Consider the following 57,671-nt stretch of genomic DNA (forward strand, 5'->3'; position numbering starts at 1 on the left):
TAAGGGCCGGTCAAAGACCGGCCCTTATTGAGATGGTAGCGGGGGCAGGATTCGAACCTACGACCTTCGGGTTATGAGCCCGACGAGCTACCAGACTGCTCCACCCCGCATCAAACTGGTGGTTAACCGGGTAAGGCCCCGATCAACGAGGTGCGCATAGTACGGGGCGTTGATGCGTCTGTCAAAGGGAAAAATGAATTTTTTCGCCAACTTACCGCTCAAGTATGGCCGTCACCCCCTGCCCCCCTGCGGCGCAGATGGAGATCAGGCCACGGCCACTGCCCTTCTCTTCCAGCAGCTTCGCCAGAGTGGCCACAATACGCCCACCGGTCGCCGCGAAGGGATGGCCGGTGGCCAGACTGCTGCCCTTGACGTTCAGTTTGTTTCGATCAATGCTCCCCAGCGGCTTTTCCAGACCCAACCGGTCCTTGCAGAACGCAGGGTCTTCCCAGGCCTTCAGGGTGGAGAGCACCTGGGCGGCGAACGCTTCATGGATTTCGTAGAAGTCGAAATCCTGCAGCGTCAGCCCGGCTTTTTCAAGCATGCGTGGCACGGCGTAAGCAGGTGCCATCAGCAGGCCCTCCTTCTTGTCGACGAAGTCCACTGCAGCCACCTCGGAGAACGTCAGGTACGCCTTGATCTCCATGTTGTTGGCTTTTGCCCACTCTTCACTGGCCAGCAGCACACAGGAGGCACCATCCGTCAGCGCAGTGCTGTTGGCGGCGGTCATGGTGCCGTTCTCACGATCAAATACGGGCTTGAGCGTCGCCAGCTTTTCAAGGGTCGTGTCCGGGCGCAGAATGTTGTCTTTCTCCAGGCCTGCCAGTGGGGTCATCAGATCCTTGAAAAAACCTTCATCATACGCGGATGCCAGTTTCTGATGGCTCTCATAGGCCAGCTTGTCCTGCTCGTCGCGGGGGATGGACCACTCGCGGGCGGTAATCTGACAGTGCCCCCCCATGGACAACCCCGTTCTGGGTTCGCCGTTTTGCGGAATTTCCGGTTTCAGATGGCTCGGACGAAAACGACTGAGCACTTTCAGGCGTTCTCCGGCTGTCTTGGCCCGATTCAGATCCAGAAGAATTTCACGCAGACCCTCGCCTACCCCAATCGGCGCATCCGAGGTGGTATCAGTGCCGCCAGCGATGCCGCACTCGATCTGCCCTAACGCAATCTTGTTGGCCACCAGAATGGCCGCTTCGAGGCCCGTACCGCAGGCCTGCTGGATATCGTAGGCGGGTGTTTCCGGCGCCAGGCCGCTACTCAGCGCGGATTCCCGGGTCAGGTTAAAATCCCTGGAGTGTTTGATAACCGCGCCAGCAACGACCTCTCCAAGGCGCTGCCCCTCCAGCCCGAAGCGATCAACCAGTCCTCGCAGCGCACTGGTCAGCAACTCCTGGTTGCTGACCTTGCTATACGCGGTATTGGAGCGGGCAAAAGGAACCCGGTTGCCACCAATAATGGCAACCCGGCGGATATCGCTTTTAGCGGCCGTGGTCTTCTTTGCCGTCGACGTTTTCTTTTGGGTGCTTTTCGGTGCCTGTGCCATGATGATGTCCTGTTTAAACGAGTGTATCCGTTGCGTTGCAGTCTAGCGCCAACCGGGCCCGGCTCATTGGCATCCCTGACAACCGTAACAGGGCATTGAGTCAATTCAAAAGCGGCCGGATTCTTTAACCTGTACGCCGATATTCGTTTCGCAAAAGGAAAATGCCATGTCTGATCGCTATCTCAAGTTCGTCAATACTCCGTTTGGCAAGACCGCCGCCCAGTCCCTGGGGCTGCCCGCCCCGGTTCCCCTGAAACGCTGGAAGCGCGCGGACCAGCCGTTTATTGAGGGCGACGTGCTGATCGGCGCTGCCAACAGCAGCAAAGCTATCTCGACGATTGGAAAGGTGCTGGGCGCCAGCGCCGCAAAACTCTTTCATGCCAGCGCCATGGATACTCTGAACGATTCTGCCAAAAGCGGCAACAAGGCCGAAGCGTTGCCCCTGAACGCGGACATTGATCGCAAATTCTCCGCCCTGGTGTTTGATGCCACGGGTATGAAAGACACCACCGATCTGAAAGCGGTTTACGATTTCTTTCACCCCACCATCCGCAAGCTGGCGGGCAACGGCAGGGTGCTGGTGATAGGCCAGGACCCGGGCACCTGCCGCCAACCCGCCAAGGCCGCCGCTCACCAGGCTCTGGAAGGCTTCGTGCGCAGTGTCGGCAAGGAAGTCGGCAAGAAAGGGGCTACCGCGAACCTGCTTTGGATGGCCCCCGGGGCCGAACAGCAACTGGAATCCAGCATCCGGTTCTTTTTATCGCCCCGATCGGCCTATGTCTCTGGCCAGGTAACCCGCATCAGTAAGGGAGCGACCGCTCACGCCACCAACCCAGTCGCGCCGCTGGCCGGAAAAGTCGCGCTGGTAACCGGTGCCTCCCGCGGCATTGGCGCCTCTATTGCCGAAACCCTGTCGCGGGACGGCGCCACGGTCATTGGCCTGGATATCCCACCAGCCATGGAAGACCTGCAAAAGGTTATGACCCCCATCAAGGGCAAGGCGATGGCGTGCGACATTACAGACGAAAAGGCGCCAAAGCAGATTGCAGACTTTGTGAAGGAACACTTCGAAGGCATTGACCTGGTTATCCATAACGCCGGCATCACCCGTGACAAAACCCTGGGCAACATGCCCGAGCACTTCTGGGATATGACCATTGCCGTGAACCTGACCGCCGAGGAACTGATCGACGAAGAGCTGATGCACCAGGAGCTGCTGCGTGAAAACGGACGCATTGTCTGCATTTCCTCCATCAGCGGCATTGCTGGCAACTTTGGCCAGACCAATTACTCCACCGCCAAGTGCGGCGTGATCGGCTATGTAGAGGCGATGGCAAAACAGGTGAAAAACGGCGTGACCATCAACGCGATAGCGCCCGGGTTCATCGAAACCCAGATGACAGCCGCTATGCCTATTACCATTCGCGAAGCCGGCCGGCGCATGAACAGCTTGTCTCAGGGCGGTTTGCCAGTCGACGTGGCCGAGGCTATTGCGTGGTACTGCAATCCTGCATCAAACGGCGTGAACGGGAACGTTGTTCGGGTTTGCGGGCAATCGTTGATTGGGAAATAACAAGGGGAAAATGGTGGGTGGTACTGGGATCGAACCAGTGACCCTCGCCTTGTAAGGGCGATGCTCTCCCAGCTGAGCTAACCACCCGGGATCGGGAAACAAAAAAATGGCGGAGCGGACGGGACTCGAACCCGCGACCCCCGGCGTGACAGGCCGGTATTCTAACCAGCTGAACTACCGCTCCGCATCAATCCCGGCCTGATCGGCCTTAGGGACCTGAAACCGGGCGGGGTGGCCCGGTGATGCTGAAAAGTGGTGGGCGGTACTGGGATCGAACCAGTGACCCTCGCCTTGTAAGGGCGATGCTCTCCCAGCTGAGCTAACCGCCCACTTTTACAGCACACTGGCGAGTCAGCGTTGCTGTCTCAACCAAGTGAGACGCGCATTTTAAGCATTTGTCTGGCGGTGTCAAATTTTTTCCGGAGTTTTTCTCAAAAAACCTGCAACTCGTTAAAAAATGTACAATTTTCAATCAAGCCTGTTTATCACTCCCGGTTTTCTTTGCCGCCTTCACAGACTTCAACCGAGTGGCTTTCTGTCCTGCCTTCCTCGCCTTGTGATCAAGTGACAGCTCGTTCACACGCGACTTTCGATCCGCGGGCAATGCCCGCTCCGCCAGCGAGCAATTGAGATGATCAAGACGTTTTCTGAGGCTAGCTATCCGGTGGCCTGCGTTTTCCAGTGCCTCGGGAAGCAATTCTCCGGAAAGCCGGCGAAACGTTAGTTGTAATGAATCTCTCAGCGACATGATCCGGCAACCCTCTGAATACGGACACCTCACAGTCTAGTAACCGAAACCGGAAACAACAATTCGCAGTACACCAGATCGGCGACGTTAGAATATCCACCAACCGCCACCGGATTCTGCCTCTTCCCGACGCTCCCGCTCCTGTTCCAACGCCGCATACTCCCGCTCCAGTTCCCGCAATCGACGATCGCTTTCAAGAGGCACCGTAGGGCCACCGCCAAAGGGCCAGTACCAAGGCGTTTCGTCATACTTCCCCTGCTCTCTCAGGCGCTCGATCTCAGCCGCTCGCTCCTCTTCCAGAAGAACCAGATTGCGCTCGTAGTCTGCGTCCTCATTCACCTCAACAATGGAGGTCGCAGCGTGATTAGGGGCAAGCAAATCACTATTCAGAAAACGCGTGGAGACAATTTCTTTGGCCTGCATGGCGTAATCACGGGTCACGAGCTGCAAGTCGCCAGACCTCAGGGGGTGGTCTTCGGCGAGTTCAGGATGGCTGCTCTCCGGCTCTTGCAACTCATTGTAACGCAGGTAATACACCCTCCCGGGTTCGACCTTGAGCGTGGCGTCTGCAATCAGGCTCAGGCTGAACGAATTGAGCCCCTCAAGCCCCAGCAGTGGCCGGCGGATGGCGATATGCCGCTCGCCAGGGGCAACTTCAAGCCAGGTAAAACTGTCGTTTCGAATATTGAAATAGTGGTGGTCGTCTATGTAAACGCTTGGCGCCTCGATTTCGTCCGCAGCCCACTGGGAATGGGTGCGGTAGAAATAGAGAACCGCATTGCTGCGATCCCACTCATCATTGCCGATATGAACGAAATCGTGCCCGGATACCGGGTGCAAAAACGAGCCAACGCTTTTACCGATGGACTGGTACACCGTGCAGCCGGCACCAGAAACCAACAGCAAAGCCACAAATACGGCCGCCAGTGGCCGGGGAAAACCGGGAAAAAGAAATCGGGTTGTCATTGTTGTGCACTCTTCATCCTTTCGCGAGTTGTCCCGATCATAACAACTGCAATCTCGCGGAACTGAGAGCTACCGCAAGGGATGAATACAAACTGTTACAAAGCACAGCAGGCCCTGCCTGCCCTGCTGTGCCTGCTTACCCGTTCGCAGCCGCCTTCTATTGGCCGGACATCCGCGAGCGCAGATCATTGACCTCTTCCGACAGGCGAACCAGCCTTGAGGTTAATTGCGCCCGCGAAGAGTCAATCGAAGACACGGTTTCCCTCAGCCCCGCCAGATCTTTGCGAACGGCATCCAGCTGGCTGCCGCTGGACAGGTTATTGGTGGCCTTTTCCAACGCCGCAATACGGCTTTCCAGGCCATCAATGGTGAGGTTTTGCTCTCGCTCGAAACGCAACAGCTGGCGCTCCACCAGCTTGTCCACTCCGGCCAGGGATTCATCCAGCTTCGTCAATTGTGAGGCATTCTCCTGGCCAGTTTCGCGAACGGCGGTAAGCTGCCGCTCAAAGTCCGATTGAACCTTGTCCAGCCTGGAGGACACCGTTGCCTCCAGCTCCTTGACCGAGGCAGACAATGCTTCCCGCTGGCTGTTGCCGCTATCCACATCTGACCTCAAAGATTCCAACCTGGCCTGGTGGTCGTCGAGCCGCTTGCGGTTGCGGTCATTAGCAACCCCCCACAGCTTGGCGATCTCGCTGTCAGCCGTATTGAGGCGTTCCTTGTGGGACGCCAGCGTGTCTTCAATGGATTGCCCTTTCTCTTGCAGGTTCTCGCCGGTCTCGGAAAGTTCCCCCTCAAACCGGGCCAGCGCCAGTTTGCTTTGGCGCGCCCAGTAATCCGCTTCTTCCAGCTGACCTTCCAGTGCCTGTATACGCTGCTCTTGCTGATACCAGCCAGCGCCCGCCGCTCCGGCAACAATCAACAGCGCGATCAACAACACTGCACTGCGGCCCGAACCACCACCGCCAGATGTTTTCCGGCGTTTTCCAGCAGGCTTGCCCGGGCCGCCATTACCGGCCGACTCTGGCACGGGTGCTTGGCGTTTTTTGCGCTCTTCCACTTTATTGCCGGGCACGCCGGTACGTACTTCATCATCATCTGGACGGATTGGTTCCATAACAGCTCCGGTATATGGACGGTAACGTTAATAAAGCACGATAATACCCGTACCTTGCGACTCAGCAAAATGACGGCCTGGAGAGCTGACAGTATGCGCTCCTTGGCCATCGACTGTTTGCATGGCCACGGGGCCTTACATACAATGTCCGGCTTTCTCACATATCAGGACTGTTGCATATGCAGCCGCTTGTAGGACTCATCATGGGCTCGAAGTCTGACTGGCCCACCATGGAACACGCCGCCGAGATGCTGGACAAGCTGGGCGTGCCTTACGAGACGAAGGTTGTCTCTGCCCACCGTACGCCGGATTTGCTGTTTGATTATGCCAAGACTGCCTCTGATCGGGGCCTGAAGGTGATCATTGCAGGCGCGGGCGGTGCTGCTCACCTGCCTGGCATGGTCGCGTCACAAACGTCACTGCCGGTCCTTGGTGTTCCCGTCCAGTCCAAAGCACTCAACGGTCTTGATTCGCTGCTGTCCATCGTACAAATGCCCGGCGGCATTGCGGTTGGCACCCTGGCAATTGGTAAAGCCGGTGCCACTAACGCTGGCCTGCTGGCGGCTCAGATTATCGGTACATTCAAGGACGATGTCCGTATAGCGGTCGATGAGTTTCGCGCTACACAGACACAGACAATCCTGGATAATCCTGATCCCAGCGATCAATAATCAGGAATCGGACTTTGGTGTACGAGCGGGTGGGGGATGCTTTCCAAAACACGCTCCTTGCGGCACATCCATGTGGCGCTTGGGCTCCGCCATCCATGGCTCCGCACAGTTTTGGAAAGCATCCCCCACCCACTCCCCGAACTAATGCAGATGCCTAATTAAAGGCAGGAGACAACGAATGAGAATTGGTGTTTTAGGGGCCGGTCAGCTTGGCCGGATGTTGGCTCTGGCTGGCTACCCGTTGGCCAAGACGTTTGTTTTCTATGATATGTCAGGTAATCCCAGTGCCGGGCTGGGTGAAGTGATTATTGATCGAGACGGTCAATACCTGGACGACCTCATTTCCCGGGTAGATCGGGTCACCTATGAGTTCGAACACTTGCCGGTGGACGTAGCAGAGCGAATTGCCAAAGAAAAGCCGGTTCACCCCTGCCCCCGAGCGCTGCAGGTTTGCCAGAATCGAGAAGCTGAAAAGACGCTCTTTGGCGAGCTTGGCATTCCCACACCAGAATGGAGAATTGCAGACACCGCAGAGTCATTGCAGGCCGCTGCCGAAGAACTCGGTTGCCCGGTGGTTGCCAAATCCAACACCGAAGGTTATGACGGCAAGGGACAGGCAGTTCTTCGTTCACCGGAAGACGCAGCAGAGGCCTGGAAATCCATTGGTCATCCGCGTCTGATCGTCGAGAAATTCGTCGAGTTTCGCCGCGAAGTCTCCATTATTGCCGTGCGTGCCGAGGATGGCGAACTGGCCTTCTATCCGATGGCGGAAAACGCTCATCACGAAGGCATCCTGCGTTATTCCATTGCTCCGGCACCAAAGCTGGAAAAACATGTCCAGGAAGACGCAGAACGTTACATCAAGGCGCTGCTGAACGAACTGAATTACGTCGGCGTACTAACGCTTGAACTCTTTGAAACCGCCGAAGGTCTGGTCGCCAACGAAATGGCACCGCGGGTCCACAACTCTGGGCACTGGACCATCGAGGGTGCCATGACCAGCCAGTTCGAGAACCACATCCGCGCCGTGAGCGGCCACCCCTTGGGAAGCACCGACGCTCGCGGTGTCAGCTGCATGATCAACATTATTGCCGAGCATGGCGACATTGAACGAATCCTTGAACTGCCTTACGCTCATGTACACCTCTACAATAAAGGCGAGCGCCCGGGCCGGAAACTTGGCCATGTGACCGTTCTGGCGGACAGCTACGAAGAATTGGTCTGGCGGGTAAAGAACTGCGCCCAGTTTTTACCCGGTTGTCCAGAGTTTAAAAGCACCCTGTCCGAGCAGTAGGCAGGGTGCACACAAGGGGTTGATATAACTCAAAGCGCCCCTATATTTAATAATGGCTTACATACACATAAACAGAGAGAATCAGGGAGAACGACCTCATGGCATTTGAACTTCCCGCACTGCCCTATGAAAAGAACGCACTGGAACCACACATCTCTCAGGAGACTCTTGAGTACCATTACGGCAAGCACCACAACACTTACGTAACCAAGCTCAACGGTCTGGTCGAAGGCACCGACAACGCCAACAAATCGCTCGAAGACATTATCAAGAGCGCCAGCGGCCCACTGTTCAACAACGCTGCCCAGGTCTGGAACCACACCTTTTACTGGCATTGCCTGAGCCCGAACGGTGGTGGTGAGCCTACAGGAGCAGCCAAGGACGCGATCGAAAAAGCCTTTGGTTCTTTCGAAGACTTCAAGAAAGAATTTAACGACAAGGCCGCCAACAACTTCGGTTCAGGCTGGACCTGGCTGGTGAAGAAGGCCGACGGCAGCTTTGCCATTGTTAATACCAGCAATGCCGAAACGCCGCTGACAACCGCCGACAAGCCGGTACTGACGGTCGACGTCTGGGAACACGCGTACTACATCGACTATCGCAATTCCCGTCCGAATTATCTGGAAGCGTTCTGGAAACTGGTTAACTGGGATTTCGTCAACGAAAACCTGGCATAACAGCGCTTCGGATACCTTGCAGGCCACAACCTGATCGAGTAGGAGGGGGAGTCACCTCCCCCGTCCTCTCACACCACCGTACATACGGTTCCGTATACGGCGGTTCATGGCTGACTCTGAAGCCGGGCCATCGTATCCAGCAAGCTTACCAGAGACAGGCGGTCGAATACCCTTTTAGGTAAGGCGGCGTTCATGTGCGAAGCGCCGCTATTCCACCAGGGTCCACGCCCATTCGTTGCACTCTGCCAGGCTCTCGGTTCAGTCAGACCCAGCCGCATCAAGTTGCGAGCCCGCGTGCGGGTCCGCTTCCATTGCTGCCACAGAATCAGACGGAGTCGCCGCCTTATCCAACCATCCAGAGCTTCTACCGAGCGCTTTGTGTCGGTCAGGCGGTAATAATTCGCCCAACCTCGCAGCACCGGGTTCAGCTTCCGAATAGTCGTTGTCAACGACTGCCCCCGTGACCGTCTAAGCAGAGGGCGCAGCTTGGCCAGATAAGCCCTCAGGCTCTTGGGGGCGATCCTCAATCGTACCTGCCTTTTGTGCCAGCTCACGCTGTAACCCAGGAAGCTCCGACGCCAAGGGCGATCCACGGCGCTCTTCGCCGTGTTTATCGTCAGGCGCAGGTGCGTTTCCAGATAGTGGGTGATGCTGGCCATGACCCGGTCACCGGCCCGTTGGCTGCGGACGTAGATGTTGCAGTCGTCGGCATAGCGGCAGAACCGGTGTCCCCGCCGCTCCAGCTCCCGATCCAGTTCGGTCAGGAGCACATTGGAGAGCAAGGGGGACAGGGGGCCGCCTTGCGGTGCCCCTTCCCGTCTCGGGCTGACCAGCCCACCGTCCAGCGTGCCGGCTTGCAGGTAACGACGGATCAGGGTGAGTATCCGGCGGTCGGTGATGCGACGAGCCAGCAGGCTCATCAGCACATCGTGATTGACCCGGTCAAAGAACTGGGCCAGATCCAGATCAACCACCCAGCGGTGGCCGTCGCTGATGTGCCGTTGCATGGCCTTGACCGCCTGGTGGGCACTTCGACCGGGGCGGAACCCATAGCTGTGGTCCGAGAAGTTCGGCTCCAGCATCGGGCTCAGCACTTGATGAAGCGCTTGTTGGATCAGGCGGTCCTGAACCGTCGGGATACCCAGTATCCGCTCCCCGCCTTGCGGCTTGGGGATACTGACCCGGCGTACCGGTTGAGGATGGTAATCTCCGGACAACAACCGCTCGCGCAGCGTTGGCCAGTGCTGTTGCAAGTGGGTTTTCAGGGCTGTCACCGGCATCTGATCGATACCAGCGGCACCCTTGTTAGACACCACCCGCTGATACGCACGCATCAGGTTCTGGCGCTCAAGCACCTGCTCCATCAGCGTGTTCGGCTCCGCGTTCGTCCACGAGTGAGCCTCCGTGTCTGCCTCGACACGGGCTTCAGTCTCTGCCGGATACCGTCCGGCGCCTCTCTGAATGCCCTGACCCATCCGGGTCGCTTCTGTCTTCATAAGCACACTACGAGAACTCGTCGCCTACTAGCGGCCAACCATGTTCGGTCCTTCAGTGCGCGGTGACGCACCTACTATGACCTCAGCTGAGTTCTGGCTCCCCATCCCCACCCCTCACGAGGTGAGTAGCACCATGGCAGAGAACCAGACTTCCCAGGGTAAGACGCGTGACCTTCACACTTATGCCCGCCGCATCTACGTCCACACCTTCCGTGCAAGTATCGGGCTTTGACGATAATGGCCGCCTTACCCGGTGTGACCGCCTCATGCGATTCCTGTTCGTCGGGCCAGTGTTTTGCCTGCGGCTTCCTTCAGATTCCACCTCGCGATGGACACCCTTGCCGTCCGGCTAATGGTTCCCCTTACCGGGCCCATAGGGGACTTGCACCCCCAAGTCATCCGGCCAGCACCACCTGCACCGGAACAGCGCCGTCAAGGCGCTACGCGCCATGCCTGGCGCACCACGCAAAAACGCCCGCACTTCGCGGGCGTTTTCGTATCTGTGATACAAACGATCTTACAAATTGATACACCCGTAGCCTGAATTATCTGGAAGAATTGCCGATACTGGGTACAGTAGGTAAAAACTGAACCATACTTGAAAAAGAATATGTCAGCCGAGAGCCCCTTTGCCCCAGGTGAGCGATACCGGGTCTCATTCAGTTGGAACGAATCAAACAGGCCTCCATGCAAAATTCTTATGAGGTAGAACATCGCCTGGGGTACCGGGTGCTGCGATGGGTACTCGCCGTGGCGTTAATTAGTGGGGTCATCGTCAGCACCGTGCAGGTCATCCTTGATGCCGGACGGGTATCGCAGTCTCTCGATGATCAGGCGCGGCAAACCATGGCACTGGTCAAGGACGCATCAACCCAGGCCGTTTTCAGTATCGATGCTGACCTTGCCCAACAGGTGGTCGACGGCCTCTTTGCTCAGGAAGCCATGCGTGTCGCACGCATTACCCACCCCGACGGCGAACCTCTCGGCAGCCGTAACCGCCCTTTAAAGGAAAGCGCCTCCCGCCGGATTACGGACCCGATTTTTGAATCTGAACGTTACTATCGCAAAGAGCTTTCCCGGGACACTGGCACCGGCAATGTTTACGGTTACCTTGAGCTAAGGTACGACACCGGTCCGGCTGCCCGAACCTGGCTTGAGCGCGCCTCCATCACCTTCGCCTCCGGCATCGCTATTGCCGTCATTCTCGGAATGGTGCTGTTTGTGGTTTTCCATCTACTGCTGACGCGCCCACTGCTACGAATTGTACGCTCTGTTAAACAGGTCAACCCGGATCACCCCGATGACAATCTGATTCACCTGCCTCACGGCCATCAGAAAGATGAATTGGGCCTTTGGGTCAACGCCACCAACAACCTCCTGGTTGCGATTGGCGACAGCCAGACCCGCCACCGGGAAGCAGAAGATCGTGTTACCCGGCTCTCAAGGTACGATCAGCTAACCGGCCTGCCCAGCCGAGACACCTTCATGGAGTTGCTCCAGGCCGATATTGCAGACGCCAGCGAGGACAACTTGGTCCTGTCACTGATCTGTTGTGGCATCGATGACTTCAAGTCCATCAACGAGCAGTGCGGTTTCCGCACCGGCGACATGATCCTGCAAACCGTGGCCGATCGCCTTACGCAGAAGCTCGGCGGTACGCGCTTTACCATCGCCCGACTGGGCAGCGATCAGTTTGTTGTGGTGGAGAAGGGATTGAGAGACGGATTTCAGGCGGCTGACACTGCCGACCGTATACTGGCCACCCTAAGCAGCCCGATGATCTTCGATGACCAGACCATCACCATGACCGCCACCCTCGGCATCGCCCTGTTTCCAGGAGACGCGAGTCAAGCCGACAGGTTGCTGCAAAACGCCGAACAAACCATGGCCCTGGCCAAGGAAGGCGGACACAATTATTTCCAGTTCTACGTTGCCAGCGTTGACCAGGAAATTCGTGAACGCAAACAGCTTGAGAAAGATCTCTCCATCGCGCTCCACAACCAGCAGTTCCACTTGGTTTACCAACCACAGATCAACCTGGAAACCCACCGGATTATCGGGGCGGAAGCGCTGATTCGCTGGGAACATCCAGAGAAGGGCCTTGTGCCACCGGATCACTTCATACCGGTGGCCGAGATGAACGGCAGTATCGTGGAAATCGGCCAGTGGGTTCTGGACCAGGCCTGCTGGCAGGCGGCGCGCTGGGCCAGAGACGGCATGCCCCTGCGCATTGCGATCAACCTTTCAGCGGTACAATTACGTCAGAACCACATCGTGGACGAGATTCTGGATACCCTGAAACGCCACAACATCCCCGCCGGACGTCTTGAACTGGAAGTGACCGAAACCAGTTTCATGACCAATCTGGAAGACGCCGTGAAGAAGCTGAAACGCCTGCATAAAGCGGGCATCAGCATAGCGGTGGATGATTTCGGTACCGGTTACTCTTCCCTGACCTACCTCAAGCGCATGCCGGTCCAGCATCTGAAAATCGACAAGCAGTTCATTCATGACCTGCTTGTCAACGAGGAAGACACCCGCATTGCCAACACCATCATCGACCTTGGCAAGAGTCTGAATCTGACGGTGGTGGCCGAAGGCGTTGAGACCGCTGAACAGGAATACTACCTCGCGCAGCGTGGCTGCAAACTGGCCCAGGGCTACTACTTCAGCAAGCCGCTCAAACCCCACGATTTCGAGGTATTTGTTGCTAGCTTTCACAACAAAATTGTCGAAAATAATGTCTGACCACTGAGTCACCCCACCAGGAACGCAAGGAGCCGCCCATGGGAACCACACTGATCGGCCTGATTGTTATTGCAGTCGTTGTTGTCTACATCGTGTTTATCTACAACCGCCTGGTATCCCTGAGAAACCAGTTCAAAAACGGATTTGCCCAGATTGATGTTCAACTCCAGCGCCGCCACGACCTGATTCCCAACCTGGTGGAATCGGCCAAGGCCTACCTTTCCCACGAGCGCAACACCCTTACCGAAGTGATGGAAGCCCGGAATAATGCGGTCAGCGCTCAGAAGGACGCTGCGGGCGACCCAGCAGATGGAGGCAAAATCCAGCGCCTGGGAAGCGCCGAGAACATGCTCTCTAAAGCGCTCGCCAACTTTTACGCCGTGGCGGAAAACTACCCAGAGCTTAAAGCCAACGAAACCATCCAGCAGTTGATGGAAGAGCTTTCCAGCACAGAGAACCGGGTTTCCTTTGCCCGCCAGGCCTACAACGATGGCGTCATGGGCTACAACATCTTCCGTGAACAGTTCCCCAACAACATCGTGGCCGGACTGTTCGCTTTCAAACCTTCCTCCCAGCTGGAGCTGGAATCTCCTGAGGCCCGTCAGGCGCCGAAAGTCGCCTTCTGAGGCCCGTTGCCATGGCACATCCCGGTTTTTTCCAGCGCCAGGCCAGCGCCCGTCGCAACACGGGCTTGCTGGTGGCTCTGTTTCTAGCCGCGGTCGTGATCATCACGCTCCTGGTTTGCCTGGTGGGTTATCTGGTAACCCGCAGCGAATACACCGGGCTGGCGTTTGCCGACTGGCTACTGAGCCGCCATGGGCTGTATACAGCGATAGCGGTCGTTGCCCTGATCGGTATTGGCTCTCTGATCCGCTGGGCGGACCTGTCGGGCGGTGGCGAGCGTGTTGCAAAAATGGTCGGCGCCCGTGCGATTGACCCCGCCACCAGGGACACCGACGAGCGTAGGCTTCGCAATATCGTGGAAGAAATGTCCATCGCCAGCGGCATCAGTGTGCCCGATCTTTACGTGATGGATCATGAAACCGGCATCAACGCCTTTGTGGCCGGCTATACGCCCGGCGAGGCGGTCATGGTGGTGACCCATGGGGCCCTGACACAACTCACCCGTGATGAGCTCCAGGGCGTCGTTGGTCACGAGTTCAGCCATGTTCTCAACGGCGATATGCGTCTGAACGTCCGTTTGATCGCCATCCTGGCCGGCATCCTGATGATCGGACAGATCGGCGCCTTCCTGCTCAGGGCATCCTTCTACCGCTCCCATGTATCCAGCCACTCATCCCGTGACCGTCGGGGCCAGGCTGTTTTCGGGCTGGTAGGTTTGGCGCTGCTGGTAATCGGCTATGTGGGCGTGTTCTTCGGAAGACTGATTCAGTCCGCGGTATCACGGCAACGGGAAATGCTGGCGGATGCCTCCTCGGTACAATTCACCCGTAACCCCGAAGGCATTGCCGGCGCGCTGTTCAAGATTGGCCTCAAAGGGGGCTATCTGGACACCACCAGCCATGCCAGTGACATGAACCACATGTGTTTTGGCGAAAGCGCACGCATGAAATTTGCAGCATTGCTGGCGTCCCACCCTCCGGTTCAGGAGCGTATCGAAGCCATCCAGCCGGGTATGTTTGCCCGCCTTCGCAGCAGGCTTAGAGACAGCGAACCGGGAAGTGCCCTTCGATCCATGGGCTCGCTCCAAACCTCCGAAACCAGTGCAGATACGGCCCATGGAGCGGTTTCCGGCTTCAGCGCAGCCAGCCCTCGCGCCTCCACATCGCCCCTGAACACCCGGCCATCGGCAGATATCTCAACGACGGTAGGCACCGTCAACAAACGCAGCGAAGACTACGCCGTGGACCTTCTCAACCGACTGCCATCAACATTTCGCAACCTGCTTTACACCCGGGCCGGCGCCATTCAGCTGTGCTATGCGCTACTGATCTACCAGCTTCCTGAGTCATCGCAACAGAAACGACTGGCGCTGGTCACCGCCAACGCCCTCTTTGCGCCCAACGCCGACCTGTTGAACAAACTGCTGCCCGCCCTTACCTCACTGGGCGAGGCAGTACGATTCCCGGCGCTGGAACTGGCCATGCCGGCCCTGAGAAAGCTCGATCCGGATGAGCGCAACCAGTTAATGTCGTGTACGGAGGTGTTGATCAGGGCAGACAACCGACTGAGCCTCTACGAACTGGCCATGCATACCTTTCTTCGCCGCCACCTGGCGGGAGACTCGGCCCGCCCGGTTCCGGTACGCCATCGCAGCTACCGGACAGTAACCGACCAGTTGCAAGTGCTGTTCAGCCTGATGGCCCGGGCGGGTGCTCGTCAGGGCATCGACAGCCAGGGACTGTTCACTGAGGCGATGGCAGGTTTTACCGACGGACCTAAGGAGCCGGAACTTCTGGAGACGGTGTCGATCAAGCATCTGCGGGATGCGCTTTTGGTGCTGAACACCCTGTCGCCGCTGCTAAAACCGGCAATTCTCGACGCTTGCGGCCATTGCGTGCTTGCGGATGGAGAGATCAAGACCACGGAATATGAGTTGATCCGCCTGGTGGCGGATCAACTGGACTGCCCGATGCCGCCACTGGCAGCCTGAGATCAGCCCCTTGGCCGATCAGTCAAGCTGAGGCCGGAACAGCGAGTCTTTCGTTGGCGGTCTTTCCGGGTCTGGCAGGCCCAGCTTCTTGCGCACACCGAGATTGATCTCCCACAGGCTCTGGAACTTCTCATCCGTGGCGGCTACAGCATCGGCCTTGCCAAGCATGATCGTCGGGCGCAGGAATACCAGCAGGTTGCGTTTCACCCGGCGCTCGGATTCGGAGGAAAACAGACGCCCCAACACCGGGATGTCGCCCAGCAGGGGAACCTTACTCTTATTCACCTGCAAATCATCGGTTGTCAAACCACCCAGAACGATGGTTTCGCCATCATCTGCCAGGACCGTGGTCTTGATTTCACGCTTGTTGGTAATGATATCGGAGGCGGACTCCACGCTGTCACCAATATTCTCGGTGGTCTGCTCCACCACCAACCGTACAAGACCATCGGCGCTGATAGTGGGTGTCACCTTCAGGGTGAGACCGATATCGCGACGCTCAATCGTGGTAAATGGGTTGGTTGTACCGTCACCTGTGACAGTGGACTGACCGGTACGGAAAGGTACGTTCTGGCCAACGATGATTTCGGATTCCTGGTTATCCAGGGTAATGATACTGGGAGTAGACAGCAGATTTGCCGCCGCCGAGGTCGACAGAGCCTGCAGCAGCACGCCCCAGGAAACGCCGTTTTCATTCCGCTGGCCTGCGCCAATGGTAATACCGCCGGTGGCCGGTGCAATCACCGAATCAGAAAGGATCGCACCCAATACGTCGCCCAGGCTTCGGCCGACGTTGTTGAAGTTAGTGCCGGCTACTGGCGTAGACTCGCCGGATTCATCCCCCAGCGCCAACTGGACGCCCAGATCCTGCCCCAGTTCATCGCTGATTTCGACGATGGCCGCCTCAATCATTACCTGGGCACGACGAACATCCAGAGCCTTAACGATCATTTCAGCTTCTTGCATCATCGACGGTTCACCGCGTACCACAAGTGCGTTCAGACCCTCGTCAGCGAACACTGAAAAGCTCGTATTACGCCCGCTTCCGGTACTGCCGCCAGCACCACCTGAGCCCCCAGTGGATTCCTTGGCCACCTCACCCATGACACCCTTGAGAATCTCGGTAAGATTCTCCGCGTCCGCGTGGCTCAGGCGAATGACCTTGGTCGTACCGCCGGTGGCTGAGGGCTGGTCCAGCTTCCTGATCAGCTCCCTCATCTTGTCACGGAAGGTTTCATCCCCCCTGAGAATAAGCCGGTTGCTGCGCTCATCGGCCGTTACGCTGTACTTGCGGGCAGCGTTATCGCCACCACCCTGGCCCAATTCCGCCGGAGCCAGTTCCTGCAGCAACTCGACCATATCGCCCACCCAGGCCTCTTCGAGCTGGATCACCTCCACCTCGTATTTGGACGGACTGTCGAGCTCTCTCACGATCTGTTCGATGCGCTGGATATTGGAAGAGTGGTCGCTGACGATCAGGGCGTTGGCGGCCGCCACCCCCGCCAGGTGGCCATACTTGGCCACGAGCGGGCGCAGGATGGGCACCAGTTCGAGGGCATTGGCGTTATCGATCTGGATAACACGGGTAATCAGCTGCTCTGAGGGTACCTCCGTAAACCGCTCCAGCGACTCAGCGGATTGTTTGGCGTCCACCTGCTGAACCACCTTGATCACTTCCTCACCGGGAATGGCGGTGAAGCCATGCACCTGCAACACGGCCAGGAACAGGTCGTAAATCTCGTCCTTGTTCATGGGGGCACTGGACAGGACGGTCACCTTTCCCTTCACCCGTGGATCCACAACAAAGCTGTAGCCGGTGATATCGGCCACCTGGGTCACAAAGGCGCGAATGTCGGCGTCCTTGAGGTTCAGTCGCCAGGTCTCCGTTTCCTGCCCGTAAGCAACAGACATCAGGGGCATCAGCAGGGCCAGAACAAAGGCCCGGAATAATTTGGATCTGTGGTTAAGCATCTGGCGTTATTGTCCTGTATCGTTAAATCCGTTCATCGCCACTGTTCAGGTATGGCATAGCTCACGGTCAGAATGGATCCGTCCCGTTCAATTTCTATTTCCAATTGCGGCTCAGACCGCCAATTCTCAAAAAGCATCATATCCTGCTCAAGATCCCCCAGCCGCTGGCCATTGACGGCAGTGATGACGTCACCGGCCCTGAGGTTGACAGCATTGAGCATGGCATTGGAACCATCGTACACATAACCGGACGTACCTCCCTCCCCGGTCGGGCTCAGCCCGTATGGTGCAAGCGCCGCAACTCCCTGGGAATCAAGCTGTTCCCGTGCTTCACTCAGGAACTGCTCCGGCGAAGACGCCGGTTCCGCCAAATCTTCTTCCACGCCCTCAACCAGGCCAGTGGAAAGCTGTTCTTCAAACGTCAGGGTTTCGTATTGCCCATTCCTGCGAATCAGCACCCGGCCTGGTTCCACTTCCGCCAGTTCGGCGTTACCGGGCAAGACCTCACCCACACGATAGTGCTCAGTTACTCCATTGCTTCCCGCAACTATAGCACCGGAGTCCTCCGGGCGCTCTGCCACCAGCACACCTTCAAGCCTGAGGTTGAGCCTGGTTTCCGGTGCCGACCGGCGTACCACTTCTGCGACACGGGTTTGTTCTTCCGCCCTGCCAAACACCTGATGGGCCGCCAGTGGCTGTAATCGGCCGCCACCTGAAGCGCTCGCGCGGCTGTCAGAGGCGGGTGCCATGGCCACCGGGCGGTCATCCCAGGCGATGAGCCAGGTTGTCTGCGCCAGTACCAGGGCAACATAAACCACGAGGCCCGCCAGTAACAAATTGGCCAGCAACCGGGGCAGTCGCCGGCTACCGATAACAGCCGCCATTGCTGTCACAGAGCACCTCCCGGAATCAAGGGCTGCTTGACCCTGAAGACGACATCACTGGGGTTAGCAGAATCTGGCCAGGGTTGGTCGGCCAGGTCGATCATGCGTTTATAGACTCGCAACTCCATCATACCGTTCCAGCGAATCTCGGCATCCGCCGCGGGGCCATCGCCGCCCTGCTCCGAGATGACCAGCGCAACGCCATCGGCCGTACTGTCCATCGTCGCCAGCATGGGGGGGAAATCTGCCTGGCCAATATTATTCCCCATGGGCCAGGTAACCTGGCCTCCTGCCCAGCGGCCAACGCCGTCGGCCTGGGTCACGCGGTTGTCCTGCCACGACAACACCAATCGATCAATGGTGACGTCACCTTCGATGACGGCTCCACCGCTGCGTCGGATCAGGTCCTCAAATTCAGCGACTGCCAGATGGCCACTGGCGTTGAGGGTGCCTGCCCCCTGCCATCCGAGACTAACATTGCCATCCACGGAAGACTGTGACGACGACACTGAAAAATCGACGGGTAACGATAATCCAGAAACGGACGGCATGCCCAGCCGCCACTCAAGCCTCACAGGATAACCGGCGACCACCACGCCGGCAGCGCCTGACCAGACCCTGCCAGACACCTGACTGACCTGGACTTCCGGCGGAAGCGCAACATAGGCAGACGCCTGATGCCAAAGCCATCCGGCCGGTACGAGAACCACCAGCGCCACCAGATAAACCAGCACACCGGCCAAGGTCAGCAGGAACACTTTGCCGGGTCTGAGAAAGGCTTTTGCTGGGGTTTCGCTCATACAGTGTCACAAAGATAAATGGCCGGTTGCCGAGTCTAGCAAAGCCATTTCGCAAGTTCATGACAAAAAAACAAAAAACCCCGCATCGGTGTGAACCAATGCGGGGTTTTCCGGGTTTATGGGGCCATTCCTCAGAAATTGAGAATTGGTCCGGATCCGGTCGGCATTACATCATGCCGCCCATGCCTCCCATTCCGCCCATGCCACCCATGTCCGGCATACCGCCGCCGGCGCCTTCTTCTTCCGGCTCGTCCGCAATCATCGCCTCAGTGGTGATGATCAGGGAAGCCACGGAAGCGGCTGCCTGCAGCGCGGAACGGGTCACTTTGGCCGGGTCAAGGATACCCATTTCCAGCATGTCACCGAACGCTTCGGTAGAGGCGTTATAGCCATAGGCACCTTCGCCTTCCATGATCTTGTTCACAACAACGGAGGCTTCACCACCGGCGTTGGTCACGATCTGGCGCAGCGGAGCTTCCATGGCACGGCGCAGGATGTTAACGCCCGCCTTTTGCTCTTCGTTGATGGCGTCAACCTTGTCCAGAGCCGCGATGGCGCGAATCAGAGTGACACCGCCGCCCGGCACAATGCCCTCTTCAACCGCAGCGCGGGTGGAGTGCAGAGCGTCTTCAACGCGGGCCTTCTTCTCTTTCATTTCCACTTCAGAACCGGCGCCAACCTTGATGACGGCTACACCGCCAGCCAGCTTGGCCACGCGCTCCTGGAGCTTTTCCTTGTCGTAGTCGGAAGAGCTGTCTTCAATCTGCTTACGGATCTGCTCAACGCGGGCTTCGATATCACCCTGAGCACCAGCACCGCCAATAATGGTGGTGTTTTCCTTGGTGACGTTGACGCGCTTGGCAGTACCCAGGTCATCAATGGTGGTGTTTTCCAGAGACAGGCCGACTTCTTCGGAAATAACAGTGCCGCCAGTCAGAATAGCGATGTCCTGCAGCATTTCCTTGCGGCGGTCACCGAAGCCGGGTGCTTTTACAGCATTTACTTTCACAATGCCGCGCATATTGTTCACGACCAGGGTCGCCAACGCTTCACCTTCGATGTCTTCAGCAATAATCTGCAAAGGCTTACCAGCCTTGGCCACAGATTCCAGAACGGGCAGAAGCTCACGGATGTTGGAGATCTTCTTGTCAACCAGCAGGATGTACGGGTCATCCAGTTCGGTGGACATGTTTTCCTGGTTGTTGATGAAGTACGGAGACAGGAAGCCACGGTCAAACTGCATGCCTTCCACTACGTCCAGCTCGTCTTCCAGGCCACGGCCTTCCTCAACGGTGATAACGCCTTCCTTACCCACTTTCTCCATCGCGTCTGCGATAAGCTGGCCGATGGTCTCGTCGCCGTTGGCGGAGATCGTGCCTACCTGGGCAATGTTGCGGCTGTCGTCACAGGGCTTGGACAGGTCACGGATGGCCTGTACTGCTGCGATTGTCGCCTTGTCGATGCCACGTTTGAGGTCCATCGGGTTCATGCCGGCAGTAACGGCCTTGATGCCCTCACGAACAATGGCCTGTGCCAGAACGGTCGCCGTGGTGGTGCCGTCACCGGCGGTATCATTGGCCTGGGAAGCAACTTCCTTGACCATCTGGGCACCCATGTTCTCGAACTTGTCTTTCAGCTCGATTTCCTTGGCGACGGATACGCCGTCCTTGGTGACGGTTGGTGCGCCGAAGGACTTGTCCAGAACAACGTTGCGGCCTTTCGGGCCCAAGGTTACCTTAACTGCGTCCGCCAGGATGTTGACACCCTGAACCATGCGTTTACGGGCGCTGTCACCGAATCTAACGTCTTTTGCTGCCATGTCATCTATTCCTGTTCGTTAAACCCAATTCAATCGTTCAATCGGATTGCTGCGTAACCGAGCGCTTACTCGAGAACGCCGAAAATGTCGTTTTCGCTCATGATGAGCAGGTCTTCGCCGTCAACCTTTACGGTGTTACCGGCATACTGGCCAAAGACCACGGTGTCACCCACCTTTACCGCCAGCGCACGGGTTTCGCCATTGTCGAGAATACGGCCATTTCCTACGGCGATAACTTCACCCTGGGACGGCTTCTCTTTGGCATTACCCGGCAGTACGATGCCACCAGCTGTTTTCTCTTCTTCTTCCTTACGGCGCACGACAACACGATCGTGTAGCGGACGAATTTTCATTGCTCGATATCTCCAATGTCAGGTTAGGTTTGGCAATGATGGTTGCGTTAAAAGCCGGGGCTTTTAACCAACTGTTTTACAGCGGTTATTAGCCCGCAGCGAACTTGTGAGACCTATGTGGGGGTGGCCGATGCGTTTTCAACACTTCCCCCGAAAAATTTTTCAGTTTTTTTTCGGACCGCCATCGCCGTGATCACTATCCTCTCGGCCTTCGGTATTCCGGTTCAGGCGATCGTAGTCGCGCTCGGTTTCGTCGCGGTATTCCCCTTCAATAATGTCATCGTTCCTGTCGAAAGGATTTTGACGCCCGAACGGCCCTTCGCGGCCACCAAAGGGCCCCTGCCCCTGGAAAGGCCCCTGCTGGCCTGCGGTAAATGTGAAACCGCCGGACTGACCGGCCACCACCATTCGCTTCAGAGCCTGGGCCGCAAACCAATGACGGGTCCCGGGAATCAGGCACAGGAAGCCGATGGTGTCGGTGACGAATCCCGGTGTCAGCAGCAGGGCGCCGCCCACGGCCAGAATCAGGCCTTCCGCCACTTCCTTCGCTGGCAACTCACCACTATTGAGCCTCTGATTGGCTTTCAACAAGGTGGCGAGCCCTTGCTGCCTCAGCAGCGCGGCACCAATGATGGCCGTCAAGAGGACAAGGCCAATGGTATTCAGGGCGCCAATCATGGTGCCAACTTTGATCAATATCGTCATTTCGACGATGGGCATGACAATGAATAAAAACAGAAAAATGCCCAAGGGAGCCTCCGTGGATGAGCGTTGGTCTGGTTGCTGCGACCGTAAAAACCTCTGATATACTCGCCGCTTCCGCTAATGCTTAACCTTAGGGCAAAACATGAAACTTCAAGATTCCGTGATCGCAATTACTGGCGGCGGCCAGGGTTTGGGCCGAGCCATGGCTGAGTATCTGGCAGCCAAAGGGGCTCGTCTGGCGCTGATTGATCTGATGCCGGAGAAGCTGGAAGAGGCTGCAGCCGCCTGTAAGAAAGCCGGTGGCGATGCCAGAACCTATATCTGCAATGTCGCCAAGGAAGACGATGTCGAGAAGACATTTGAGGCTATCGTAGCGGATTTTGGTCAGCTTAACGGGTTGATTAACAACGCTGGCATCCTTCGGGATGGGCTGATGGTGAAGGTTAAGGACGGCCAGGTTGAGAAGCGCATGGAGCTGTCGCAGTGGCAGTCGGTGATTGATGTGAATCTGACGGGGGTTTTTCTGTGCGGCCGTGAGGCGTCTACGCAGATGATCAAGAATGGCGATCAGGGTGCGATTATCAACATTGCGTCGATTTCCCGTGCGGGGAATATGGGCCAGAGCAATTATTCTGCCGCCAAGGCGGGGGTTTCGGCGTTGGTGCCGGTGTGGGCCAAGGAGCTTGCCCGTTATGGCATTCGGTGCATGGGGATTGCGCCTGGCTTTATCGAGACCGAGATGACGGCTTCGATGAAACCGGAGGCCCTTGAGAAGATGACCGCTGGTATTCCTTTGAAGCGTATGGGCAAGCCGGAGGAGATTGCGTCGGCGGCGGCGTTTATTTTTGAGAATGACTATATGTCGGGGCGGATGATTGAGGTTGATGGGGCGCTTCGGCTGTAGGTTTTGAGCTTTGCTCCTCTCTGCTACCTAGCCTGAAGGGTTTGGGGGCTGGCTAGGGGGTGGTGCCCGACTGTACTCCGATGTATATCAACCCAATAAACTACGGGCGCCAGCCGAACTGCTTCATTGATATTCGTCCATCTACAACGACGACTCCTTCCTCCCGCAAGCTCTGGGCTTGCGTCTCAAAAGCCTCGCTGCCGATGGAGAATGCGATCTGGCCATTGCTTCTGATCACGCGATACCAGGGAATGGCGTGCCCTTCTGGGAGTTTTCCCAAAGCTTTACCAATATACCGGGCCTGCCGGCCCAGGCCGGCCATATCTGCGATCTGGCCGTAGCTGGCTACGCAGCCAGGGGGGATAGCGGCGACAACCTGCCAGATTTTCTGGTCTTTGGTGGGTTCGGTCATGATGACTCGGCCGTCTCGTTGCGAGGCGCCAAGGCGTCCAGGCGCTCCCCTTTTCGCATCATGTAGATGGCGAGCAGTATAGCGGGGACGCCCATCAGCCCGGCCAGCAGGAAGAATTCCGCGTACCCATAACCGGCCACGACAATGCCGGAAAAGCCACCGAGGAATTTTCCGGGCAACGTCATCAAGGAACTGAACAGAGCGTACTGCGTGGCAGTGAACGAAGCACTGGTCATGCTGGATAGCCAAGCTATCAGGGCCACGTTGGCGATGCCGCCGCTGAGGTTGTCAGCACTGACCACGAGCGCCAGGGTGCCCAGGTCCGGGGGGTACTGAGCGAGTACCACGAACAGCAAGTTGGTCGCGGCGGTCATGACGGCGCCGGTCAGCAGCATGCGGCGAACGCCATAACGCACAACGAGCACGCCACCCAGAAGCGACCCAGCGATTGTCATGAAGAAGCCGAAGACTTTGGTAACGTCCGCCACTTCGGTCTTGGAGAAGCCCATGAAATCGAGGTAGAACGGATTGGCCATCACGCCCATGGCGATGTCCGATATTCGGTAGACCGCCACGGTGATCAGAATCAGGATGGCCAGTTCCCGGTAGCGCCGGAAAAAATCCAGGAACGGCCCGGCGACCGCCGCGTAAAACCACCCGACAAACCTCGCCAGGCGTGGGTTCAGGTGGGCGCGCTTCGCCGCTTCCTGCTCAATTTTTCCGGCAATGTCCTGCGCAGCGGCAAAGTGATTGACCTCAGGCTCCCTTACGATGAGCACGGTGGCCATGCCCACACCAACCAGCAAAGCCATCACCTCGTAAGACACCTGCCAGGACCAGAACTCTGCCAAGTACAAAGCTCCCGCACCAGCCACCAACAATGCCAACCGGTAGCCGAAGATATAGGTAGCTGCCAATGCCGCTTGGAGCCGCTCTTCGGCAATTTCAATCCGATAGGCATCAATGGCCACATCTTGCGTGGCGGAGGAAAAGGCCACCAGCAGTCCGCACCAGGCCATCATCTCAGGCGCTGCCGTGGCGTCCACGTGAGCCATCAGATAAAGGCCGCTGGCAATGCCCGTCTGGGCGAGCAAAATCCAGCTTCGGCGTTTTCCCAACAGTCTGTCGAGAATCGGTAACTTCAGCCGGTCGACAATTGGTGCCCAGAACACCTTGATGGAGTAGGTAATCCCAAGCCAGCTGAAGAACCCAATGGTCGCGGTCTCCACACCGACATCCGCAAGCCTTGCGTTCAGAGTGGAGAACACCAGCAGGAACGGCAGCCCCGCCGAGAAGCCCAGAAACAGAAGCGCAATAACCTGCCACCGGGTGTAGGTGTCGAGTGTTTCTTTCAGCAGGGTCCGGTTCAAGCCGTATAAAATGGTGCTGCTCCCCGATCAGTCGCGGAAGTTGTTGAACTGGAGAGGAATATCGAGCTCGGCTTCCTTCAAAAGGGCAATGGCTGTCTGCAGGTCATCACGTTTTTTCCCTTTCACCCGCACTTTGTCACCTTCGATGCTGGCCTGGACCTTGAGCTTACCGTCCTTGATCATCTTGACGATCTTCTTGGCCATGTCGGTTTCGATTCCCTGCTTCAATTGCAGATGCTGCTTGACCAGTTTGCCGGCTTTGCTTTCTCCGTCTTCGGATAGCGCCCGGGAATCGATATTGCGCTTGGCGAAGGCCATGCGCAGCATGTCCATCAACTGCTCCAACTGGAATTCCTGTTCGGCGCTGATGGTGATGCCTTTGTCGTCCAGTTCGATGTCCGCGTCCACGTTCTTGAAGTCCCAGCGATTGCCCAGCTCGCGCTTGGCCTGGTCCACGGCGTTGGTGACTTCGTGCATGTCGATTTCAGAAACGATGTCAAAAGAAGGCATGATGTGTTCTCACTTTTTACAATTATCCACGTCAGGGCACGTACAAAACGCTATACTGGTGCCCTTCTGGTTGCGCAAGGTGCCAAAGCATACCAAGACCGGGCCGGCACCGCATCTGACAATGGACTGGTGAGTAGTAGTTAACAATGCCAAATCTTGATCTTCCCATCCTCGTGGTAGACGATGCCAAATTCAGCAGTATGGTGGTGGGCCGAACCCTCCGCAATGCAGGGTACCGCGACGTACGAATCGCCAACAATGCCCCTGCCGCGCTTGAGTTTATTGACCAACGCCCGGTCAGTGTGCTGATTGCCGACTGGTTGATGCCGGAGATGGACGGGCTGGAGCTGACCGATCAGGTCCGCCAGCAGGATGAGCAGAACAACCACTACACCTACGTGATCCTGCTCACCGCCCGGGAGAGCGTGGAGGCCCTGTCAGAAGCATTCGACCGGGGCGTCGACGATTTCATCTATAAATCGGACATGACCAAGCAGCTGATTCCAAGGATTTTCGCGGCCGACCGCATGGCAGACCGCCAGAACACCCTGCTGCGCGCCAATTCCCTGTTGATCGAGAACAACCGCGAACTGGAAAGCAGCAACATCATTGATCTTGAAACGGGCCTCTGCAACAACCGTTATGCCCGGAATAAGCTGGGCAAATGCCTGCGGCAGGCGGAATCCCGAGGCGGTGCTTCTGCCTATGTGCTGTGCGGCATTCGCAACTGGCAGGAACTCAAGCGTAAGCACGCTCCCTCGGTGATGAGTGAGCTGGCCGTTGGCATCGCCCGCCGCCTGAGCCACCTGATCCGGCCCATGGACTCCCTGTGCCGCGTGGGCGACAACCAGTACGCGATTATCGCTCACTTCCCAAACAGCGATCATTGCTCCACAACAGCTTTTCGCCGCGTATTCGACGGCATTAACCACAAAGCTCTGAAAACCACGGCGGGTTACATCTCGGTTGAGGCAGGCATGGTGCTTTGCAGGGCGGATGCCCAAAACGGCACCCCCTCGGTTCAGGAGATGGAGCGTGCAGCAGTTCAAGGCTTGGTAGATGCCTATGAGACCCGGCGGTTTACCGAGACCAGGCCAGAGCTTGAGAAAGCCTGAAGGAAGAGTGTCGGATTACGCTACGTAACACTGCGACACACATCACAAACAGACTTCCATGAGCGAAAGCCCTATTCTGAAATTGTGGATTTAAGCAGTATCCCCCATGGCGGAGGAGCCGAGTAGTACCTCCGCCGCCAAATGGGGAAAGTCCGCAGAATTAACGAATTTTTCAGGCACTTTCGTTCTTTCCTTGTTTTTAAGCCAGCTTCTTAGCTGGCTTTTTTCTTTTCTGCTTCCGTTATACTGATGGCAACAATAACCCCAAGACGTTGCCGTAATCATGAAGACCCTCGGAACCGCCTCCGTAGCAGCCCTAAGACAATATGTCCGCGCCGCCAATGCCCAAGGCCTGGATACCTCAGCACTGTTCAGCAACGCCGGGCTTGATGCGTCGATTCTCCAGACCGACGACGAGCGTATAAACGGCGAGCAGTTCCAGGCATTCATACGGCTGCTTTGTGAACAAAGCAATAACCCCATCCTCGGCCTTGAAACCGGTGACTTCGTGCAACCGGGGTCCTACAGTGTTCTCGGGTATATCACCATGAGCTCCGCCACGCTGGGAGAAGCAGTAGCTCGTATAGCCCCGTTCGAGAAACTGGTCGGCGACATGGGAACGACGCAAATTGCGGGTAGCGGCGATCACATCAAACTGATCTGGGCCTGCAACTACACCGACCCGGTCGTTCGCCCCCAGATGGTGGACAACGTCTTCGCCTCCTGGATCAACTACGCCCGCTGGCTGGCCGACAACAACGCCGCCTCGCCAGTGGAAGTACACCTCGAACACCCTTCCCCCGGGCCGGAGTTGGAGAGCGCCTACACGGAACGCTGGGGCTGCCCGGTACGTTTTCGTTCCAACGAAGATGCCATTGTTCTGCACAAAGACCTGCTGAGCACTCCCCTACGCCAGCCTGACCCACTGCTGCGAAAAACCCTGGAAGCCCACGCCCTCAGCCAACTGGCCACCCTGGAAACCGACACAGCCCTCACCAACCGGGTTAAACACAGCATTCGCAAACAGTTGATGCACGGCATCACCCGCCAGGACATGGTCGCAGACCATCTGGGCATGACCAGCCGAACGCTGCAGAGAAAACTTAGCCAGGAAGGTGTTTCGTATCAGCAGTTGCTGGACGAGGTAAGACAGGCAATGGCGGAAGATTTTCTGACGAACAGCGAACTGGGCATTCCGGAGATAGCGTTGAGGCTGGGGTACAGCGAAACAACGTCGTTTCACCGAAAGTTCAAAGCAGAGACGGGGAAGACGCCCGGAGAGTTCCGGGCGTCACGGGAGGCCACTTAAAGCTTGCGACCCTTGCCAGCCGCAATCCTCAACCGAAGCGCATTCAGCTTGATAAAGCCTTCAGCATCCTTCTGATCGTAGGCGCCCTGGTCTTCCTCGAAGGTCGCAATCTTCTCATCGAACAGCGAATCGTCAGACTTACGCCCAACCACATCCACGTTGCCCTTGTAGAGCTTCAGGCGCACGGTACCGTTTACATAAGTCTGGGTCTGGTCGATCAGCGCCTGCAGCGCTTCCCGCTCAGGGGACCACCAGTAACCGTTGTAAATCACCTCCGCATAACGCGGCATGATGCTGTCCTTCAGGTGCGCCACTTCGCGGTCCAGGGTGATGGACTCAATCGCACGGTGGGCGCGCAGCATGATGGTGCCGCCCGGAGTTTCGTAACAACCGCGGGATTTCATACCCACATAACGGTTCTCAACAATGTCCAGACGACCAATCCCGTTCTCGCCGGCGACCTTGTTCAGGTGTTCAAGCACCTCGTGAGGCTTCATGGCCTGGCCATCAATCGCCACGATATCGCCTTTCTCATAGGTCACTTCGATATAGGAAGGCGTGTCGGGCGCTGCTTCCGGAGACACACTCCAGCGCCACATATCTTCCTCGGCTTCCGCCCAGGGATCCTCCAGGTTGATGCCTTCATAAGAGATATGCAGCAAGTTGGCATCCATGGAGTACGGGCTCTTGCCCTTCTTCTTCTCCACCGGAATGTTGCGCTCATCGCAATAAGCCAGCAGCTTCTCACGGGAATTCAGATCCCACTCACGCCAGGGGGCAATCACCTTCACACCCGGCTTCAGCGCGTAGGCACCTAACTCGAAACGAACCTGATCATTGCCCTTGCCGGTAGCGCCGTGGGAAATCGCGTCCGCACCGGTTTCGTTGGCAATCTCAATCAAACGACGGGAGATCAGCGGGCGGGCGATGGAGGTACCCAGCAGGTACTCCCCTTCGTAGATGGTGTTGGCGCGGAACATCGGGAACACGTAGTCACGAACGAATTCCTCGCGCAGGTCCTCAATGTAGATTTCCTTCACGCCCAGCGCTTTCGCTTTCTCACGCGCCGGCTCAACTTCCTCGCCCTGGCCGATGTCGGCGGTGAACGTCACCACCTCACACTCATAGGTATCCTGCAACCAGCGAACGATTACCGAGGTATCCAGGCCACCGGAATACGCCAGAACCACCTTTTTAATATCAGACATGCCCTTGCTCCAGACTGAACAGAATGGATGTATCAAAAATAAGGGGCGTATTGTACGGGACAGCGGGGGGAATGGCTATTGGGGCAAGAGTGCGACCTCGTTACTGGCCGCGGATGCCACCGGCAGGGCGCCAGGTGGCATCTTGGATAGAATGCACGGTATTCACACCAGAACGTCGTATTCAGACAGCCTGCTGTTGCTTGGAGGTAGCCTCTTCGCGGATGCCATCCCAGCCGTCTTTGATTGAGCGCAGAAGGTCCGCGACTTCATCAAGCTTAGCGACGTCATTCTTGGCATTCGCTTCAAAAAGGGTCCGCTCCATGTAGTCATAAAGCGATTCCAGGCGCACGGCCAGATCGCCACCCTTCTCGAAATCCAGAAAGCCACGGAGGCCACCGATGATTTCAATCGCTTTGGAAATCAATCGGCCTTTGCCCTCAAAATCCTTCGCCTGCATCCTGGCTTTGGCCATGTTAATGCGTTCCAACGCTCCGTTGTAAAGAAGCTGGATCAGCTTGTGAGGATCGGCATCCGTAATGCTGGTTTGGGCGTTTACGCGTTGGTAAGCCTGTAAACCGTTCATAAGTGACCTCTTTATTCGCTTTTCGTGCAATAAACATCAATTGTTATTGCGATTATTCTGTGGTGCCAGCGCAGCAAGCTGCTGGCTCACAAAGTCCTGTGTACTGTTCAGTTGCGAGATCAATGAATCCGCAGCTGTAAATTGACTCACCAGGCGCTCTCGATAGGCTGTAATTCTCTCTTCCAGCCGAATCTGATTTTCCTGAATTCGCTCCAGATCGCGGTTCAGGCTCTCGGTTCTGGTATCAATTGCACCATCGGCACCGACAAAGTTGGTGATCAGGTCAACCGTACGTTCGCCAACACCTTCAATAAATTGTATCGAGCCTCGACTTCCAGTCTGATCGCCCAATATTTGTACCTGGAGCCCAGACGCAGCACCGCTGTTTTCGCCCAGAAACAGTGTTTGCCCTTCGCCTTCAGCTGTTCTTCCGTCAATGGTACCCGCAACATCGAGGCCATCCGTGCTTGTGGCGGCATCCAATCCAAACGTAGCCGCGCTTTCAGCGGACGACAAGGTGACCGAAGACTCGCTGCCGTAGGTGGAGGAAGAGAAAACCAGCTCATCCCCAGCCCCCAGGCTCACCTGAACGGACCCATCTGACGCGTTCAGCGCGTTGTTGCTATTAAGCTGAGCCTGAATCTCGTCAACCAGATCCTGTGCACTGTTGTAAGTCTGCTGTGTAAGCTGAAGGTTAACGGAGGTATCACCATTAACCAGCAGTGAAAACTCATCATTTGTTCCATCAATAGTAACGGGAAAAGTGGCTGCGGCATTCCCGGCAAGCGTGCCTTGGGTCGCAGCCTGGGTCACGTTGATATCATAGGTTCCAGGTTCGGTGTTTACACCACTGCGAACAAACTCTACCTGGCTGTCGGTAGCCCTGCCCTGTTCGGCAAACAAGGCCGTGACATCGTCCGGATTAGCCTTTAACTGCGCCATGAACTCTTCGCGGTCAAATTCCAGAGAGCCAGTCTCGAAATTTGTGGTAATACCCACATCCGCCAGACTTCGGACACTTGCGTCTTCAAGCCCGGGAACAACGCGGGTCAGCACTTGGCGGAGTTGGTTCTGAATACCCCGAATAACGCTATCGCCAGTCAGAAGGCTTCCGCTACCGCTCTCTGCATTGAATCCTGCCAGAGCATCAATGGTTTCCTGCAGGCCATTAAATTTCTCGACAAAGCCCTGGACACGGTCTGCTACCGCTCCGAGATCCTGTTCAACCTTAACCGTGGACGTACCAGTGGCAGTCAGATCAAATGTCAAACCATCAATGACGTTCTCAAAACTATTGGTAGAACGGGTAACCTCTACGCCATTGATACTCATCACGGCGTCCGACGCGGCGATTGTCTCATTGAGACCGGCGCCCGCATCCATTGATGTGTTAAACGCAAAACGGGAAAGCCCCTGGGCATCGGTATCCGTTCCGGCGCTGTCGCCCGAAACGGAAATACTAACGGCGTTTGCCGTACCGGTTTCGTCTGCCGATAGTACGAGCTGGAAACCACTACCGGTATCGATTACGCCCGCTGAAACCCCTGCATCAGAATCGTTGATCGCGTTTGCCAGGCCCTGCAAAGTGTCGTTACTGCTGTCTATAACAATATTGGTGGTGTTGTCACCAACAGAAAGCGTCATTGTTCCCTGGCCAACACTGGTCTTGTCGCGATCCGCGAATACATCACGCGACGCGAGCGCCTGAGCGCTGGCGAGACTTGTCACATCGACACTGTAAGTACCGCGGTTAGCCTTGGAGCTGTCCACAGACACAGCAACGTCTTCGTTGGACGACGTTGCAGAAAAGGCTTTGAGATTATCTGGAGCACTCAATTGCCGCATTGGAAGGCGCAGCTCTGTTACTGCACTGCGAAGCGTGCCATAGGCAGAAATCAGCGCCTGGGTGCGCTCGGTTTTCTGAGCCAAACGATTTTCCGTCGGTGCCCGTTCCGCTTGCACCAACTGATCGACCAACTCGGAGGTCAGAACACCAGACCCGATACCCAACGATGATATATTTGCCATAGTATGTGCCTCCTCAGGAGGGCAATTTCCAATGCTATTCCATATATCGGCCTGAAGCGGCAAAACTTTGCCTTTTCTACCGACCAATTTTGTAACCACATGTAAGCAAAACACCGCCGGCCCCTTTCGGGTGCGGCGGTGCTGAACAACCGTTTTCAACGTCAGGCCAAGAGCGGCAAACTCTAGACCTTCGTGTTGAATAACGTCAGCGGTTCATCCTGCTGCAAGTTTTCTGCCAACCTCAACGCAACTTCATCCGGAATTTGCCGAATAACCTCTTGGGTGGACTGATCGACGACCTTGACGATCGTCTGTCCCCGCTCGTTATCCACTTCAAACTGCAAATCCCTCTGGACCGTCTGAACGAAATCGTTCAGTTGAGACACGGCATCATCCAATTTCTCTTTCTGTGCCTCACTGCGCCTTTCGAGCCTCTCAGCTTTCGAAAGTTCCTGAGCCCCGGACAACAACTCCGAACGCTCAGCAAGACCAGGTGATGAAGGTGCAGTCAGGGCGGAGGCATTCCTGCCTTCGGCCTGAGATGACGAAATTGCCCGAGCCGGAGCTTGCTCGCTGGAACGAATCAGCTTCAAATCCGGGCCATTCAGGTTAACGCCATTCATAGCTCACCTCGCTATCCTCATACAGCAGTAAACCGGGGCCCAAAGACCCCGGCCTTGCCGTTATGCCCCTGTTACTGCAGGAGGGACAGAACCTGCTGCGGGCGGGCATTCGCCTGCGCCAGTACAGAGATACCAGCCTGCTGGAGAACCTGCGCCTTGGACAGCTTAGCAGTTTCAGATGCGAAGTCTGCATCCAGAATCCGGCTGTTAGCGGCCGACAGGTTTTCGGCAGTTGTGCTCAGGTTGGCGATTGTGGATTCAAACCGGTTCTGGGCAGCACCCAGGTCGGCGCGGATACCACTGATCTGCTCAAGAGCCGCATCTGCAATCTCGATTGCGCTGTTAGCGCCTGCAACAGTACCGATGTCGATAGAAGACACTGACTGGAGGTTAGAACCAACCACGGTGTCTGCTGCAACGTTCAGAATGCTACCAGCGGTCTCGGCAACCGAGGAACTGACCGAGAACGCACCGGATGAAGCGAACTCAACAGAACCAGAAGCAATCGTGCTGTCAGTGCTGCCAGCGGTCAAAGTAACCGCACTTGGATCACCACTGCCCTGCAGCGTGGCGGTACCGGTAGCGTTACCTGAGTTGGCAAAGTCCTGCAGACGGATGTCTTTACCATCAGCCTGGGTCAGTGTGATTTCGCCACCGTTTGCTTCAGCCGTAACACCAGTGGTGCCTGAGGTATCGTTGATCGCTTTGGCCAGCGCACCCAGGTCAGTGGTAGTTACCGCTGCGGAGATGGTCGCTGTGTCGCCACCACTACCAAGCGTGAAGGAAACCGTACCATCGTCAGACAGACCAGCGAGGGTTGCCGTGGTCGATGCAGTAGCCGTTACACCAGTCGTGCCGGTTTCAGCGTTAACAGCAGCCGCAATCGCTTCTGCAGTATCGCCCTGGGTAATACCAATGACCTCAGAGCCTTCAGTTCCAGAAACGGTGATGTTCTGTGTAGCAATGGTGTTGTTGGCAACCGTTGCCACATCAGCCGCAGCTACCGCAACAGAACCTGTGCCCTGGCTGACAGTGGTATCACTTTCACCGGATACGGTGTTGTTACCAAGGTCGGCACCACGAGCACCGGTCACGGATACTGAGATGGTCTGGTTAGCGTTGGCACCAACCTGGAATGACTGAGCAGTGAAGCTGCCATCCAGAAGGTTGAGACCGTTAAACTGGGTAGTACCGGCAATACGGTCAAGCTCTTGCTTCAGCTGGTTTACTTCGCCCTGAAGTGCAGAGCGGTCAGAAGAAGAGTTGGTAGAGTTGGCCGACTGAACAGACAGCTCACGGATACGCTGCAGGATGTTGGTGGTTTCTTCCAGAGCACCTTCAGCAGTCTGAGCCAGAGAAATACCGTCGTTGGCGTTACGCTGCGCAACGTTCAGACCAGAGATCTGGGACTGAAAACGGGTCGAAATTGCAAGGCCAGCAGCATCGTCCTTGGCGGAGTTGATACGCAGACCGGAAGACAGACGCTCCAGAGCTTGGTTAGAAAGCTCCTGGGATTTGTTCAGCTGATTCTGAGCTGACAGTGACGCAACGTTAGTGTTAATACCGAGAGCCATATTGCTTCTCCTTCGACATATGTCGTTATTTCATGGAAAAGGAATGGCGCCCATTTTCAGTTTGGGAGCGCCTCCCTGTTATTGCGCTTAACGGCGCCCCCGTCCGTACCTTTAGAAAAAACTGACGGTATTTTGTAAGGGAATGTAAAAGCGGCAATAGTCTTCCTTACACCGTTATATGTTGACGATTGGACTCATGCCCTAAACACTAAAACTGACCAACAAAACCACTAACAATCAACATCTTAAAAACAAAACTCCGAAACTGGCACAACCTTCGCTTACCTCCCTGCAAAACGGCAATTAAATGAACTTCCGCCGGCAAGGCGTCCATTTTGATCGGGCACCGGGTTACCGGCATCTCTGAGCAGGGAGAAATGTTATGCCTCAGATCATCAACACCAATATCGCGTCGCTGAATGCTCAGCGAAACCTGAACACTTCACAGGAAGACTCCAACGTTGCCCTGCAGCGGCTGTCATCCGGCCTGCGCATCAACTCCGCCAAGGACGACGCCGCCGGGCTTGCCATCTCTGAGCGATTCACATCGCAGATCAAAGGCCTCAACCAGGCCATTCGAAACGCCAACGACGGTATTTCTCTGGCTCAGACTGCTGAAGGCGCGCTGGGCGAATCCGGGAACATCCTGCAGCGCATTCGGGAACTGGCGGTACAATCCGCCAACGCAACGAACTCCGCATCTGACAGGAAGGCCCTGCAGTCCGAAGTAAACCAGCTAAAAGGCGAGCTGGAGCGCATTGCCACCACCACCGAGTTCAACGGGCTGAAACTCCTGGACGGCACCTTCCAGGCCCAGAAATTCCAGGCTGGCGCCAATGAAAACCAGAGCATCGCCGTTTCCATCGAAGGCGCCCGAACCGCCGACCTGGCCAACAACACGCTCGACGCGGCCAACGCAACCCTGAACCAGGGCACCGGTTCAACAACGGCAGCGAATGCGACGTTACCCGCACAAAACACGATCGCCACGCAGAATCTCACCATTTCCAGCTCGCTGGACAGCCAGGTGGTGCCCATTACAGCAGGTGACACGGCAGAAGACATCGCCGCAGCCATCAACGACATTGGTGCCACGACGGGTGTGAACGCGACGGCAAGAACATCGGCGACCCTGAGCAACACCGCTACCACGCCAATCGCCGTGCCTCAAACCGTGTCGCTCACCCTTTCCAATGGGAGCAGCTCAGCGACCATTTCCGCGCAGATCACCGATGCAAACGACCTCTCAGCGATTGCACGTGAGGTGAACGCCGCGTCTGGCAAGACCGGCATTACCGCGGAAGTTGCTAACGACGGCAGTATCACGCTGATTCAGGAACAGGGTAAAGACATCACTATCGAAGACTTTACCGCTGCCGGCTCTCAACAGTTGGCGGTACAGGGTAGCGGCGACCCCAGCGCCATCGAACTGACAAGTGGTGGAGCTAATGCCACACGGGTTGCCGGCGAATTGACGCTGGACTCGTCCGTTAGCTTCGCCGCGACATCTGACGCCACCCTGGCCGCAGGCAGCGTCCTGAACAGTGCACAGAATACTGCCGCCGGCTCTACGCCAGAAGAAGTGGCAGGTATCGATATAAGCACCGTTGACGGCGCCACCAGCGCACTCGCAGTTGTGGACGCGGCATTGGAAACCATCAGCGGCATTCGTGCCGACCTGGGCGCTGCGCAGAATCGACTCGAGTCGACCATTGCCAACCTGAGCACGACCTCTGAGAACCTGTCTGCCGCGCGTTCACGAATTCGTGATGCAGACTTTGCCGCCGAATCCGCCGAACTCGCCCGCACCCAGGTGCTGCAGCAGGCCGGCTTGTCGGTATTGGCCCAGGCCAACGCAAGGCCACAGCAGGTTCTGCAGTTGCTGCAGGGTTAATCGGGTTTCGTCACAGAGTCAAAGGGGTAGCCCCATGCAAGCACAGCACAACATCCATGCCACAGACGCACAAAAAGCCCACATTGCGCGGCTACTGCTGCAGGCAAACCTGGCTTATGCCGAGTCAAACAGCCCGACATCGCTGGTTCAGCGTCTCAAGGCGCGGCAGGAATGCCGTAACTACCTGAATGAGGTTCTGGCACAGGAACCCGGTAACGCAGGCGCACTGGGCTTGATGGGGCGTGTGGAAATGGACGAAGGGGCACTTGATAAGGCACACACCCTGTTCACGGACAGCCTCAGCCAGGACCCGGCGCAACCGCAGCAGTTCACCAACCTGGGTTACTGGGCAATCAAGTCCGAGCGCCCGGCCCTGGCGGAGCAGTATTTCATCCAGGCTCTGGAAATGGACCGGCAATCCGCCGCCGCTTTCGGTGGAGTCGCCCATGCCAAGCGTCTGCAGGGCCAGTTCGATGTGGCCTACCTGCATTACCGAAAACTGCTGGAGATGGGACTGGAATGGCCCTCTATTTATAGCGGCATGCTGGCCTGTGCCGAGCATCTGGATGTGAACAGGGCTGACACCAAACTGGCCCGTGACGCTATCCTTCTGCTGCGACATGACGGCCTGCCCCACCAGGAAATCGGCCGTTTCGTAGGCGCCATCATCCGCCAGCAATACGATCTGGAGAACCCGAATGCCCAAGTGGCTCTGGACGCCGCCAGCGAAGACGAACTGCTGATCCTGGCACTGGAAAAAACCCTGATGCCAGACCCAGCCGTGGAAGAGCTGGTCACCCTGCTGCGCCGGGCGATCATTGCGGAAGTCGCACAGACTGTTGAACTGCGGGACGAACTTCAACCGCTGGCGCTGGCCCTGGCGGTCTACGCCGATCGCACCGGTTACGCCCTGACCGCGGAGGACGACGAAGAACGGCTGGCCTCAGCCATCAACGACAGCATTTGCGCCCAGCTTGCCATGGGCGAGCAACAGGATGGCATGATCGGTTCGCTGATCATCAGTGCCATGTACGGCGCTCTGTTCCATCAGAAGTATGCTGTACACCTTGGCGGCTGGAACCTGGTTGACTGGCCGGTTGCCATGCAGGGGATGATGGCCGCGAGCTACTATAACCGCGCTTCGGAAGAGGCCATCAAACAGAATTTCGACGAGAAATCAGCCGAGCTTTGTCTGGAGAAAACCGATGTGCCCCAGGCCTGGCCCAACTGGTCGAAACTTGCCTATCGCTCCGAAACCAGCCTGAAAGCCATAATGGCGACCGAGCTGGGCATGAGTACCGAGCAATTGCCGGAAACGATCCGAATCATGGTGTGTGGCGCCCAGTCCGGCCAGCGCGCCATGGAACTGGCGCACTACCTGAAAGACGTGGAAGTGATCGCCGTGGATGAATCCCTTGCCAACATCGCCAAGGCAACGCGACTCGCGGGCGAGATGGGCATCAGCAACATCGTGTTCTGGCCCTGGTCCATCGCCCAGCAATTCGTCGCCGATGATCACAAGGTGCACTGGATCGAAATCGGGCGCCTGCCGTCAACAAGCATGACCGAGGTGTCCCTCGCAGCCCTGGTGAGTTCAGCGACCGGCAACGGTGCTGTTGTCCATATGCACACCGCCGTCAACGAACAGACCGATGGCGACAAACAGATCCGCCGCCTGATCGCTCAACATGACCTCAAACCGACACGCACGGCCCTGCGTCAACTCCGACGGATGGTACTGACCAATCGGCAGGATCCGATGTGGCAATCCCTGGTTGCCGAAACCGACTTCTACGGCCTGGGTGGATGCCGCGACCGTTGGTTCAGTGAGCAGGATTCCAGGCAGCTAAAAGAGCTGATGGCGCTGCTCAGCAACGAAGTGGACTGGAAACTGGCAAAAGCCCGGGACACCGACGGCCACAGCCTCGCCACCAAGCCTGTACAGAAACAGATCCAGGCTGAGGCTCTGGGAAGCGAGGTGCAAAGCTTGATGGGTCAAGGCCTGTCCGTGTACTTCCAGCGCCGGCGCTAGACGTAAGGAATCAGGGATTCACCATAGAGGTGAAGCTCTTCCAGAACATGCCGCTTTTCCGGCGTAAGCTCCGGATCAGCGGCAAGATTCTGCAAAATCTTGAAGAACTCCTCCAGAGACCGCCACCCCTTCTTAGGCTGCATTAGCCGCTGCTGACGAAAGACTTCCCACTTCTCCTGCTCTTCGGATATCAGCGTATTGGGGTAATTCCTGGCGCGATAGCGAAACACCATTTCTTCCAGACGACCATCCTCAAACCGTACTTCCTGCTCTCCCAGGGTTTCTACCGGCTGTTGCAATAGCCAGTTGAGCTTCTCGCGGTCGATTTTGCTGATAAAACCGCCAGCGTAAAGCTGTTCGTCCGGATCCGTCAGGTCACCTTCATGGGGGTGATCGAAGGCCTGGGCGATTCGGGCTGGCAGATCCGGCGCCTTGCGCAAAATGGCCAGGTGCTCACGCAGCTTGTCGCCGTCCAGTTCCAGCTCGGCAAGCCGCTCCTCAGAGAGGGATTTCAGCATGGTGGCGGGGGCCAGTACCGGGCACTTGTTCAGTTGCACGCCTTTGAGTGGAAAACGGCTGGTGCCCTCCCCTAACTCTGCCTGGGAAGTAAATACCCGCTCACGGATCTGCTCAGGCGTAGCGTGAATCAACTCGCTTGGGTCTTCGCGCAGGTCGTACACGATCACCAGGTTTTTGTTGGTGGGGTGATCAGCCAATGGCGCCACCATTGCGCAGCAGCCACGGGTGGCCGGGTACTTTGCGGAAATGTGGAACACTGGCTTCATACTGGCAGTATCCAGCATGGCGCGGGCGGAGTGTTTGTCCTTGTTTTGCAGCACAAACTCAAACAGCTTGGGCTGCTTCTCCTTGATCAGCTTTGCCACAGCGATGGTGGCCTCCACATCCGACATGGCATCGTGAGCGGCTTCGTGAGCGATACCGTTAGCGACTGTGAGCTCTTCCAACTTGAAACTGGGGCTACCGTCTTCCTTCTTTGGCCATTGAATACCCTCTGGCCGCAACGCGTAAGTCAGGCGCACCATGTCGATGATATCCCAGCGGGAATTGCCGTTTTGCCATTCCCGGGCATAGGGGTCGCGAAGGTTGCGGTACAGGGTGTGGCGGGACACTTCGTCATCGAAACGCAGGCTGTTGTAACCCACGGCGCAGGTGCCAGGCTGACTAAAGGCCTCGTTGATCTGTGCGATAAACTCTGCCTCGGGGAAGCCTTCCTCCAGCGCCTTTTGCGGGGTGATGCCGGTGATCAGGCAGGCCTCCGGCGAGGGCACGTAGTCGTCAGCCGGTGCGCAGTAGATGATCAGCGGGTCTTCGATGATGTTCAGATCCGCATCGGTGCGCACCCCGGCAAACTGGGAGGGGCGATCGTGTATGGGGTCGACACCAAAGGTTTCGTAGTCGTGCCAGTAGAAAGAACGGATCACCGAGAGAACTCCTGCATTGCGTGAATCGGTCGAATGCAGGGTAGTGTAATCAAAACATCCCGGTACCGCGATCCACGTAATGCGTGCGCTCCCGCTGAACACCATTCTGCAGTGTCTGCATGTCCAGCGTCATGCTGGTGGGCAGATTCAGGAACACGCCTTCAGGCCCCTGAATGGCGCCAGGGCCTCCCAGGTCCTGCCAGTCCACAGACTCACGCTGGAACGCCAGGAACAGGTCTTCCGTAAAGCCAACCGTGCCATCTCCATTGTCCACACCAATATCCATGGACAGCAGATTGGTCAGCGGGACACATTGACTGCAGGTTCCGTCTTCACCCGCCAGACCGATCTGGGTTGCCCGGTGATTGGTGGCCACTCCTGCATCATCGAACAGCATGGCGTCCACCGGGTTGCCGTCTGCATCGTTAATTTTCAGGTTCAGGTTGCCACTGAAGCTGGCGATCTCGCCAGAAAGTGTGCCCCGAGCCTGGTTCAGACCAAAGCGGAAACCGGAGAGCTGACCATCCCGTTCAGCCAGTTCAAGATAGGGTTCAACACCCTCAAACGGAACCACCTCGTCCACGTTGTAGGTGTTGCCGTCAATCTGGACACGGGTGTCGTCGCGCACGTAGTGGCCGAGCGCGAAATTCTTGATATCGAGATCGGCGCCGGAATCATCCCCGCCCATCACCACACCGTCGGCGTTCAGCCGGGTTTCTGCGTCTACCCCCAGTGTCACGCGGGTAAACCGGTGGTTTACTCCATCCACATGATCCACCGTCATCATTGCCTGCCCTTGCACCTGGCTCATTTCCTGTTCGGAAATAGGCTCCAACTCTGCCAGGGCAACAGGCGACATACCCAGACAGATGGTGAGAGGGACAGCATACCAACAAGCATCCTGTCTCATAGTGTTGTGTCTCTGAATCAATTCTTATTATGACCGCAGGAGCACTATATCCCAGGCTGCCGAGCCAATAGAGTGAGATAGTTCACAGGGCATAGAATTCACTTCAGGCACTGCTATACTGGGGTTAAATAATAAACGGAGCCCCCATGACCACCCGCGTTCTTATCTGCGACGATTCCTCTCTCGCCCGAAAACAAATGGCGCGCGCTTTACCCAAAAACTGGAACGCTGAAGTTACCTTCGCATTTGATGGCCGCAATGCTCTGGAAAAGCTCCGTGCCGGTGCCGGCGAATTGCTGTTTCTGGACCTCAATATGCCGGAAATGGATGGCTACGAGGTTCTGGACGCCATCAGGAAAGAGGATCTTCCCGTGTTGACGATCGTCGTTTCCGGCGACATCCAACCGGAAGCGCGGGCTCGAGTCCGCAAGCTCGGCGCCATCGAATTCATAAAAAAGCCTACGGACACCGACCTGGTTTTAAAGCTGCTGCAGGACTACGGTTTTCTGCGCCCTGAGGATCTGGTTGAAGACCACGAGCAGAGCGCTTCGGCCGATACCACCAACACCACTTCAACCAGCGCACCGATTAGCCTGAACGACTATCTCCAGGAAATCGCCAACGTTGCCATGGGCCGTTCGTCCGACTTGCTGGCAAGACTGCTGCGGGTATTCGTCAAACAGCCCATCCCCCGGGTGGAAATGATTGCCCGCTCGGAGCTCAGCATGGCGATTTCGGCCGCCCAGGCGGACAGCAACTACTCCGCTGTCTGCCAGGGATTCACCGGCGCTGGCATTGCGGGGGAGGCCCTTCTTCTGTTTGCCGACGCCAGCTTCAACGATATGGCCGAACTGCTCCATTACGAGGACATGGACACCGAAAGCATTCAGGTAGAGGTGCTCATGGACATGTCCAGCATCCTGTTTGGCGCCTTCCTCAAAGGCATTGGCGACCAGCTGGATCTTAAACTCGGTCTTGGTCACCCAACCGTCCTGGGCCAGCATCGACAGATCGGAGACCTGCTGGAACACCACAGTACTCGCCACGAAAAGCTGCTGTGTATTGAAATCAGCTATGAACTGGAAGACCGGGAGATCAGTTGCGACATGCTGGTACTGCTGACAGAAGATTCAGTGCCCTTCCTTGAACAACGACTACAGTACCTGGTGGATTAACCATGGCCATTAAAGAGATCGGAGCAAGCACCTTCCACTGGCTGGTGGACATGCTGGAATCGGTGGAAGTCGGCTTGGTGGTTCTGGACCTGGACTTCCGCGTGCAGGCCTGGAATGGCTTCATGGAACACCATAGCGGCATCACCGCCAGCAAGATTCGCGAGCAGGTTCTGTTTGACGTGTTCCCGGACATCCCCAAAGCATGGCTGACCCGCAAGGTCGACTCAGTCGCCATGCTAAACACCCGGGCATTCACCTCCTGGGAACAGCGCCCTTACCTGTTCCGCTTTCGCAACACGCGCCCGATAACCGGCACGGAAGACTTCATGTACCAGAATCTGACCATCAGCCCTCTCTCCGGGCCAGACGGCCAGGTCGAGAAAATCTGCCTGATGGTCTACGACGTCACCGACATCGCCACCAGCAAACGGGCACTGGAAACCGCCAACGAACAACTGGCCAAGCTGAGCATGACCGACCGCCTGACCGGCCTGCTCAACCGTGGTACCTGGGAAAACCTGATCGACGCCGAATACGAACGCTACCGTCGTTATGGTCACAACACCTGCCTGATTATGTTTGACATAGACCACTTCAAAGCGGTGAACGATACCTACGGCCACCTGGCGGGTGACGAAGTCATCAAGTACACCGCCAAGGTTATGAAAGACAACCTGCGCCAGTCAGACAGCCCCGGCCGCTACGGTGGCGAGGAGTTCGGCATCATCCTGCCCGAAACCGATGCCGAAGGCGCCAGGGTGATTTGCGAGCGCATAAGGGAGGCCATACAGAACAGCACGGTTCAAACCACGGCAGCACCGATTCAGTACACCGTCAGCATTGGCATCGCCCCCTTAACGGATAGGCCGGAGAATCATATGCAGTGGTTACAGCAGGCGGATGAAGCGTTGTACGCCGCCAAGGAAGGGGGAAGAAACCGGGTGGTGGTATTCGGGGAGCAATCGTAGGTCGGATTACGCAAAGCCGTAATCCGACACCACGTTAAAAACGACTCAATCAGTCCTGCAGCCAGCTCTGCACAGTTTCTTTTCCATGCTTCTGGCGCCACTCGTTCAATACCTTGTGGTTCCCACCACGCGTCTTGACCACTTCACCGGTGTTCGGGTTCTTGTAGGTCTTCATGGGGCGTTTGGGGCGGCTGCCGCTGGCTGTGTCGGCCTTGGCTCCTGAAATGGACGGATCAATGGCGCCCAGAATCTGCAGAACGTCTTTTGGCGACTTGTCATACTTCTTCATCAGGTCGCGAACCTTGTTTTCAAACTCAAGCTCGCTTTTCAGCGCCTGGTCCTGCTCCAGTTTCGCCAGTTCTTCAGAGAGCTTTTCCATAAGCTGTTTTTTCTGGTAGTAATCGTTAATCTTTGCCATGGATACAAACCCTTATTTAATTAACTGCTATTGATTTGCCGATATTCGAAGGCCGCAATTAGTTCAGACAACCAAGCACGGAACCTGCGAATGGATAATTTTTGAATATGACGGTTATGACTGAAAGTCACGAGAAATAGTAATCCATAAAAAAGACCATGGCAAAGTAATTCATTTACGGAAAGGTAACCCCAATAAAAAACCAGCCCGCAGGCTGGTTTTTTATTTAAGTAGCCGAAGCGTTTATAAACGCAAATCAGCTTCACCCAGTGGCAATACACCTTTCAGATCAAACAAAACCCCACTGTCCTTCATATATTCGCGTAAATCATGGGACGATCTCGCCACATACTCTCTATGCGGAACCGCTAGAAGTAACGCATCGTACTGGGCTTTCTCCGGATTCTGGTTCAATGTAATTCCGTATTCATGCTCAGCCTCTTCATTGTCGGCCCAGCAATCCGTTACATCCACCTTGCAGCCAAACTCAGACAACTCCTTAACCACATCAATTACGCGAGTATTACGTAAATCGGGGCAGTTCTCCTTAAAGGTAAAGCCCATGATCAACACCCGAGCGTTGGCAACCGTATGCCCGGCCTTGATCATCGCCTTCACCAATTCAGACGCCGCATACGGGCCCATGTTGTCGTTAACGCGGCGGCCAGACAGGATAATTTCCGGATGATAGCCAATGGCCTGGGCCTTATGAGTCAGGTAGTAAGGGTCCACGCCAATACAGTGCCCGCCAACCAGTCCCGGTTTGAACGGGAGGAAATTCCACTTGGTCGATGCGGCAGCAATCACTTCGTGAGTATCAATTTTAAGCTTGGAAAAAATCATTGATAACTCATTCATCAACGCAATGTTCAAATCACGCTGGGTATTCTCAATCACCTTGGCGGCCTCGGCCACCTTAATGGAACTGGCCTTGTGAGTACCAGCGGTAATAATACCGGCATAAAGCGCGTCCACTTCATCGGCGATGGCCGGCGTGGAGCCCGAAGTCACTTTTTTAATGGTCGTTACCCGGTGCTCTTTATCACCAGGGTTAATCCGCTCCGGACTGTAACCGGCGTGGAAGTCCTGGTTGAACACAAGGCCGGAAACTTTTTCCAGAATGGGAACGCAGACTTCTTCCGTTGCCCCCGGATAAACCGTGGACTCATAAATAACAATATCGCCACGCTTGAGCACGCTCCCCACACTCTCACTGGCTTTCACCAGCGGTGTTAAGTCCGGGGATTTGAACTCATCAATTGGTGTGGGCACAGTCACAATATAGATCTGGCAATCGCGAATACCGTCCAGGGTGTCGGCAAACGACAACCCTTTTGAAGCCGCCAGCTCTTCGCGGGAAACCTCACGGGTAAAATCCACGCCATCTTTTAGTTCGGCTATTCGCTTTACGTTGATATCAAAACCAACAACGTCCCGCTTTTCCCCAAATGCGGCGGCCAAAGGCAAACCGACATATCCCAGGCCGACGACGGCGATCTTTTTCATGATTCCAACAATCCTTTAATAACAAATAACTGGTTTACGCCAAACCTGGGATCATTATCCCCGTTAGTCCGGCGGAATGAAATTGGCTTTTCAACGATTCTTTGGCTTTCGCATCACCATGCACAATCCTGATCTCTGTTGGTGGCGACTCAATTCCGCTTACGAACCGCAGCAAATCCGATTGCCCCGCATGGGCGGAGTAACCACCCACTTGATGAACCCGGGCGCGAATATCGTAACGCTGGCCGTCAAACTCCACCCAGCCACCACGAGGCCCATAGGCGAGAATATCCCTGCCCGGCGTGCCCTTGGCCTGATAGCCCACGAACAACACATCGTTGCGTTCATCCGCCAGCATGGCCTTCAGGTAGTTCACCACCCTGCCCCCTGCACACATGCCAGAGCCAGCAAGCACCACGCAGGGGCTGTGTGACGTTGCCAGATAATCCACGGCATTGAGGTGGTCTTCATGGCTGTTGATCAGCGTGAGTTGTTCGAACGAGAGCGGGTGCCTGCCCTGACTGACCAATTCGGTGGCTTCAGCGTCCCAGAAAGGCTTGAGGTCCCGGTAGATACGGGTAAAAGTGGCGGCCAGAGGCGAGTCCACAACGATCTCGAGATCCCGCCAAGGCAAGTCCGGCCCGACGTCATCGCTGCCGAACTCATGAATCAGACTTTCAATTTCATACAGCAGATCCTGCGTACGCCCAATGCTGAACGCCGGCACCAGTACCGTCCCGCCGTCCTCAAGGGCGTGCTCCAGCACCGCCTTGAGACGATAACGACGCTCTTCCCGGCTCTCGTGGTCCTTATCGCCGTAGGTGCTTTCAATCACCAACCTATCAGCACGCTCCGGCGGCTGTGGCTCAGGCAACAGTGGCGCATGGGAAGCCCCAAGATCACCACTGAACACGACACGCTCGAACTCGCCATCGCTCTCCGCTTCGCACTCCACATAAGCCGAACCAAGAATATGCCCGGCCCTCTGCAACCGAACGGAAAGCGACTCATCCTTGCCATCGAACACCGAATGCCATTGCTCGTAGGGCACCGGCACAAGACGGGATCGAATCAACCCAAGCACCCTCTCAATCAGGACCCGGTCCCGGGTGAAGCCAATCTTCAGGGCATCCTCAAGAATCTCCGGCAACATAATGGCCGATGGCTCCGAACAGATAATCGGCCCGTCAAACCCGGCAGCCAGAAGATAGGGAATGCGACCGACATGGTCGATGTGCACATGGGTGACCACCAGCGCACGGATATGGCTAATGGAGAAATCAATGGCGAGATTCGACGCACTCGCGCTGTTACCGGCTTCCGCACCCTGGAACAGGCCGCAATCAATCAAAATGCCGGAACGGCCAACGGCCAACTCGTGGCAAGAACCGGTTACACCTGACACCGCTCCGTGGTGTTCTATATCGATCATTCAACACATCCTTGTTATTCACAATTCGCTTTCTGCCAGTATATTCCCAAACAGCTCAAAATCCCCAGACAAACGGGATCAAACCGATAGCGGTTGAGCCTACGAGCAGGCTCAACGGAAAGCCCAAACGCACGTAATCCATGAACTGGTAGCGGCCGGGGCCATAAACCATGAGATTGGTCTGATAACCCAGAGGCGTAATAAACGACGCCGAAGCAGCGAACATCACGGCCACGGCAAACGGCAGGAAATGAACGCCTAATTGTTCAGACACCGCCAACGCAATCGGAAACATAAGCACTGCAGCCGCGTTGTTGGTGATGACTTCGGTAAAGGCTGCTGTGAGGATATACACCAACGCCAGAGCGAGCCAGGGCGTGAGCGGGCCGAACAGGCCCAGCAGGCTGGCGGCTACCCACTCGGCCCCACCGGTTTCCGTCATGGCATTGCCTAGCGCAAAAGAGGCCGAAATCACCACCAGTACTGGCAAATCCACACTCCGGCGGGCACGGCTGGCCGTAATGCACCCAGTGACAATCATTGCGCCCGCGGCCAGGAAGGCCGCCTCTATAATCTGTAATAGCCCGGTAGCACTGGCCACAACCATCAACAACAAGATTCCCAGCGCCCGGGGCGCCCGGTGAAAATCCGGTGGCGTGGAATCGTTCAGGGCGCTGACCAACAAAAAGTCCCGGCGGAAGCGGTACTGCTCCACAAACTGGTGGCTCGCTTCCAGCAACAGGGTGTCGCCCATCCGAAAGGTGATGTCGCCCAGCTTGCCCGGCACCCGGTTGCCCTCGCGGGAAATGGAGAGAATCGCGGCGTTAAAGCGAGTACGGAAACGGCTTTCCCGCACGGTCTTCCCCAAAGCCGTGAACTCCTGGCCCAGCACCACTTCCACCAGGCAGCGCTGATGATTCGCCAGGTCCAGCTTCTGGATACTGGCATGGGCGGGTTTCAGGCCTTGAATCCGCCGCAGCTCACTGGCGCATTCCGGCGCGCCCACAAAATACAACTTATCCCCCGGCTGCAGCATTCGATCCGGCTCCACCGCCGTAATCAGCCGGCCACCCCGGTCGATCTCCGTCAGGTAACCGTAATTCAGTGCGCGCAAACCAGCCTGAGCCACGGTTTTGCCCACCAACGGACCAGCGGCGTCCACTTCCACCTCTACGCCGTATTCCCGAACCTGCTCCAGCTCCTCGCGCATGCCTCCCCGGTCCGGCAATATGCGAGATGCCACCAGCACCAAATAGCATCCACCCACCAACAACAGCGGCACGCCCACCCAGGCCAACTCAAACAACCCCAGATTAATACCCAGGCGCGCCTGCAGCATGCCATCCACCACCAGGTTGGTGCTGGTACCAATCAACGTGCAGGTGCCGCCCAGAATGGCGGCGTAGCTCAAGGGTAAGAGAAGGCGTGAGGATGGAATACCCAGGCGCTGGGCCCAGTCCTGAATGGCGGGGATGAACATCGCCACAACGGCCGTATTGTTCATGAAGCCGCTGAGGATACCTGTCGGCGCGAGCATCCGAAGCTGCGCGCCTTTTTCGGTTTTCGGATGCCCGAGTAGCAAACGGGCAATCCACTGAACGGCCCCGGTTTCTTTTAGGCCGGCGGCCACCACATAGAGCGTTGCAATGGTAATCACGCCCGGGTTTGCAAACCCTGCCAACGCATCCGCCGGCCCCAGGATGCCGGTAATCAACAAGAACGCCAGGGCCGACATCAGCACCAGATCGGCCGACACCCGGGTAATCACCAATGCTGCCAGAACCGAGAACAAGGTAAGCAGGGTAACAATGGCTTCCCACGCCATAGGCGCTTACGCTCCGGTGGCTTGTGGCGACGTAAAGATCAATTGCCGGTCCAGCAGGTAACTGATCAAGCGATTTACACAATCATCCACCGACATCTGAGACGTATCCAGGCGCACTTCCGGGCGTTCAGGCGCCTCATAGGGGGAATCGATACCCGTAAAGTGTTTGATCTTTCCCGCCCTGGCCTTTTCATAAAGACCCTTTGGATCCCGCTCTTCACACGTCTGAAGCGGGGTATCCATGAACACCTCAATGAACTCACCCGCCGGGAACAGGTTACGCACCAAGCGCCTATCACTGGTGAAGGGTGAAATGAACGCGCTGAGAACAATCACGCCGGAATCGGTGAACAACTTACTCACCTCGCCAATACGGCGAATGTTCTCAACACGGTCTTCATCAGAAAACCCCAGATCCCTGTTCAGGCCATGGCGCACGTTATCGCCATCCAGCAGGAACGTGTGGTAACCGCGCTCAAACAAGGCAACATCCAGAGCATTGGCAATGGTGGACTTGCCGGAACCACTCAGTCCGGTAAACCACAACAGGCACGGGCTCTGGTTCTTTATGGAAGCGCGATCAGCACGGGTGACTTTCTGGTGATGCCAGACGATATTTTCAGACATGAAACAGCAACCTTGCTCTTGAAACGTATTTTCTTACACCGACAACCGGTGCACTTTATCGCCCTGGCGATCCGCAGCCACAACATCGGACTGCCCGTTACACCACACCAGATCCTCCAGGTTGCCGTTGGGCGCGTAACCCGTTTTGGCATTCTTAAGTACTTCGATAATCGCGCTGCAATCGAATGCCTGGCTCGCCCGCTGCAACTGACTGAGGAAGTCTTCTACCTGCTCCCAGGGAAGATAAACTTCCCGTGCCATCATGATTCGTGGGTGCGAAGTACCTTGCGGATCGTCACCAATCAACAGTTCTTCATACAGCTTTTCCCCAGGGCGAAGGCCGCTAAAGGTCACCTCAATATCACCTGCGGGATTGCTTTCCGTTTTCTCTTCCAGCCCCATCAGGTGAATCATCTTGCGGGCCAGGTCCGCAATCTTCACCGGCTCGCCCATATCAAGCACAAACACCTCGCCACCCAGGCCGATACTGCCGGCCTGGAGAACCAGTTGGCTGGCTTCAGGAATGGTCATGAAGTACCGGATAATGTCCGGATGGGTAACGGTAACCGGGCCACCATCGCGAATCTGATCCCGGAAAAGCGGCACTACAGAACCGGAAGAGCCGAGTACGTTGCCGAAACGCACCATGGAGAACACCGTCTTTTTCTGCCGCTGTGCCAACGCCTGCAGCACCAGTTCCGCCAGCCGCTTGCTGGCCCCCATCACATTGGTGGGGCGAACCGCCTTGTCTGTGGAAATCAGTACAAAACGTTCAACACCGGCTGCAATGGCGGCTTCAGCCGTGTGCCAGGTGCCAAACACGTTATTCTGCACGCCTTCTATCACGTTATGTTCAACCAAGGGCACGTGCTTATAGGCGGCTGCGTGGTATACCGTCTGCACACCAAACGCCCTCATGGCAGACTCGCAGCGGCGCCGATGCCCCACATTACCGAGTAAGGGATGCAACTCTACTCCCAGCCCCTCCACCCGATTGATGGAACTCAGCTCACGCTCAATGGCGTACAGGGAAAATTCGGACTGCTCGAACAGCACCAACGCGCGCGGACGATGACGAATAATCTGGCGGCACAACTCTGAGCCAATCGAACCGCCCGCGCCAGTGATCATCACGGATTTTTGGTACAGACTCTTGGCTACAACGGCAGAGTCCGGCCGAACCGGGTCTCGCCCCAACAGGTCCTCGATTTCCAGATCCCGGATATCATTAATCCGCGCCTGGCCCGCCACCAGTTCCGACATGGAAGGCACGGTCTGGACCGGAATCGACAAAGGCTCAAGCTGCTTCAGCAGTTTTTTGCGATCAATCTGAGTACCTTCATCCAGCGCAAGCAGAATCCGCTGCACATGGTACTTCGGCATATGCTTGGCGATGTGGTTAATGCTGACGACGGGCAAGCCATTGATCATGGACTTATGGTTCGCTCGGTCAAATGACACAAAAACGACAGGCCGGTACTCGGTGCCCTGCTCCAGAGCGGATGCCAGTTGCATGCCTGTTTCGCCCGCACCCACGATAGCAACCGCTTCTTTCGCCATCTGCTTGGGATGGTTCACGATCATCCGCACACCCAGGCGGGTGCCGCTGACAAACAGGAAAGCAAGTGCGCCATAAATAATGGGCACTGAACGAGGCACAAACACCTGCAACAAGTAGCCTAAGGTAATCAGCGTTACGCTCGAGGCTATTACCCCATAGATGATGGTGAGGAACGCTCGGTCACCAAGATACCGGATAACCGCCCTATACAACCCTAGGCGAACGAAAACACCAATGGTAAATACCACTGTAATGGCAGCAATCGTGAGTTGTTCTCGAGTAGGCAACCAAAGATGCTGTTCCAGGCGCAAGGCGAAAGCAGCCCATATGGCAAAAAACAGAAAGAACGCGTCCGACAGAACGGACACGACCCGCTTTTGAAATCTGGGAAGATTCAGGAACGCCCTAATCAAGAAATTACTGTCCCCACGCTTTGCCGACCTGCTCCTGCTCACAGGGTTACCTCCCGCTTCCATCGAGATTGGAACTCACTGTCCATCGCCCATCGCCATTCGTTGCCATCAGTAAACCCAGATTTCAATGCACACAGAATGGCACCTTTAACAGTATAGGACGGCCCCGCAAGTAACACGGAATTAAACATTCGAAACCCTCTGGCACTTAGTCCCTTCCAGGAACCCTGTCGCCGGCACCTTTGCCAGCAACTGTCATAAAGATATACTTAAAGTAAGCACCCATCGTTAAATTCTCTAACATCTTCTGGTCTGTCTCTGCCAAGAGCCGCGGGGTCGACATATCAATATCTTTGACTTGGGCTAGCCCCGTAATCCCAGGACGCGCAGACAAAACACCCCGCTGCTCCCTTTCTGCTATCAGTTCTTCTTGGTTAAACAAGCAGGGCCGAGGCCCAACCAAACTCATCTCGCCTTTGAGCACATTCCACAACTGGGGCAATTCATCCAACTTTGTTCGACGCAGGAAGCGCCCGAACGTGGTAATCGCATCGACGTTTGCTAAGTGACTGGCCACAGATGCCGTGTCTTTCGTCATCGTGCGGAATTTTACCAGAGTGAATGGCCTCTTATTACGACCTACCCGCTCCTGCGTGAAAATAGGAGAGCCTGTATCAAATAGACCTATCACCGTCAGTAGCAGTAGAACCGGAAAACCAACTACCAGCCCTAGCAACGAAAACACAAAATCAAATAATCGAATCACAGATAACATCCAATAGAGAACTATTTATTTTCCACCAAACTTTCGACTAGCCAACCGGATGCCCCACCGCTCTGGCCATACCTTTCGCCACAGATATGGGAGGGTGCCAGCCCAAAATGTCACGGTTTTTGGAAATATCCACCTGCAAAGAACCGAGTAGACGCTTTGCAACTGCACTCTTGCCCAGCAAAGATGCCCCGAACAGCAAAACTCTGGCTGGCACTGGAATCAAACGGGAACGCCTCCCCATGGCCCGGGCAATCGCGCGCAACAACTCAGTAGTAGAAAGGTCTTCCCCGTCGCTTACCAAAAAGACCTGATTGGCAGCGGCAGGATGCGAGATGCAGGTAATAACGAAGTCAACCAGGTTATCCAGCGCGACCAGTGAACGACTGTTTTGAACAGCACCAAGAGGCAAAGGCAATTCTCTGCCTACCAGCTTCATCATACTGGCGAAGTTACCCTTTACTCCTGGCCCGTAAACCAAAGGTGGGCGAATGATCACCATTTCCATTCCAGTCTCAGCCGCCAGCTCCTGAAGGCCCTGCTCGGCCTCCAGCTTAGAAATACCATAATGATCTTCAGGTGCTGGCGTATCTTCAGCGGTGAATGGCTCGCCCTGGGGCGTCCATTCACCATTAACCTTTATGGAACTTATATAGATAAAGCGCCTCACGCCAGCTTCCACCGCTTGACGCGCAAGATTGAGAGTGCCCTCCACGTTAACCTTGCGATATTCCGAAAGCGGATCAGACACCTCGTCTTTCATAATATGGGCGCGGGCCGCCGCATGAATAACAACCTGCTGATCAATTAGTGCAGTAGTCCAGTCGGTATCAGCATCGATGCCGCTGATCTCCACTTCACGCCCACACTGAGTACCGCCAATCCATCTTACAGCGCAGGTCAACAGATAAGCCTCCTGCTGATCAAGCACCTCAGCCAGGCATTTACCGACAAATCCGGTTGCGCCAGTTAGTAAGGTATTCACAGAAGCTCACGCTCGAAGTTAGCCGTCACCTTGTAGGTCCTCATAAATTCGCAAATGCTGGTCAACGATTTTCTCGATTGCAAAGGCATCCTCAGCCAGCTTTCTGCCCGCCTGCCCCATTCTTATTCTTAGATCACTATCTTCGATCAGACTCTGAATCGCATCAGCCAACGCAACCGCATTTCTAACCGGCACCAAAAGCCCGGTCTTACCTGGAATAATTGCATCACGACAGCCAGGGACGTCCGTGGTAACAACTGCCCGGCCACACGCAGCAGCCTCAACCAAGCTTTTCGGTAGGCCTTCACGGTAAGATGGCAAACATACGATATTGGCGTCGGCGTACTGATCTGCAATATCAGAGCGATAACCAAGAGTTCTCACAACACCATCTTCATGCCAGCGCTTAACGTCTTGTTCCGTCACACTCGTCTGGTTACCAGGGTCTGGAGAACCTATGAGCCGCATCGCCACAGTCACACCGCGTTCACGTAAGATACTAGCCGCTTCTACGAACTCAAACACGCCCTTGTCTTTAAGAAGCCTGGAAGCCATAACCACCACTGACTCACCCTCAGGCTCGGACCGGAATGGATAATCGGACAATGCCACGCCGGAGCCTCTAATAATTCGGGTTTCACTTTCCTGCAGGGCACGACTTGAAAGTAACGCTTGCCTATCATCAGGGTTTTGAAAGATAACGGCTAACCGCTTTTGCTTAAAGGCTACAGAGTAGAGCCGAGTAACGACCCATTTCCTAAACTTGGCAACAATTGAACCAGCAATAAAGACCGTACCCAGCCCAGACACAGCAGAAACCACACTCGGAACTCCTGCTATCCGGGCAGCCAAACCACCATACAGCACAGGTTTAATAGTAATCAGGTGCAGCACATCAGGTCCCAGACGACGAAACAGCTTGAACAACTGTACTATCGTTTTCATCTCGACTAGCGGGTTTTGACCACTACGGACAAATGCAATTTCGTGATGCTTGAAACCCATAGCCTGAATTATCGCCACGGCCGCGCCGGATGCAGATGCAATATGTACTTCATACCCGGCTTTTTTTGCTGCAACTGCCAATGGCATTCGATGGGACAGGAAGAACTCAGCCGTATTTACTAAAAAAAGGATTCTTTTTGCTCTATTTTGCAACACAATCTCGTCTTAGTTTGAATAACATCACATCAACCAGTGGCTTGAAAACCACCGTCAGTTGGAGCCAAAGAAAGCTGAGAGCTTCAGGCACCGATTCTTAGTGCACGCAACATTCGAGCCCATAACTAGTAACCGTTCGATTGAAGACCAAAAAAATGCTGTGCAGCGTCAACGGAAAAATATGACTTAAATAGAGGAGGCGATTGATTATGGACCAATTGCAAGCAGTAGGCGCAAAACAAAGCTGGTAGTCGCCATAGCGGCAGACTATCCCGCGTTAGCGTCATTGGCCAACATTCGTTATTGTACCTATGACTTCAGAGAACATAGATTATCCTCATGTAAGTAAAACATCACTGTACATTATGTTCAAGAAATCGGCTACTAATAAAGGGGCTCAACAAAAATTCACATTACACCCACAATCGCGACGACATAGGCACGCAACCGAAATTAATAAATTTCATTTACTCCCCTATCGACCCACAGCACTATTTTCGATACGTCAGAATAATTTCAACTAATTTTCTTAGCCAGTCTCAAAATACCGCTGGGAATCAAACAAATAATCGTACTCAAGCAACCCCAAATTATAGAAATTCCAAACAATGGCTTTATTATTGAAATACATGTTTTTATATCTTTATCTTTCGCAGATCCAGCAACATGCCTAAACGCAATTTTGCACAAATACTTTTTCAGAGATAAATTATTATTGATTAACTCTCTGTTTTCTGAAAAATATATAACTGGATAAGGAACTCCGCCCTTAACTCGCTTTACTCTATTAACATCAAAGTCACGATGAACAATAACCAGAGTTTTTCCACTGGCCGCTACAGGACCATTTAATGCACACTTAATCCAAAAGAATAAATCCTCACCAACTTTAATGCCTTCAGGAAAGCCACCAATCGCTAAGAACATAGATCGTCTAACAGCTACTTTAGAGCTATTAGCGACGCTTCCCTTCGCCGATGACAAGAAAAAGTCATGGACGTAACCTTCTTCTGATTCACCAAATGCATGTGATGGACGATACCTACGTGCTGCATCCTGTATAAAATGGGCCAAGCAAACCAAATTGGCTTCCTGATAGAGACTTATCAAACGAGACATCTCTTTTAGGTATCCAGGACGCCATTCATCATCCGCATCCAAGAAACATATAAACTCTGATCTGCAATACTGAACTCCGGAATTTCTTGCACATGAAACCCCTTTATTCAATTGATTAATCAAAACAATATTTAACTTAGAAACCTTTTTGTACTCTTCGATGTTATTCAACGAGTTATCATTAGAGCCATCATTAACAACGACCACAGAATCAACAAACTCGCTTTGAAGCTCTATTGAAGCCAATGCTCTTTTAATAGATAACTCTTTATTAAAAACAGGGATTACCACATCAAACATAAAATACTTACATTCAAAATAATGGAATTAATTAGTTTAATTCCGGCCTGTGCCTATCTCTACTTATATTACTTGACAGACACACTATGACAAGGTACGAGAGAAAAACCTGAGTACTAACAAGAAACTCGCCAGCAAAACTAGCGATAGCCAGCGGTAGGGCGGAAATGAAAACGACTCCTTTACTGGCATTCGAAGTATAAGATTTGCTAGCAACAAAAAATATAAAAAACATCAACAGCAGCATAGCGCAGCCCAAAGGGATCCCAAAACCAGCGAAAACATAAATATAACTATTATGCACAACGAATCCATCTAAAAGCGACCCATCACCGAGCATCGGATTGATCTTAATTATTTCTAGCCCCTTCTCCCACGAACTAAACCTATCACCCAAAGACCTAATATCAGAAACATCATTTTGAGCTAAAGATTCAGAAGCGTCTAAAAACCGGTTACTCACTTCATAACTTTTATTTATATAAACTCCCACCACTAAAACCAACACCAACATACATAAAATCAACGCAAGATTGCCTAAGGATCTCATTCTGACAATAACAATGAAAGCAAAACTAACTAGAAATGCAATCAGAGCGGTTCTTGAACCAGAAAGCATAATCATCAACATACAGGCACTGAACAATATTGATGAGAGCAGTATTCTTTTTGTAATGAAAAAATGATCAATAATAAGAAGAGCAAGCCCGGCAACGACTACGCCAAACCAGTTTGCATTAAACAAAGATGAATAGACCCGAGGGTCAGTGGACTCGGCAGATCGTAATTTCGCTTCACCCCAAATTAACCTAACAACTTCACCAAACCAAGGAACATTGTAGTACTGAACTAGTGCAACCAGAAAAAGACCAAGAACAATTACGGATAACGCTAACTCTGAAGATATACTTTCGAAGAGTCTGCAATTTACAACAAAAGCAACTGAAAAGCCATAAAACACAATCTTCACAACTTCCGGAAGTAAATTATAAGATCCTGAAAAAGTTATAACAAGAAAAGACGAAAAAGCAATTAAAAACGCTCCTAGCAAAGCGAAAGCTTCCAGATTTGAAATTGTTTTTCTATAAATAAAACTAGCTGCGATCAACAAAAAAAGAAGGACGTCGCCAAAATAGGTGCTCATCACATTTCCGAGAAATGGCGGGTGTGGCCTAAAAAAAATCACAATCACCACCAGCCAAGGAAAAACTGAGCTTAATCTAATTTTCATCGGCGACGAAAATTATAAAAGCAGATACTAAACGAGACACTCTCTGAAACAATATATCATTCATCAAATTTGCGCCGTCTTCTTAAAATTTAATCTACTTTCCTCGCGGAGGCATATTATTTCTTTATTAACACCAACCCAATCAATTCGACTACTTTCGGATAACGACTCGACGTCAGTAACTACTGCATTATATTTTTGGAACAAATTTCGTGCTTCAACCATACCTGAAGATACGACACAGGGAACCCCCATTACCATAGACTGAAAAAGTTTGTTTGGAAGACACCCCTTAACATTTTCTGAGCTTGTGTCATAAAGCATCAGAACACCCGCATAATTCTTTATAAAACTTAAATCCGATGGCGAATATCTTCCTCTAAAATCACCTCCACTTTTACTTACGAGCGAACTTATAGCTTCTTTGTAAGATGCGTCACTGTTGCTTGAGAATATTCCATACAAGTCGACTTTAAACCCCTTATTAACAATTTTCTCAAGAAGAGAAACGTCTAACCTTGTTGGCTCAATCAAACCGAAGTATAAAACTCGTCTCATATCCTGAGAACGTTTATCACGCGAGGTTTCACACGCGAGTACGCTCGGAGGTACACTATAAACCACGGGAGCAAGTACCTTATACTCCTTTGATATGTGAGATGACAGATGCTTGCTTACTGTTATAACAGGTATTTTTAGGATTCTTAGAGAGGTGTATTCTAGCGCTTTGTAGAACGATATAAGGATTTTTGTTCTCATTTTTGGATAAGGTTCAAGACTTGCTATGTCATGCATGTCATATATTAGATCATGCTTTCTTCGGAAAATTTTTGTTAATACATATGATATCAAGAGAGAAGCTAACGAATATTGTTCGTGAAATACGACTGTTTTTTTCTTCTCGCTGACTAGAACTTTAAACAGTGACCAAGGCAAAGTAAGAACGTCTGCAATAAAAAACTCACATTCAGCATAGGAGGATTGGGCGTAAACTCTAGCTCCTTTGACGGCCCTATCACTTACAACGTGGTAAATCATTTTTTTATTTCACTCATTTATATTACATTAACAGATTTTTTCGATCTAAATATATTATTTGTCAGATTACAGTCAAGCTAATTTTACATCTAATTACCTAAAATTTTATATCAATATATTGGAGCTGTCGATATCAGTATTGACGCATTGACTATATAGCCCATCGTTCAAAAGGGAACGACTTTCCCCTGCTGGGCCAAGCACCCGACAGGTGCTGTCCAGCTAATTATAGAACGGAAACCCAACTCTGTCTTGTAAAGATACTTAAGGAACAAGATTTTTCGTGATTGTAAATTGAGGCACCGAGTCTTAAATCCTCAGTTTTAGATTTTTCAGGATAACACAAACATACTCACAGCAGTTGTTGAAATCTTGCCTGCTAATTGGAGCTAATACCGACCACTATGAAATAGAGCTTGATAAGAGCTTACATATTTCACTTCCAGATGAGCCACTACCATAGAGATGATCCTTAGATTCAAAACTACCACTTTTCAATATCGCCTTTGCTATCTCTTTAGGTTCGCTTCCCACCAATTTATTAGCCTTTATATCAACCAATTCAACCCACTCTGTTTCGGCACGCATGGTAATACACGGCTTCTTATGAAAGTAGGCTTCTTTTTGGACGCCACCTGAATCCGTTGCTACTACCCTACAGTTCGCTTCTAACCAAACCATCTCAAGATAGCCAACAGGCTCAATCAAATATATATTAGCTGGCAAAGGAGCATTCACATATGCCAACTTAGCTCTTGTCCTCGGGTGGATAGGTAGAATTATAATTTCGCCGCTACAACCAAGTCCCGTAAGTATGTTTCTTAGCGTTTCCGCATTGTCAGTATTCTCAGCTCGGTGAATCGTACAAAGTACGAAATCGTTGCCTTGAATAGTAAGCTCTTCTGGTAAAACTGGCTTTCTTGCCTTTTCCTTGTAAAAGAGAGAGGCATCATACATTACATCGCCGACAAGTTTGATTTTCTCTACTGGGATACCTTCATTTATCAGGTTCTGCCGTCCGCTTTCTGTGGGAGCAAATAGCAGATCTGCGATATGGTCAGTCAACACACGATTTATTTCTTCAGGCATCTTCCGGTTGAAGCTACGCAAACCTGCTTCCACGTGTGCCACCCGTATATGCAACTTCGAGGCTGCTAAAGCACCTGCAAGGGTGCTGTCGGTATCTCCATATACGAGCACCCAGTCGGGCTTGACTTCGTTCATCAAACCTTCTAGCTTTT

Annotated in this window: 48 protein-coding genes and 4 tRNA genes (1 of these 52 running past the window's edge); 15 read left to right on the plus strand and 37 right to left on the minus strand. The window is 54.7% G+C overall.

The genetic code is table 11. The features are described 5' to 3' along the window. Window positions 1-33: 33 nt before the first annotated feature. A tRNA-Met gene (locus ACTRWH_RS15140) sits at window positions 34-110 on the minus strand. A 101-nt stretch (window positions 111-211) separates the two neighbouring features. Continuing rightward, window positions 212-1,549 carry an acetyl-CoA C-acetyltransferase gene (locus ACTRWH_RS15145; RefSeq protein WP_075196447.1) on the minus strand — a complete coding sequence of 446 codons (1,338 nt, stop codon included), beginning with the start codon at window positions 1,547-1,549 and terminating at the stop codon, window positions 212-214. Between the two features lie 166 nt (window positions 1,550-1,715). Here ACTRWH_RS15145 and ACTRWH_RS15150 point away from each other — a divergent pair, with 166 nt between their 5' ends. Continuing rightward, entirely contained in the window at window positions 1,716-3,122 is a 1,407-nt protein-coding gene (locus ACTRWH_RS15150) for a 3-oxoacyl-ACP reductase (RefSeq protein WP_462826556.1), read from the plus strand. A gap of 11 nt (window positions 3,123-3,133) precedes the next feature. Here ACTRWH_RS15150 and ACTRWH_RS15155 read toward each other — a convergent pair. The 5 genes from ACTRWH_RS15155 to ACTRWH_RS15175 all read right to left on the minus strand — a co-directional run bounded on the left by ACTRWH_RS15155 (window position 3,134) and on the right by ACTRWH_RS15175 (window position 5,953). Next, window positions 3,134-3,209, minus strand: a tRNA-Val gene (locus tag ACTRWH_RS15155). 20 nt (window positions 3,210-3,229) lie between these two features. Next, a tRNA-Asp gene (locus ACTRWH_RS15160) sits at window positions 3,230-3,306 on the minus strand. Between the two features lie 69 nt (window positions 3,307-3,375). Continuing rightward, a tRNA-Val gene (locus tag ACTRWH_RS15165) sits at window positions 3,376-3,451 on the minus strand. Between the two features lie 506 nt (window positions 3,452-3,957). Then, complete coding sequence (locus tag ACTRWH_RS15170) at window positions 3,958-4,836, minus strand: DUF2846 domain-containing protein (protein ID WP_041332469.1); 879 nt, start codon at window positions 4,834-4,836, stop codon at window positions 3,958-3,960. A 157-nt stretch (window positions 4,837-4,993) separates the two neighbouring features. Further along, entirely contained in the window at window positions 4,994-5,953 is a 960-nt protein-coding gene (locus ACTRWH_RS15175) for a hypothetical protein (RefSeq protein ID WP_091641020.1), read from the minus strand. Window positions 5,954-6,132: 179 nt separating this feature from the next. On the opposite strand from ACTRWH_RS15175, the gene purE reads away from it, so the two are divergent. The 3 genes from purE to sodB all read left to right on the plus strand — a co-directional run bounded on the left by purE (window position 6,133) and on the right by sodB (window position 8,595). Continuing rightward, complete coding sequence (gene purE / locus ACTRWH_RS15180; RefSeq protein WP_036210119.1) at window positions 6,133-6,624, plus strand: 5-(carboxyamino)imidazole ribonucleotide mutase; 492 nt, start codon at window positions 6,133-6,135, stop codon at window positions 6,622-6,624. 178 nt (window positions 6,625-6,802) lie between these two features. Next, window positions 6,803-7,918: a 5-(carboxyamino)imidazole ribonucleotide synthase gene (locus ACTRWH_RS15185; RefSeq protein ID WP_379865390.1), complete on the plus strand. Its 1,116-nt coding sequence runs from the start codon at window positions 6,803-6,805 to the stop codon at window positions 7,916-7,918. Between the two features lie 98 nt (window positions 7,919-8,016). Further along, window positions 8,017-8,595 carry a superoxide dismutase [Fe] gene (gene sodB, locus ACTRWH_RS15190; RefSeq protein ID WP_462826557.1) on the plus strand — a complete coding sequence of 193 codons (579 nt, stop codon included), beginning with the start codon at window positions 8,017-8,019 and terminating at the stop codon, window positions 8,593-8,595. A gap of 104 nt (window positions 8,596-8,699) precedes the next feature. On the opposite strand, the gene ltrA is transcribed toward sodB, so the two are convergent. After that, window positions 8,700-10,091 carry a group II intron reverse transcriptase/maturase gene (gene ltrA, locus ACTRWH_RS15195; protein WP_213479491.1) on the minus strand — a complete coding sequence of 464 codons (1,392 nt, stop codon included), beginning with the start codon at window positions 10,089-10,091 and terminating at the stop codon, window positions 8,700-8,702. A 76-nt stretch (window positions 10,092-10,167) separates the two neighbouring features. On the opposite strand from ltrA, the gene ACTRWH_RS15200 reads away from it, so the two are divergent. From ACTRWH_RS15200 to ACTRWH_RS15215, 4 genes are all read left to right on the plus strand, one after another. Then, complete coding sequence (locus ACTRWH_RS15200; RefSeq protein ID WP_156105454.1) at window positions 10,168-10,323, plus strand: hypothetical protein; 156 nt, start codon at window positions 10,168-10,170, stop codon at window positions 10,321-10,323. Window positions 10,324-10,778: 455 nt separating this feature from the next. Then, window positions 10,779-12,839, plus strand: a complete 2,061-nt coding sequence (locus tag ACTRWH_RS15205; RefSeq protein ID WP_421921659.1) for a putative bifunctional diguanylate cyclase/phosphodiesterase — start codon at window positions 10,779-10,781, stop codon at window positions 12,837-12,839. Window positions 12,840-12,877: 38 nt separating this feature from the next. Then, window positions 12,878-13,465 (plus strand): LemA family protein, encoded by a 588-nt coding sequence (locus tag ACTRWH_RS15210; protein WP_041332466.1) that lies wholly within the window; start codon window positions 12,878-12,880, stop codon window positions 13,463-13,465. An 11-nt stretch (window positions 13,466-13,476) separates the two neighbouring features. Next, the gene (locus ACTRWH_RS15215) at window positions 13,477-15,453 is read left to right on the plus strand and encodes a M48 family metallopeptidase (RefSeq protein ID WP_269400030.1); all 1,977 of its coding nucleotides are present in this window, start codon (window positions 13,477-13,479) and stop codon (window positions 15,451-15,453) included. 18 nt (window positions 15,454-15,471) lie between these two features. Here ACTRWH_RS15215 and gspD read toward each other — a convergent pair whose 3' ends face one another. From gspD to ACTRWH_RS15245, 6 genes are all read right to left on the minus strand, one after another. Then, on the minus strand, window positions 15,472-17,424 hold the full coding sequence (gspD, locus tag ACTRWH_RS15220; protein WP_462826558.1) for a type II secretion system secretin GspD: 1,953 nt from the start codon (window positions 17,422-17,424) through the stop codon (window positions 15,472-15,474). 32 nt (window positions 17,425-17,456) lie between these two features. Further along, window positions 17,457-18,308, minus strand: coding sequence for a type II secretion system protein N (locus tag ACTRWH_RS15225; protein WP_036210102.1), 852 nt, complete (start codon window positions 18,306-18,308; stop codon window positions 17,457-17,459). A 5-nt stretch (window positions 18,309-18,313) separates the two neighbouring features. Continuing rightward, on the minus strand, window positions 18,314-19,108 hold the full coding sequence (gspN, locus tag ACTRWH_RS15230) for a type II secretion system protein N (RefSeq protein WP_075196452.1): 795 nt from the start codon (window positions 19,106-19,108) through the stop codon (window positions 18,314-18,316). Between the two features lie 166 nt (window positions 19,109-19,274). Then, complete coding sequence (groL, locus tag ACTRWH_RS15235) at window positions 19,275-20,927, minus strand: chaperonin GroEL (RefSeq protein WP_036210097.1); 1,653 nt, start codon at window positions 20,925-20,927, stop codon at window positions 19,275-19,277. 65 nt (window positions 20,928-20,992) lie between these two features. Next, the gene (gene groES / locus ACTRWH_RS15240; protein WP_007155569.1) at window positions 20,993-21,280 is read right to left on the minus strand and encodes a co-chaperone GroES; all 288 of its coding nucleotides are present in this window, start codon (window positions 21,278-21,280) and stop codon (window positions 20,993-20,995) included. A 162-nt stretch (window positions 21,281-21,442) separates the two neighbouring features. Next, complete coding sequence (locus ACTRWH_RS15245) at window positions 21,443-22,030, minus strand: FxsA family protein (RefSeq protein WP_036210095.1); 588 nt, start codon at window positions 22,028-22,030, stop codon at window positions 21,443-21,445. Window positions 22,031-22,127: 97 nt separating this feature from the next. Here ACTRWH_RS15245 and ACTRWH_RS15250 point away from each other — a divergent pair, with 97 nt between their 5' ends. Further along, window positions 22,128-22,889 carry an SDR family oxidoreductase gene (locus ACTRWH_RS15250; protein WP_036210092.1) on the plus strand — a complete coding sequence of 254 codons (762 nt, stop codon included), beginning with the start codon at window positions 22,128-22,130 and terminating at the stop codon, window positions 22,887-22,889. Between the two features lie 100 nt (window positions 22,890-22,989). Here the strand turns inward: ACTRWH_RS15250 and ACTRWH_RS15255 are convergent, their stop codons facing one another. From ACTRWH_RS15255 to ACTRWH_RS15265, 3 genes are read right to left on the minus strand one after another with little or no spacing between them, the layout of a single operon-like run. Further along, entirely contained in the window at window positions 22,990-23,301 is a 312-nt protein-coding gene (locus ACTRWH_RS15255; protein WP_421921661.1) for an MGMT family protein, read from the minus strand. Then, window positions 23,298-24,671 (minus strand): AmpG family muropeptide MFS transporter, encoded by a 1,374-nt coding sequence (locus tag ACTRWH_RS15260; RefSeq protein ID WP_227664871.1) that lies wholly within the window; start codon window positions 24,669-24,671, stop codon window positions 23,298-23,300. The genes ACTRWH_RS15255 and ACTRWH_RS15260 overlap by 4 nt, the downstream gene beginning before the upstream one ends. Before the next feature lie 27 nt (window positions 24,672-24,698). Beyond that, a complete protein-coding gene (locus ACTRWH_RS15265) occupies window positions 24,699-25,181 on the minus strand; it encodes a YajQ family cyclic di-GMP-binding protein (RefSeq protein WP_036210083.1) in 483 nt (160 codons plus the stop codon). 146 nt (window positions 25,182-25,327) lie between these two features. Between ACTRWH_RS15265 and ACTRWH_RS15270 the strand changes: the two genes are divergently transcribed. Beyond that, the gene (locus ACTRWH_RS15270) at window positions 25,328-26,296 is read left to right on the plus strand and encodes a response regulator (RefSeq protein WP_007155700.1); all 969 of its coding nucleotides are present in this window, start codon (window positions 25,328-25,330) and stop codon (window positions 26,294-26,296) included. 283 nt (window positions 26,297-26,579) lie between these two features. After that, window positions 26,580-27,605 (plus strand): AraC family transcriptional regulator, encoded by a 1,026-nt coding sequence (locus ACTRWH_RS15275; protein WP_213479572.1) that lies wholly within the window; start codon window positions 26,580-26,582, stop codon window positions 27,603-27,605. Here the strand turns inward: ACTRWH_RS15275 and ACTRWH_RS15280 are convergent. The 5 genes from ACTRWH_RS15280 to ACTRWH_RS15300 all read right to left on the minus strand — a co-directional run bounded on the left by ACTRWH_RS15280 (window position 27,602) and on the right by ACTRWH_RS15300 (window position 33,621). Beyond that, window positions 27,602-28,813 (minus strand): argininosuccinate synthase, encoded by a 1,212-nt coding sequence (locus ACTRWH_RS15280; RefSeq protein ID WP_036210071.1) that lies wholly within the window; start codon window positions 28,811-28,813, stop codon window positions 27,602-27,604. The two genes, ACTRWH_RS15275 and ACTRWH_RS15280, sit on opposite strands and share 4 nt — an antisense overlap. A 181-nt stretch (window positions 28,814-28,994) precedes the next feature. Continuing rightward, window positions 28,995-29,396, minus strand: coding sequence for a flagellar export chaperone FliS (fliS, locus tag ACTRWH_RS15285; protein WP_007154096.1), 402 nt, complete (start codon window positions 29,394-29,396; stop codon window positions 28,995-28,997). A gap of 36 nt (window positions 29,397-29,432) precedes the next feature. Continuing rightward, a complete protein-coding gene (fliD, locus tag ACTRWH_RS15290) occupies window positions 29,433-31,424 on the minus strand; it encodes a flagellar filament capping protein FliD (protein WP_085679976.1) in 1,992 nt (663 codons plus the stop codon). A 182-nt stretch (window positions 31,425-31,606) separates the two neighbouring features. Continuing rightward, window positions 31,607-32,047, minus strand: a complete 441-nt coding sequence (locus ACTRWH_RS15295) for a flagellar protein FlaG (protein ID WP_041332462.1) — start codon at window positions 32,045-32,047, stop codon at window positions 31,607-31,609. A 71-nt stretch (window positions 32,048-32,118) separates the two neighbouring features. Next, a complete protein-coding gene (locus ACTRWH_RS15300; protein ID WP_007154099.1) occupies window positions 32,119-33,621 on the minus strand; it encodes a flagellin N-terminal helical domain-containing protein in 1,503 nt (500 codons plus the stop codon). A 382-nt stretch (window positions 33,622-34,003) separates the two neighbouring features. Between ACTRWH_RS15300 and ACTRWH_RS15305 the strand changes: the two genes are divergently transcribed. Both ACTRWH_RS15305 and ACTRWH_RS15310 read left to right on the plus strand, forming a co-directional pair. Continuing rightward, window positions 34,004-35,515 carry a flagellin N-terminal helical domain-containing protein gene (locus ACTRWH_RS15305; RefSeq protein ID WP_085679970.1) on the plus strand — a complete coding sequence of 504 codons (1,512 nt, stop codon included), beginning with the start codon at window positions 34,004-34,006 and terminating at the stop codon, window positions 35,513-35,515. Window positions 35,516-35,549: 34 nt separating this feature from the next. Then, window positions 35,550-37,547: a tetratricopeptide repeat protein gene (locus ACTRWH_RS15310; protein WP_462826559.1), complete on the plus strand. Its 1,998-nt coding sequence runs from the start codon at window positions 35,550-35,552 to the stop codon at window positions 37,545-37,547. Here ACTRWH_RS15310 and sbcB read toward each other — a convergent pair. Together sbcB and ACTRWH_RS15320 are read right to left on the minus strand one after the other, a co-directional pair. Beyond that, complete coding sequence (gene sbcB, locus ACTRWH_RS15315; protein WP_462826560.1) at window positions 37,544-38,989, minus strand: exodeoxyribonuclease I; 1,446 nt, start codon at window positions 38,987-38,989, stop codon at window positions 37,544-37,546. The two genes, ACTRWH_RS15310 and sbcB, sit on opposite strands and share 4 nt — an antisense overlap. Before the next feature lie 49 nt (window positions 38,990-39,038). Beyond that, on the minus strand, window positions 39,039-39,899 hold the full coding sequence (locus ACTRWH_RS15320) for a hypothetical protein (RefSeq protein WP_036210042.1): 861 nt from the start codon (window positions 39,897-39,899) through the stop codon (window positions 39,039-39,041). A 146-nt stretch (window positions 39,900-40,045) separates the two neighbouring features. Here ACTRWH_RS15320 and ACTRWH_RS15325 point away from each other — a divergent pair, with 146 nt between their 5' ends. Beyond that, a complete protein-coding gene (locus ACTRWH_RS15325) occupies window positions 40,046-41,074 on the plus strand; it encodes a response regulator (RefSeq protein WP_036210039.1) in 1,029 nt (342 codons plus the stop codon). Window positions 41,075-41,076: 2 nt separating this feature from the next. Next, a complete protein-coding gene (locus tag ACTRWH_RS15330) occupies window positions 41,077-42,042 on the plus strand; it encodes a sensor domain-containing diguanylate cyclase (RefSeq protein WP_075196461.1) in 966 nt (321 codons plus the stop codon). A gap of 49 nt (window positions 42,043-42,091) precedes the next feature. Here the strand turns inward: ACTRWH_RS15330 and ACTRWH_RS15335 are convergent, their stop codons facing one another. The 13 genes from ACTRWH_RS15335 to wecB all read right to left on the minus strand — a co-directional run. Beyond that, the gene (locus ACTRWH_RS15335; protein ID WP_462826561.1) at window positions 42,092-42,460 is read right to left on the minus strand and encodes a histone-like nucleoid-structuring protein, MvaT/MvaU family; all 369 of its coding nucleotides are present in this window, start codon (window positions 42,458-42,460) and stop codon (window positions 42,092-42,094) included. A 243-nt stretch (window positions 42,461-42,703) separates the two neighbouring features. Continuing rightward, entirely contained in the window at window positions 42,704-43,966 is a 1,263-nt protein-coding gene (gene tviB / locus ACTRWH_RS15340) for a Vi polysaccharide biosynthesis UDP-N-acetylglucosamine C-6 dehydrogenase TviB (RefSeq protein ID WP_462826562.1), read from the minus strand. 34 nt (window positions 43,967-44,000) lie between these two features. Continuing rightward, window positions 44,001-45,398: an MBL fold metallo-hydrolase RNA specificity domain-containing protein gene (locus ACTRWH_RS15345; protein WP_462826563.1), complete on the minus strand. Its 1,398-nt coding sequence runs from the start codon at window positions 45,396-45,398 to the stop codon at window positions 44,001-44,003. 55 nt (window positions 45,399-45,453) lie between these two features. Further along, complete coding sequence (locus ACTRWH_RS15350; RefSeq protein WP_462826564.1) at window positions 45,454-47,223, minus strand: SLC13 family permease; 1,770 nt, start codon at window positions 47,221-47,223, stop codon at window positions 45,454-45,456. A 6-nt stretch (window positions 47,224-47,229) separates the two neighbouring features. Next, on the minus strand, window positions 47,230-47,850 hold the full coding sequence (gene cysC, locus ACTRWH_RS15355) for an adenylyl-sulfate kinase (RefSeq protein ID WP_036210023.1): 621 nt from the start codon (window positions 47,848-47,850) through the stop codon (window positions 47,230-47,232). 33 nt (window positions 47,851-47,883) lie between these two features. Then, the gene (locus ACTRWH_RS15360) at window positions 47,884-49,824 is read right to left on the minus strand and encodes a polysaccharide biosynthesis protein (RefSeq protein ID WP_462826565.1); all 1,941 of its coding nucleotides are present in this window, start codon (window positions 49,822-49,824) and stop codon (window positions 47,884-47,886) included. Between the two features lie 208 nt (window positions 49,825-50,032). Continuing rightward, window positions 50,033-50,590 (minus strand): sugar transferase, encoded by a 558-nt coding sequence (locus tag ACTRWH_RS15365; protein WP_041336363.1) that lies wholly within the window; start codon window positions 50,588-50,590, stop codon window positions 50,033-50,035. A gap of 46 nt (window positions 50,591-50,636) precedes the next feature. Beyond that, on the minus strand, window positions 50,637-51,581 hold the full coding sequence (locus ACTRWH_RS15370; RefSeq protein WP_462826567.1) for an NAD-dependent epimerase/dehydratase family protein: 945 nt from the start codon (window positions 51,579-51,581) through the stop codon (window positions 50,637-50,639). Between the two features lie 18 nt (window positions 51,582-51,599). Beyond that, window positions 51,600-52,742 carry a glycosyltransferase family 4 protein gene (locus ACTRWH_RS15375; RefSeq protein ID WP_041332454.1) on the minus strand — a complete coding sequence of 381 codons (1,143 nt, stop codon included), beginning with the start codon at window positions 52,740-52,742 and terminating at the stop codon, window positions 51,600-51,602. A gap of 516 nt (window positions 52,743-53,258) precedes the next feature. Next, the gene (locus ACTRWH_RS15380) at window positions 53,259-54,161 is read right to left on the minus strand and encodes a glycosyltransferase (RefSeq protein WP_462826568.1); all 903 of its coding nucleotides are present in this window, start codon (window positions 54,159-54,161) and stop codon (window positions 53,259-53,261) included. A gap of 31 nt (window positions 54,162-54,192) precedes the next feature. Beyond that, window positions 54,193-55,305 carry an O-antigen ligase family protein gene (locus ACTRWH_RS15385; protein ID WP_462826569.1) on the minus strand — a complete coding sequence of 371 codons (1,113 nt, stop codon included), beginning with the start codon at window positions 55,303-55,305 and terminating at the stop codon, window positions 54,193-54,195. Between the two features lie 150 nt (window positions 55,306-55,455). Continuing rightward, window positions 55,456-56,430, minus strand: a complete 975-nt coding sequence (locus ACTRWH_RS15390; RefSeq protein ID WP_462826570.1) for a glycosyltransferase family protein — start codon at window positions 56,428-56,430, stop codon at window positions 55,456-55,458. A 402-nt stretch (window positions 56,431-56,832) separates the two neighbouring features. Next, window positions 56,833-57,671: the 3' portion of a non-hydrolyzing UDP-N-acetylglucosamine 2-epimerase gene (gene wecB, locus ACTRWH_RS15395; protein WP_462826571.1), read on the minus strand. The gene runs 232 nt beyond the window's last position; 839 of the gene's 1,071 nt are visible here — the last part of the coding sequence; its start codon lies off the right edge, out of view; the stop codon is at window positions 56,833-56,835.

Source organism: Marinobacter sp. G5_S1_61_S3 (genome assembly GCF_054968585.1).

What these genes read in the sequence shown, in the direction of transcription:
- ACTRWH_RS15145 (WP_075196447.1), bottom strand. Translation starts at nt 1,549, where the DNA reads ATGGCACAGGCACCGAAAAGCACCCAAAAGAAAACGTCGACGGCAAAG.
- ACTRWH_RS15150 (WP_462826556.1), top strand. Translation starts at nt 1,716, where the DNA reads ATGTCTGATCGCTATCTCAAGTTCGTCAATACTCCGTTTGGCAAGACC.
- ACTRWH_RS15170 (WP_041332469.1), bottom strand. Translation starts at nt 4,836, where the DNA reads ATGACAACCCGATTTCTTTTTCCCGGTTTTCCCCGGCCACTGGCGGCC.
- ACTRWH_RS15175 (WP_091641020.1), bottom strand. Translation starts at nt 5,953, where the DNA reads ATGGAACCAATCCGTCCAGATGATGATGAAGTACGTACCGGCGTGCCC.
- purE (WP_036210119.1), top strand. Translation starts at nt 6,133, where the DNA reads ATGCAGCCGCTTGTAGGACTCATCATGGGCTCGAAGTCTGACTGGCCC.
- ACTRWH_RS15185 (WP_379865390.1), top strand. Translation starts at nt 6,803, where the DNA reads ATGAGAATTGGTGTTTTAGGGGCCGGTCAGCTTGGCCGGATGTTGGCT.
- sodB (WP_462826557.1), top strand. Translation starts at nt 8,017, where the DNA reads ATGGCATTTGAACTTCCCGCACTGCCCTATGAAAAGAACGCACTGGAA.
- ltrA (WP_213479491.1), bottom strand. Translation starts at nt 10,091, where the DNA reads ATGAAGACAGAAGCGACCCGGATGGGTCAGGGCATTCAGAGAGGCGCC.
- ACTRWH_RS15200 (WP_156105454.1), top strand. Translation starts at nt 10,168, where the DNA reads ATGACCTCAGCTGAGTTCTGGCTCCCCATCCCCACCCCTCACGAGGTG.
- ACTRWH_RS15205 (WP_421921659.1), top strand. Translation starts at nt 10,779, where the DNA reads ATGCAAAATTCTTATGAGGTAGAACATCGCCTGGGGTACCGGGTGCTG.
- ACTRWH_RS15210 (WP_041332466.1), top strand. Translation starts at nt 12,878, where the DNA reads ATGGGAACCACACTGATCGGCCTGATTGTTATTGCAGTCGTTGTTGTC.
- ACTRWH_RS15215 (WP_269400030.1), top strand. Translation starts at nt 13,477, where the DNA reads ATGGCACATCCCGGTTTTTTCCAGCGCCAGGCCAGCGCCCGTCGCAAC.
- gspD (WP_462826558.1), bottom strand. Translation starts at nt 17,424, where the DNA reads ATGCTTAACCACAGATCCAAATTATTCCGGGCCTTTGTTCTGGCCCTG.
- ACTRWH_RS15225 (WP_036210102.1), bottom strand. Translation starts at nt 18,308, where the DNA reads ATGGCGGCTGTTATCGGTAGCCGGCGACTGCCCCGGTTGCTGGCCAAT.
- gspN (WP_075196452.1), bottom strand. Translation starts at nt 19,108, where the DNA reads ATGAGCGAAACCCCAGCAAAAGCCTTTCTCAGACCCGGCAAAGTGTTC.
- groL (WP_036210097.1), bottom strand. Translation starts at nt 20,927, where the DNA reads ATGGCAGCAAAAGACGTTAGATTCGGTGACAGCGCCCGTAAACGCATG.
- groES (WP_007155569.1), bottom strand. Translation starts at nt 21,280, where the DNA reads ATGAAAATTCGTCCGCTACACGATCGTGTTGTCGTGCGCCGTAAGGAA.
- ACTRWH_RS15250 (WP_036210092.1), top strand. Translation starts at nt 22,128, where the DNA reads ATGAAACTTCAAGATTCCGTGATCGCAATTACTGGCGGCGGCCAGGGT.
- ACTRWH_RS15255 (WP_421921661.1), bottom strand. Translation starts at nt 23,301, where the DNA reads ATGACCGAACCCACCAAAGACCAGAAAATCTGGCAGGTTGTCGCCGCT.
- ACTRWH_RS15265 (WP_036210083.1), bottom strand. Translation starts at nt 25,181, where the DNA reads ATGCCTTCTTTTGACATCGTTTCTGAAATCGACATGCACGAAGTCACC.
- ACTRWH_RS15270 (WP_007155700.1), top strand. Translation starts at nt 25,328, where the DNA reads ATGCCAAATCTTGATCTTCCCATCCTCGTGGTAGACGATGCCAAATTC.
- ACTRWH_RS15275 (WP_213479572.1), top strand. Translation starts at nt 26,580, where the DNA reads ATGAAGACCCTCGGAACCGCCTCCGTAGCAGCCCTAAGACAATATGTC.
- ACTRWH_RS15280 (WP_036210071.1), bottom strand. Translation starts at nt 28,813, where the DNA reads ATGTCTGATATTAAAAAGGTGGTTCTGGCGTATTCCGGTGGCCTGGAT.
- fliS (WP_007154096.1), bottom strand. Translation starts at nt 29,396, where the DNA reads ATGAACGGTTTACAGGCTTACCAACGCGTAAACGCCCAAACCAGCATT.
- fliD (WP_085679976.1), bottom strand. Translation starts at nt 31,424, where the DNA reads ATGGCAAATATATCATCGTTGGGTATCGGGTCTGGTGTTCTGACCTCC.
- ACTRWH_RS15295 (WP_041332462.1), bottom strand. Translation starts at nt 32,047, where the DNA reads ATGAATGGCGTTAACCTGAATGGCCCGGATTTGAAGCTGATTCGTTCC.
- ACTRWH_RS15300 (WP_007154099.1), bottom strand. Translation starts at nt 33,621, where the DNA reads ATGGCTCTCGGTATTAACACTAACGTTGCGTCACTGTCAGCTCAGAAT.
- ACTRWH_RS15305 (WP_085679970.1), top strand. Translation starts at nt 34,004, where the DNA reads ATGCCTCAGATCATCAACACCAATATCGCGTCGCTGAATGCTCAGCGA.
- ACTRWH_RS15310 (WP_462826559.1), top strand. Translation starts at nt 35,550, where the DNA reads ATGCAAGCACAGCACAACATCCATGCCACAGACGCACAAAAAGCCCAC.
- ACTRWH_RS15320 (WP_036210042.1), bottom strand. Translation starts at nt 39,899, where the DNA reads ATGAGACAGGATGCTTGTTGGTATGCTGTCCCTCTCACCATCTGTCTG.
- ACTRWH_RS15325 (WP_036210039.1), top strand. Translation starts at nt 40,046, where the DNA reads ATGACCACCCGCGTTCTTATCTGCGACGATTCCTCTCTCGCCCGAAAA.
- ACTRWH_RS15330 (WP_075196461.1), top strand. Translation starts at nt 41,077, where the DNA reads ATGGCCATTAAAGAGATCGGAGCAAGCACCTTCCACTGGCTGGTGGAC.
- ACTRWH_RS15335 (WP_462826561.1), bottom strand. Translation starts at nt 42,460, where the DNA reads ATGGCAAAGATTAACGATTACTACCAGAAAAAACAGCTTATGGAAAAG.
- tviB (WP_462826562.1), bottom strand. Translation starts at nt 43,966, where the DNA reads ATGAAAAAGATCGCCGTCGTCGGCCTGGGATATGTCGGTTTGCCTTTG.
- ACTRWH_RS15345 (WP_462826563.1), bottom strand. Translation starts at nt 45,398, where the DNA reads ATGATCGATATAGAACACCACGGAGCGGTGTCAGGTGTAACCGGTTCT.
- ACTRWH_RS15350 (WP_462826564.1), bottom strand. Translation starts at nt 47,223, where the DNA reads ATGGCGTGGGAAGCCATTGTTACCCTGCTTACCTTGTTCTCGGTTCTG.
- cysC (WP_036210023.1), bottom strand. Translation starts at nt 47,850, where the DNA reads ATGTCTGAAAATATCGTCTGGCATCACCAGAAAGTCACCCGTGCTGAT.
- ACTRWH_RS15380 (WP_462826568.1), bottom strand. Translation starts at nt 54,161, where the DNA reads ATGTTTGATGTGGTAATCCCTGTTTTTAATAAAGAGTTATCTATTAAA.
- ACTRWH_RS15385 (WP_462826569.1), bottom strand. Translation starts at nt 55,305, where the DNA reads ATGAGCACCTATTTTGGCGACGTCCTTCTTTTTTTGTTGATCGCAGCT.
- ACTRWH_RS15390 (WP_462826570.1), bottom strand. Translation starts at nt 56,430, where the DNA reads ATGATTTACCACGTTGTAAGTGATAGGGCCGTCAAAGGAGCTAGAGTT.